This window comes from Paraburkholderia sp. BL18I3N2 (genome assembly GCF_003001875.1).
GTDB lineage: Bacteria > Pseudomonadota > Gammaproteobacteria > Burkholderiales > Burkholderiaceae > Paraburkholderia > Paraburkholderia phytofirmans.
This window is the reverse complement of the sequence record NZ_PVNC01000009.1, coordinates 115,344-171,448: the sequence shown is the minus strand read 5'-3', so window position 1 is coordinate 171,448 and position 56,105 is coordinate 115,344. Positions and strand designations below refer to the sequence as shown.

Sequence of the window (56,105 nt, the reverse complement as noted above, 5' to 3'; positions counted from 1 at the left end):
GCCGAATAGCGCCCGTTCGAACTGACGACACGCGACGAGCGCTCCGCCGGCAAATGCTCGAAGCCGTTAGTCGCGTGACGCCGCAAGAAAGCCGCCACCGACACCTTCAACGCCGCGGCCACCTTGCACAGCACCTTGATGGACGGCACGCTGCGCGCCGATTCGATCTGCGCGAGCATGGCGCGAGAGACGCCGGAGGCGCGGGCCAAAGCATCGAGCGACAGTTGCCGCTCGGCGCGCAAACGGGCGAGATTCACGCCGACCAGATGTTCAAGTGCGTCGAAAGGTTCAGCGGCACGCGGCGACGTATCGGTGTCAGCCGTGGGATCGCGAACGAGCGCAAGCGGGGAATGCATGATTGCCTCCAGGAGCGCCGCCGGACGGCGGGCAAACGGTTAGTGGAAGCAAGATAGCATCGCGCCCCGCCGCGCCCAACGAAGTTATCTTCACACTGTTATCAGCATTGCGGAGGACGTTTTCCGCAATGCTTGTGCGAATTTTTCATAAGGGCGTAGCGGCGGCCAGTTCACAAACCGGAGCGCGCTTACGCCCCCTGCGCCACCGTCGACGCCGGTGCATCCATACGCGCCGCGAACCAGGTCAGCAGCAACGCCGCCACGCTGACCGCGGCCGCCACCCAAGGCAAGGTATCGAGCGAATGGCCGTGATTGATCACCAGACCGCCAAGCCACGCGCCGCCCGCATTGCCGACGTTGAACGCACCGATATTCAGCGTCGAAGCCAGATTCGGCGCCGCGGCCGCTTTCTCGACTACGCGCATCTGCAACGGCGGCACCGTGGCGAACGCAGCAATGCCCCACACGAAGATCGTGATCGCCGCGGCCACTTGCGAATGGCTGGTGCGCGCGAAGATCGCCATCACCACCGCGAGCGCGACCAGAATGCCCATCAACGACGGCATCAGCGCACGGTCCGCCAACTTGCCGCCGACCGTATTGCCGATCGTGAGGCCCACGCCGAACAGCACCAGAATCGCCGTGACGCCGCGCGGCGAGAAGCCGCTCACCTGCTCGAGAATCGGCGCTATGTAGGTGAACACGACGAACACGCCGCCGAAGCCGAGCACCGTCATCGCGAGCGCGGTCCAGACTTGCGGATCCTTCAACACGCGCACTTCATGCCCGAGTCCGACCGGACCTGCGTCATGACGATTCGGCACCAGCGCCGTGACGCCCGCGAGCGACAGCACGCCGAACGCGCTGACAATCCAGAACGCCGCGCGCCAGCCGAACTCCTGGCCGACGAACGTGCCGAACGGTACGCCGAGCACGTTCGCCAGCGTCAGGCCGGTGAACATGAGCGCAATCGCGCTGGCGCGCTTTTCGGCCGGCACGAGCGAAGCCGCCACCACCGCGCCAATGCCGAAAAACGAGCCATGCGCGAACGACGTCACCACGCGCGCGATCATCAGCACGGAATAACTGGACGCGATCGCGCACAGCGTATTGCCGACGATGAACACGCCCATCAGCAGTTGCAGCACCAACTTGCGCGGCATCTTGCTGGTCACCACCGCGAGCAACGGCGCACCGACGGCGACGCCGAGCGCGTAACCGCTCACCAGCAAACCCGCCGACGGGATCGACACCGCCAGATCGCGCGCCACCTCGGGCAGCAAGCCCATGATCACGAACTCCGTCGTGCCGATTGCGAATGCGCTGATCGCCAGCGCCAGTAATGGAATGGGCATTTCTCTTCTCCAGGATTCAAATTTCAGCGTGATGCAGCGCCGTCACGAATTCGATGACGACGCCCGGCGCGAGCGCCACGAACAGTTGCGCCTGTGCCTCTTGCGGTCCCATTTGCGGCACGCGTGCGGTTTGATAATTGACACCATGGGCATGCAGGCGACCGAGCAGCGCCTGCCATTCGGCGGCGCTCTCCAGCCGGAAAGCGATGTGGTCGATGCGCGGCGCCGTCCTGCCGGCCGCGGCGGGCACCGTCACGTCGATCAGATGAATCAGCGGGCGGCCGTTCGCGTACAGCCAGTAGCCGTCAACCGAAAACGGCGGCCGTGCGCCTTGCGTCAGCCCGGCCACGTCGACGAAAAAGCGTCGGGCCGTGTCGAGGTCGGCAGTGACGATGGTCGCGTGATCGAGTTGCATAGCGTTGGCGGTCCCAGGGTTTTCCACGAGCGCCATTGTCGAGGCTGAGCGTCAATTTGATAATTGGCGTAGCATTTGAAGCATTTTCAAATCTCATTTGAAAGATTCGCCATGGACAACCTCGGTGACATCCGTCTGTTCGTCGAAGCGGCGCAGCAGGGCAGCCTGTCGGCGGCGGGCCGCAAAATGGGACTGACGCCGGCCGCCGCCAGCGCGCGCCTTGCCAAGCTCGAAGCCGGCCTCAAAACGCGCCTGTTCGAACGCACCACCCGTCAACTCAGGCTCACCGACGAGGGCCGCCTGTACCTGAATTGCTGCCGTCAGGCGCTGCAATCGCTAGACGACGCCGAAGCCGCGCTGCAAGCCGGCCAAGGCGTCGTGCGCGGCAAGGTGCGGGTATCGGCGACCTCGGACTTCGGCCGCAATCTGCTGATGCACTGGCTCGACGAGTTCAACGCGCTGTATCCGGAAGTGACCTTCGCGCTCACTTTGTCGGACTCGCTGGCAAATCTGGTGCAAGAGGACATCGATCTGGCGATCCGCTTCGGCGTGCCCCAGGACAGTTCGCTGGTCGCCCGCAAGCTGGCGCCGAACCGGCGCGTGCTGTGCGCGTCGCCGGACTACATCGCGCGTAAAGGCGAACCGAAAGATCCGCACGATCTGGCCAATTTCGACTGCATCGTGCTGGCCACCGCCACTGGCCTGGCGAACGAGTGGCGCTTCACGCGCGGCGACGAGGTGCAGCACTACACCGTGCCGTTCGAAACCGCCCGCGAGACCAACGACGGCGCCGTCGCCCGCGAATGGGCGCTGCGCGGCTACGGCATCGTCATCAAGTCGATGTGGGACGTGGAAGCCGACCTGCGCGCCGACGGCCTGAAGATCCTGCTGCCGGAATGGCGTTATCCGGACGCGCCGCTGCACGCGCTCTACCATCGCAACCGCTTCATGGCGCCGCGCGTGCGCGTGCTGCTGGATTTCCTGAGTGAGCGTTTCGCGCAGGTGTCGGACGAACTGGAAGGTCTGCTGGGCTTGCCGCCGGAGCGTCCGCGCCGCCAGGCGGCCGGGGAAACCGCATCGCGCGAAGGGCTATAATATTGAACTACGCTGCAAACGTGCCCTGAAAGCAGGCCACAGCGGCGGCCCACAGTGGCAGCCCGCAGCGGCCCATGACGGTAAATAAGCGCCGCTCCGCGGCCCGCTCGCACGTTTCGCCCTCTTCACCTTTTAAACGACGCCCCCAGGTTAACCACTGCGACCGGCGAAATTCGATGACCAAGAAAGTTTATGTAAAGACCTTTGGCTGCCAGATGAACGAGTACGACTCCGACAAAATGGTCGACGTACTCGGCGCGGCTGAAGGACTCGTCAAGACCGACACGCCGGAAGACGCGGACGTCATTCTGTTCAACACGTGCTCGGTGCGCGAAAAAGCGCAGGAAAAAGTGTTCTCCGACCTCGGCCGCGTGCGCGAGCTGAAGGAAGCGAATCCGAATCTGATCATCGGTGTGGGTGGTTGCGTGGCGAGCCAGGAAGGCGCGGCGATCGTGTCGCGCGCGCCGTACGTCGATCTGGTGTTCGGCCCGCAAACGCTGCACCGTCTGCCGCAAATGATCGACAAGCGCCGGGAAAGCGGCCGCGCGCAAGTCGACATCTCGTTCCCGGAAATCGAAAAGTTCGATCATCTGCCGCCGGCGCGCGTCGACGGCCCGAGCGCGTTCGTATCGATCATGGAAGGCTGCAGCAAGTACTGCAGCTATTGCGTCGTGCCGTACACGCGCGGCGAAGAAGTGTCGCGTCCGCTGGATGACGTGCTGACCGAAATCGCCGGCCTCGCGGACCAGGGCGTGCGCGAAGTCACGCTGCTCGGCCAGAACGTGAACGCCTACCGCGCCGGCCTCACGGTGGGTTCGACGGAAATCGCCGACTTCGCTCAATTGATCGAATACGTGGCTGATATTCCGGGCATCGAACGGATTCGTTACACCACGTCGCATCCGAAGGAATTCACGCAGCGCCTGATCGACACCTACGCGAAGGTGCCGAAGCTCGTCAGCCACCTGCATCTGCCGGTGCAGCACGGCTCGGATCGCATCCTGATGGCCATGAAGCGTGGCTACACGGTGCTCGAATACAAGTCCGTGATCCGCAAGCTGCGCGCAATCCGCCCTGACCTGTCGCTCTCCACGGACATGATCGTCGGCTTCCCCGGCGAGACGGAAGAAGACTTCGACAAGATGATGGCGCTCGTGCACGAGATGAAGTACGACACCAGCTTCTCGTTCATCTACAGCCCGCGTCCCGGCACGCCGGCCGCGAATCTGCACGACGACACGCCGCGCGAAGTGAAGCTCAAGCGTCTGCAACATTTGCAGGCCACCATCGAGGAAAACGTGCAGCGCATCAGCGATTCGATGGTCGGCAAGATCGAGCGCATACTGGTCGAGCGCCCGGCCCGCAAGGATCCGAACGAACTCGCCGGCCGCACCGAGAACAACCGGGTGGTGAATTTCCCGGCGCCGGTCGCGTCGCACGCAAGGCTGATCGGCCAGATGGTCGACGTGAAAATCGTCAAAGCGTACCCACATTCGCTGCGTGGCGAGCTCGTGCTGGTTCATGACGACGCCCCGGCCACGACCCATTAAGCGACGCAAACCCGCGTATCGAAACCGACAGGATCGACCCACCGCCTTGAAGACCACTCAGCAGCATCTGGAATTCACCGCACCGCGCGAAGACAACGCGCGGCTCGCCAACCTCTGCGGCCCGCTCGACGAAAATCTGCGCCAGATCGAGCAGGCGCTCGACGTAACGCTGCAACGCCGTGGCCACCGCATCACGATTCGCGGGCGCGGCGCGAAACTCGCGCTCACCGCGCTCGAAAAGTTCTACGACAACTCACAGAAGCCACTGTCGGTCGACGACATCCAGCTCGCGCTCGTCGAAGTGCGTCAGCCGGCACGGCATCGCGCAAACGGCAACGGCCATGGCACGCAAGCGCTGGACCCGCGCTTCCCCGGCAATCCGGACCACCCGTTCGACGAGCCCGCCGACGCCGGCGACGACGACCTCGAAGAACTCGGCCCGAAGCTGTACACGCGCCGCGCGGATCTGCGCGGCCGTACGCCGGCGCAGCGCGAGTATCTGAAGCAGATCATCTCGCACGACGTGACATTCGGCATCGGTCCGGCGGGCACGGGCAAGACCTATCTCGCGGTGGCCTGCGCGGTAGACGCGCTCGAGCGCGACCAGGTCAAGCGCATCGTGCTGACGCGTCCTGCGGTCGAAGCAGGTGAACGTCTCGGCTTTCTGCCCGGCGATCTGGCGCAAAAGGTCGATCCGTATCTGCGTCCTTTGTACGACGCGCTGTACGACCTGCTCGGCTTCGACAAGACCGCCAAGATGTTCGAGCGGCAGATGATCGAAATCGCGCCGCTCGCGTACATGCGCGGCCGCACGCTGAACCACGCGTTCATCATCCTCGACGAGGCGCAGAACACCACGCCCGAACAGATGAAGATGTTCCTCACGCGGATCGGCTTCGGCTCGAAGGCGGTGGTGACCGGCGACACGACTCAGGTCGACTTGCCGCGCGGCCACAAGAGCGGGCTGATCGAAGCGCAGCAGGTGCTGGCCGACGTGCGCGGCATCGCGCTCACGCGCTTTACCAGCGCGGACGTGGTGCGGCATCCGCTGGTCGCGCGAATTGTGGAGGCGTACGATGCGCATTCGCAGAAAACCGCCAGTCCGGCGGATTCGCGCTAAGCGCCCGCATCAGCAACGCACGCCACGAACGCATTACAACGAAACCGCATGAGCCGCGCCCCGAAACTGACGTTGAATCTGCAATTCCCCGCCGCCAGGAGCTGGCCGGAACACAAGGCGCTGCTGCCGCGCGCCACTGTGGCCGGCTGGATCAAGGCGGCGCTATTCGCGGACGGCGAACTGACCGTGCGTTTCGTCGATGCCGAAGAAGGCCGCACGCTGAACCGCACCTATCGCGGCAAGGATTATTCGACCAACGTGCTGACCTTCGCCTACGCCGAATCGGAAGACGATCCCGTGACGGGCGACCTGATCCTGTGCTGCCCTGTGGTCGAGAAGGAAGCCGCCGAACAGGGCAAGCCGCTCATCGCGCACTACGCGCATCTGCTCGTGCACGGCACGCTCCACGCCCAGGGCTACGACCACGAAGTCGAGGAAGAAGCCGAGGAAATGGAAGCGATCGAAACGGAAATCCTCGCCAAGCTCGGCTTTCCCGATCCTTACCAGTAGGCGTCGATCACCGGCGCGTCGTTAACGTCCAATCCGTTAAAAACCATCGTGAGCACCTCTTCTCCTGAAGCCGACACCCGAACGCCCTGCCCGGACTATCCGCCGGCGCTCGGCGAATCGCGGCTCCTGACGGACGAGGAATTGCGCGCGTCGCTCGACTGCACGTTGCGCGACTGGGACCGCAAGAGCGACCTATGGCTGTTCGGCTATGGCTCGCTGATCTGGAATCCCGGCCTGCCCACCGTCGAAGCCACCCGATCCAAGGTCCATGGCTATCACCGGGGGCTGTACCTGTGGTCGCGTGTGAATCGCGGCACGCCCGAGCAGCCGGGCCTCGTGCTCGCGCTCGATCGCGGCGGTTCGTGCACCGGCATCGCATTCCGGCTCGCGGCCGAAGGCTCGATGCCGCATCTCGAAGCGCTCTGGCGCCGCGAAATGGCGATGGGTTCATACCGCCCGGCGTGGCTGCCGTGCGTGCTCGCCGACGGCCGGCGCGTCGACGCACTCGCCTTCGTCATGCGCCGCGACGTGCCGAGCTACACCGGCAAGTTGCGCGACGACATTGTCAAAACCGTGTTCGGCTGCGCGAGCGGTCGCTACGGCACCACGCTCGACTACGTCAGCCGGACGGTCCATGCGCTGCGTGAGAGCGGCATGCCCGACCGCGCACTCGAAGCGTTGCTCGAACGGTGCCGCGAGGAAAGCCGCGAAGCAAACGTGAAAGCGGGCCAGAAATAAGCGTGCCGAGCGGCGCTTTTTTTCCCGAAAACGCTTTTCCGCGCGTAATCAGTTAGGATTGACCTACGCCCGCCCTCACGGCGGAGCCGCCTCACCCCAGCTTCACTCATCGCCCAGCCGGGCGGGACACGGTCCTGCCATGTGCCTGGTGTATCCTTAATGCTCTGCAACAGCGCGCCCAGTCTTGCCGGGCGCACTACCATGAACGACACGTATCCCAGTCGACGCCAACTCGACAAACCGCAGGAAAAGCGCTCACTCCTCGAGCGTCTGACCGACTTCATCTCGCCCGAGCCCGACTCGCGCGCCGAACTTCTGGAAATTCTGCAGGACGCGCACGAGCGCAACCTGATCGACGCCGACTCGCTGTCGATGATCGAAGGCGTGTTCCAGGTGTCCGAACTCAGCGCGCGCGACATCATGGTGCCGCGTGCGCAAATGGACGCGATCAACATCGCGGACAATCCCGCCGAATTCATCCCTTACGTGCTGGAAAAAGCGCACTCGCGCTATCCGGTCTACGAGGGCAATCGCGACAACATCATCGGCGTGCTGCTGGCCAAAGACCTGCTGCGCTACTACGCCGAAGAAGAATTCGACGTGCGCGGCATGCTGCGCCCCGCTGTGTTCATCCCCGAATCGAAGCGCCTGAACGTGCTGCTGCACGACTTCCGCGTAAATCGCAATCACCTCGCGGTAGTGGTCGACGAATACGGCGGCGTGGCCGGCCTGATCACGATCGAAGACGTGCTGGAACAGATCGTCGGCGACATTGAAGACGAATACGATTTCGACGAGGAAAGCGGCAATATCATCGCCTCGCCGGACGGACGTTTCCGCGTGCGCGCGCTCACCGAAATCGAACAGTTCAACGAGGCCTTCGGCACGCACTATCCGGACGATGAAGTCGACACGATCGGCGGGCTCGTCACGCATCACTTCGGACGGGTGCCGCATCGTGGCGAAAAAGTCCGCCTCGACGATCTGATCTTCGAGATTCTGCGCGGCGACGCCCGCCAGATTCACATGCTGCTGGTGCGCCGCGATCCGCTCGCGGGCCAGCGCGAGCGCGAAGCGCAGCACGTGCAGACCTGATCCGGCTTTTCGCTGGGTCTTTTTCCCGCTTCTTCAACTCCTCACGCCGACCGCGCACCAATGGCCGACCCGATGACTTCCCGTTCGCGCCACGGCGTGAGCGCTTCTGCCGCCCAGCAAACCCGCGGCCGCACGCTGCCTCGCTGGCATTACCTCGTCGCGCTGGCCGCCGGCGCGGCCAATACACTCTCGTTCGCGCCGACGCCGCACGGCGGCTGGCTCGAACTCGCGATCTTCGCGTTCTTCTTCGCCTGGCTCACACGTACCACCGGCTGGAAAAGCGCGGCGCTGACGGGCGGCGCGTTCGGCTTCGGTAATTTCGTGACCGGTGTGTGGTGGCTCTACGTCAGCATGCATTTCTACGGCGGCATGGCGGCGCCGCTCGCCGGCGCGGCCGTCGTGCTGTTCTCGCTTTATCTGGCGATTTATCCCGCGCTGGCAGCCGGCGTCTGGTCGTTCTGCGCGGGGCACGCGAACAACGGCGCGGCCGCCGACGACACGCCGTTCTCCCCAACCTGGCACGGCGCGCTGGCGTTCGCGAGCGCGTGGGCGATCGGCGAATGGTTGCGCGGCACAGTGTTCACAGGCTTTCCGTGGCTGGCGAGCGGTTACGCTCAAGTGGACGGTCCGTTTGCCGGCTTTGCGCCAGTGGCGGGCGTGTACGGCGTCGGCTGGATGCTGGCGCTGGTGGCCGCGCTGATCGTGCAGGCTTTGCTTGCGTTCCTCTCCTCACGCAAACAAAGCCGGGCCGGCGACACCGGCCGCAAAGGCGCGAAACCGGCTGTGGCGCGCGTCGCCGTGCCGGGCGCAATCGCCTTGGCGCTGATCGCCGCCGGCCTGCTGCTGCCGCTCGTGCAATGGACCGTGCCGGCCAACGCGCCGTTGACCGTGCGTCTGCTGCAGGGCAATGTCAAACAGGAAATGAAATTCGAGGAATCCGGCATGCGCGCCGCGATCGATCAGTTTCAACAGATGATCACCTCGAAACCGGCCGATCTGATCGTCACGCCGGAAACCGCCATCCCCGTGCTCGCGCAGCAATTGCCGGCGCCGTTCGCCTCGGCGGTGCGCAACTTCTCGGACTCGACCGGCAGCGCGATCCTGTTCGGCGCGATCGGCGGCACGATCACGCCGGAGGGCCAGGTGATCGACTATACGAACAGCCTGTTCGGCGTCACGCCCGGCACGCGCGACGTGTATCGCTACGACAAGCATCACCTCGTGCCGTTCGGCGAATTCGTGCCGTGGGGCTTCCGCTGGTTCGTCAATCTGATGAGCATTCCGCTCGGCGACTTCTTCCGCGGCGCGCCGGTGCAGAAGCCGTTCATGGTGCATAACCAGCCGGTCGCCGTGGACATCTGCTACGAAGACATTTTCGGCGAAGAGATCGCGCGGACCATCCGCGAAAGCGCTACGCCGGCCGGCGTGCTGGTCAACTCGACCAATCTGGCCTGGTTCGGCGACACGATCGCGCTCGACCAGCATTTGCAGATCGCGCGCATGCGCTCGCTGGAAACCGGCCGCCCGATGCTGCGCGCGACCAACACCGGCATGACCGCCGCGATCGACGCAAATGGCAAGGTGATCGGGCGCCTGACGCCGTACACGATCGGCTCGCTCGATGTCACCGTGCAAGGAACTGCGGGCAGCACGCCTTACATCACGAGCGGCAATAACACGGTGCTGGCGGTCTCGTTGCTGCTGCTGGCATTCGGCTTTGCGTTCGGGCCGGGCATTACGCGGCGCCGCAACGGCAAGCAATAAGCCGCGCGATTAAACCGCATCGATTCCGCGCGCTGCCTATTTGAAAGCGGCGCGCGCGAATCAAACCACCCCAAAAACACTGCAATAAAAAAACGCGCGCCGCGGAATACCGCGAGCGCGCGTTTTTAGCCCAATCAAACTTTACTGGTTCGAAGCAATGCGCTGCTGAATATGCTGCGCACGCGCCGGCGACGCCGGATGCGAACTCAACATACTCGATTTACCGCCATCCAATGCGGAGAGCTTGTTGAATGCCGTCACCAATCCCGACGGATCGAGATTCTTCTTTTTCTGCAAGTCGAACGAATAATCGTCCGCTGCGCTTTCCTGGGTTTGCGAGAATTGCGCGTTAATCAGCTTCTCTGAAAAGTCGCCGAGCTGCGAACCGGACAGCGCGCCCGCCACGCCACCCGCCGACGACGCCACCGACCGCGCCGCGGACGTCGCATACGCGACCTGCATCGCCTTCTTCGTGTGGCCGAGCGCCACGTGGCCCATTTCATGGCCGACCACGCCGCGCACTTCGTTGTCGTTCATCATGTCCATCAGACCGCTGTACACGCGCACGCAGCCGTTCGCCATGGCCCACGCGTTGACGTCCTTGGTCATGTACACCTTGTAGTTCACGGGCGTGCCGTTGATGTTGTCGCCCAGTTGCGCGGCGATCTTGTTCAGGCGCTTCTGGTAATTGCTGTTCGCGGCGGCAATCTTGTTTTCGCTGTCCAGCTGCGTGCACGACTTGTCGGTCAGGGCGCGCACGTCGGTGTCGCTCAGCGTGGCAGCCTGGGTGGCCATCTGGCCGGACTTGATCAGCGCGGACGGATCGACGTTGCTGATATTCGAGCACGCTGCGAATAAAGCGAAGGCGGAAGCGGCAATGGCAAAGCGGTACGATTTCATGGTGGAAGTCTCTCTGCGATGTTATTCATTTCAACGGCGCGCTTTTAATGCACCGCCTGTTCGCAACAGGTTTCATATCGGCTGCAAAAGAAGCCGATATGTAAATTGCATAAACCTGCACGGATGCATTTACGCCACGTGACAGACAAAAAAAATGCGCCTGACGGGCAGGCGCATTTTTACCACAAATGTAAGCTTCAATTCATGATTCTGGAAGCTTGAATGACACTATTTTTCAAACTTCGCGATATGGCGGACCACCTTATTCAAGACAGCACCACCTCGTATCCGTTTAGCCGCTTATTCAGTCGGAAGGCACCGTATCGATGAACGACTGGCGCAGCGAGAGCTTCTGGAAATGTTTGTCCAGATTCGGATACGGTTCGCGCCAGTTCAATTCCGGCATGCGGAAATCCAGATAACCCAATGCACAACCCAGCGCGATATCGGCGAGCGTGTAGTGATTGCCCGCGCACCACGTCTTGCTGCCCAGTCCCTGCGCCATCGCGATCAACGCTTCGTCGATCTTGCGTTGCTGGCGCGCCACCCACGCATCCACGCGCTGCTCCGGCGCGCGCTGCGTGACTTCAAGGCGAATCAGCACTGCCGCGTCCAGCACACCGTCCGCGAGCGCTTCCCAGCAGCGGACCTCGACGCGCTCGCGTCCCGACTGCGGAATCAGCTTACCGACCGGCGAAAGCGTATCCACGTATTCACAGATCACCCGCGAGTCGAACACCGCTTCGCCATCTTCCATCACGAGGCACGGCACCTTGCCGAGCGGGTTGAAAGTGTGAATGTGGGTATCCGGCGCCCAGACATTCTCGGGCACCAGTTCGTAGTCGATCTTCTTGTCGGCCAGCACGATCCGCGCTTTACGCACGAAGGGGCTGGTGAGCGAACCGATGAGTTTCATCATTACCATCTGCCTTTATCTGAATCCGGCGAAAGTATAAGTGGTCGGCGGCGTTCACGAGCGTTCAGAAGCGTCGCGCCGACGCTTCGCGAGCCGCACGGGGGCTTGCTGTGGACGGATTGCAACAGCGCGGCGGGCGCCTTGGCTGCCGCTTCCATGAGTATCCCGCGCAAAATAACTCCGCGCATGGGCGCTACAATCGCACGATGAACCAGCCGACCGAACCCACCATCGCCATCGACGTCTACCGCACGCGCCGTGAGCGCGTACTCGCCGCGCTGCGGGCAGCGGGCGGCGGCGTCGCCATCGTCCCCACCGCGCCGGAAGCACTACGCAACCGGGACGCCGATTATCCCTATCGGCACGACAGCTACTTCTATTACCTGACCGGTTTCACCGAGCCCGAGGCGCTGCTGGTGCTCGACGCCAGCGCCGCGCCCGGCGAACCCGCTTCGGTGCTGTTTTGCCGCGAGAAAAACGTCGAGCGCGAAACGTGGGAAGGTTTCCGCTTCGGCCCTGACGGCGCGCGCGAGGCCTTTGGTTTCGACGCCGCGTTCGCCGTCGCCGAAATCGATGTGCAACTGCCGCGACTGCTCGCCGACAAGCCGTCGCTGCATTACGCGCTCGGCGCCTCGGCGCAACTGGACGAGCGGGTGCGCGGCTGGCTCGACGCGGTGCGGGCGCAAAGCCGTGGCGGTGTCGCCGCGCCCGCGACCGCGCGCGACCTCATCCCGTTGCTCGACGAGATGCGGCTTATCAAGGACGCTCACGAACTCGCCATCATGCGCCGGGCCGGGCAGATTTCCGCCCAGGCGCATCGTCGGGCCATGGCCGCGTGCCATCCGGGCGTGCGCGAGTACGAACTCGAAGCCGAGCTGCTCTACACGTTCCGCAAGTTCGGCGCACAGGCGCCGGCTTACACGTCGATCGTCGCGGCCGGTGCGAACGCCTGCGTGCTGCACTACCCAGCCGGCAACGCGATTGCCCAGGACGGCGACCTGATTCTGATCGACGCCGCCTGCGAACTCGACGGCTACGCGTCCGACATCACCCGCACCTTCCCCGCCAGCGGCCGCTTCACGCCGGCGCAGCGCGAGCTGTACGACATCGTGCTGGCCGCGCAGCAGGCCGCGATCGACGCCACCCGCGCCGGCGCCACCTTCGACGACCCGCACCAGGCCGCCGTGCGTGTGCTGTCGCAGGGCTTGCTCGACACCGGCATCATCGAGCGCGCGAAGTTCGCCTCCGTCGACGACGTGATCGCGGAACGCGCCTACGCGCCCTTCTATATGCACCGCACCGGCCACTGGCTCGGCATGGACGTGCACGATGTCGGCGACTACCGCGAACGCGGCGCGCCGCGCGACGAAGCGGGCGCGCTGCCGTGGCGCACGCTGCAAACGTCGATGACGCTGACGATCGAGCCCGGCCTGTATATCCGGCCGACCGAAGGCGTACCCGAGCGCTACTGGAATATCGGCATCCGCATCGAGGACGACGCGATTGTCACGCCGACCGGTTGCGAACTCATGACGCGCGACGTGCCGGTCGCCGCCGACGAGATCGAGGCGCTGATGCAGGAAGCCCGCGCGGCACATCGCGGCACATGAAACAAGGAAGTAACTCGCAATGAACGATGTTTCCCAGTCGACGGTGATCCTGAAGCCCGCCAAGGCCGGCCCGCCCTTCGATTTCGACGTGACGATCGTCGGCGCCGGTCCGGTCGGACTGGCGCTGGCGGGCTGGCTGGCGCGCCGCAGCGCGACGCGGGAGTTGAAGATCGCGCTCGTCGACGCGCGCGAGCCGGAAGATTCGATCGCCGATCCGCGCGCTATCGCTGTGTCGCACGGCAGCCGGATGATCCTGGAGCCGTTGCGCTGGCCCGCCGATGCCACCGCGATCCAGCGTATTCATGTCTCGCAGCGCGGCCACTTCGGCCGCACGCTGATCGATCACGGCGAGCACGGCTTGCCGGCGCTCGGCTACGTGCTGCGCTACGGTTCGATCGTGCATGGTCTCGCCGAGGCGGTGCACGCGACCTCGGTGCATTGGTTCCGCTCCACTTCCGCTGCGGCGCCGACGCAGGAACTCGACGGCGTCACGCTGCCGATCGAAACCGCGGGCGTCACGCGTCACTTGCGCACGCGCATTCTGGTGAATGCCGAAGGCGGGCTGTTCGGCGATCAGAAGTCTGCTAAACCCACGGGAAAACGCGCCGGCAGGGACGCCAGCATGAGTGCGGACGAGCAAGCCGGCCACGACGGCGATAGCGACAGCGCCGACAACCGGGCCGCGAACAGCGCGGCGAAAAGCGCCGATCAGCGCAGCGGCCGGAACGACGACGACGCACGGCGCGCCGGCCGAGGCGCCGCCGAACCCGGCTCGCGTGACTATGGACAAACCGCGCTGGTCGGCACGGTGACGGTATCCGCGCCGCAACCGCACGTGGCGTGGGAGCGCTTCACGTCGCAAGGGCCGATCGCATTGCTGCCGATGGGGGGCGTGCGCGGCGCCGACTACGCGCTAGTCTGGTGCTGCGCGCCCGAAGAAGCCGCGCGCCGCGCGCAACTCTCCGACGAAGACTTCCTGCGCGAACTCGGCGCCGCATTCGGCGACCGCATGGGCCGCTTCACGCACATCAAGGGACGCGCGTCGTTCCCGTTGGGGCTGAACGCCGTCGAAACGCTCGTGAATGGCCACGTCGTTGCGATCGGCAACGCGGCGCAGACGCTGCATCCGGTCGCGGGCCAAGGTCTGAATCTGGGTCTGCGCGACGCGCACGCGCTCGCCGACGCCCTGTCGGCGGAAGGTCCGACCCCGCTCGCACTGGCCACCTTCGCGCAACGTCGCGCGCTCGACCGCCGCATGACGATCGGCGCCACCGACACGCTCGCGCGCCTCTTCACCATCGACTTCGCGCCGCTCGCCGTCGTGCGTGGCCTCGCTCTTACCGCGCTCGAGTTCCTGCCGCCGGTAAAAACCGCGCTGGCACGGCAAATGATGTTCGGACAGCGTCGCTAGGCGCGCCGCCCGCTCGCGCCCCACGGCCTTTTTGCTCAGCGCGGAAGGGTCCGCGCGGGCAGCGCCGGTTCTATGAATCGGCGCACTTTCATAGAAGATTTAATGGGTTACGACAGGCACATGTCGGGTACCGGCTATCCGTTAACGCTAAAATAGCGGTTTTCTCTCGCATTTCGCGAACGCTCCGATTGACTGAAATTGTGCAATCGGCCGCGCGCGACCACCGCGTCTCACGTTATGCCCACTCTCGGCTCCCACAATCTGCGTAATAACCTGTTCGTCGCGCCTATGGCCGGCGTGACCGACCGGCCGTTCCGGCAACTGTGCAAACGGCTGGGCGCGGGCTATGCGGTGTCGGAAATGGTCGCCTCGAACGCGCAGCTGTGGAAGAGCGAGAAGACCATGCGCCGCGCCAACCACGCGGGCGAGGTCGAGCCGATTGCCGTGCAGATCGCCGGCGCCGATCCGGCCATGATGGCCGAAGCGGCTCGCTACAACGTGGCGAACGGCGCGCAGATCATCGACATCAACATGGGCTGCCCGGCCAAGAAGGTGTGCAACGTGGCGGCGGGTTCGGCTTTGCTGCAGAACGAGCCGCTGGTGCAACGCATCGTCGAGGCCGTGGTGGGCGCCGTGGGCGTCGGGCCGGACGCGGTGCCCGTCACGCTGAAGATCCGCACGGGCTGGAATCGCGAGAACAAGAATGCGCTGAATGTCGCGCGTCTGGCCGAATCGGCGGGCATTGCCATGCTGACCGTGCATGGCCGCACGCGCGCCGACCTGTATCACGGCGACGCCGAATACGAGACCATTGCCGCAGTGAAAGCGGCGGTGCGCATTCCCGTGGTCGCCAATGGCGACATTACCTCGCCGCACAAGGCGCGCGAGGTGCTCGCCGCCACCGGCGCCGACGCCATCATGATCGGCCGCGCGGCGCAGGGGCGTCCGTGGCTGTTCCGCGAGATCGAGTATTTCCTGCAAACGGGCGAGTTGCTGCCGCCGCCGCGGATCGACGAGATCCAGCAGGTGATGAACGAGCATCTGGAAGACCATTACGCGTTCTACGGGGAATTTACCGGTGTCCGCACTGCGCGTAAGCACATCGGCTGGTACACTCGCGGCCTTTCTGGCGCCAACGTGTTCCGCCATCGCATGAATACGCTGGACACCACGCGCGAACAACTCCTCGCCGTCAACGAATTCTTCGACGCCCAAAAGGCGATCTCAGACCGTCTCGTCTACGTCGACGAGACGCTCAACGAAAACGGCGAGCCGGACCAAACCGACCGACTAGCAGCATGAGCAAGAACAATATCGAACAATCTGTCCGCGACAGCCTGGGAATGTATTTCCAGGATCTCGACGGCTCCAATCCGCACGACGTCTACGACATGGTGATTTCCTGCGTAGAAAAACCTCTGCTCGAAGTGGTGCTCGAGCAGGCCGGCGGCAATCAGTCGCTGGCCGCCGAGTATCTCGGCATCAACCGCAATACGCTGCGCAAGAAGCTGCAACAGCACGGTTTGCTGTAGCCCGTTGTAATTCGTTGTAGTTTCTCGCGCCCTGCCACGTTTCCCTTCGGCTTTTCGTCTTCATCATGATCAAGCAAGCGCTCATCTCCGTTTCCGACAAGTCCGGCATCGTCGACTTCGCCAAGTCGCTGTCCGACCTCGGCGTCAAGATCCTGTCGACCGGCGGCACCGCGAAACTGCTCGCGGACGCGGGTCTCTCCGTCACCGAAGTCGCCGATTACACGGGCTTCCCGGAAATGCTGGACGGGCGCGTGAAAACGCTGCATCCGAAGGTGCACGGCGGCATTCTCGCGCGCCGCGACCTGCCGGAACACATGGCGGCGCTTGAGAAGCACGACATTCCGACCATCGACCTGCTGGTCGTGAATCTGTACCCGTTCGTGCAGACCGTGTCGAAAGAAGAATGCTCGCTGGAAGACGCGATCGAGAACATCGACATTGGCGGCCCGACCATGCTGCGTTCGGCCGCGAAAAATCATCGCGACGTAACGGTGGTGGTCGATCCGGCGGACTACGCGGTCGTGCTCGACGAGATGCGCGCGAACAGCAATGCCGTGTCGTACAAGACGAATTTCCGCCTTGCCACCAAGGTGTTCGCGCACACGGCGCAATACGACGGCGCGATCACGAACTACCTGACGAGCCTGACCGACGAACTGCAACACTCGTCGCGCAACACGTATCCGGCAACGTTCAACCTCGCGTTCGAGAAGGTGCAGGATCTGCGCTACGGCGAAAACCCGCATCAGAGCGCGGCGTTCTACCGCGACCTGAGCGTGCCGGCCGGCGCGCTGGCGAACTACAACCAGTTGCAAGGCAAGGAACTGTCGTACAACAACATCGCGGATTCCGACGCGGCGTGGGAATGCGTGAAGACCTTCGACGTGCCGGCCTGCGTGATCGTCAAACACGCGAATCCGTGCGGCGTGGCGCTCGGTGCGGATGCGCACGACGCATACGCCAAGGCGCTGCAGACCGACCCGACCTCGGCGTTCGGCGGCATCATCGCCTTCAACCGCGAAGTGGACGAAACGGCGGCGCAGGCCGTGGCCAAGCAGTTCGTCGAAGTGCTGATCGCGCCGTCGTTTAGCGCCGAAGCGCGCCAGGTGTTCGCGGCCAAGCAGAATGTGCGTCTGCTGGAAATCGCGCTGGGCGAAGGCCACAACGCGTTCGATCTGAAGCGCGTGGGCGGCGGGCTGCTGGTGCAATCGCTCGACTCGAAGAACGTGCAGCCGCACGAATTGCGCGTGGTCACGAAGCGTCATCCGACGCCGAAGGAAATGGACGATCTGCTGTTCGCGTGGCGCGTGGCGAAGTTCGTGAAGTCGAATGCGATCGTGTTCTGCGGCAACGGCATGACGCTCGGCGTCGGCGCGGGCCAGATGAGCCGCGTGGACTCGGCGCGCATTGCGAGCATCAAGGCGCAGAACGCCGGTTTGACGCTGGCCGGTTCCGCGGTGGCGTCGGACGCGTTCTTCCCGTTCCGCGATGGCCTCGACGTGGTGGTGGCGGCGGGCGCGAGCTGCGTGATTCAGCCGGGCGGTTCGATGCGCGATGACGAAGTGGTTGGCGCGGCGGATGAGCACAATATCGCGATGGTGCTGACGGGTGTGCGTCACTTCCGGCATTGATTTGGGTTTGGCAGTGGCGCCGGGCTCTTGTTAAAACCGGGTTGCTAGTGAGGGTTGAGGTTTAGAGATGCGGCCTGGTGGAATTATTCGCCGGGCCGTTTTCTTTGGTGCGGGCTTGGTGCGGTCTTCGGTTCGGCGCTTGTGTCGTGTGTGTCGTGTGTGTCGTGTGTGTCGTGTGTGTCGTGTGTGTCGTGTGTGTCGCGTGCGCCGCTTGTTTCGGTCCTGCCGTGCTTCCGCCGAGCGCCGTTCAGTCGTCCGATTCCTTTCTCGCATAGCCGCCGCTCACATCAGCGTGTTGGCTGATATAAGTGCTGAGCCCCTGCCCGCGTTGCGCGAGACGTTTCAACGCAGCGACGTGCCGTGCACCGACGCTCGCCTCGGTGTACCAATACACCACGCCGTGCCTGAAGCGGACAGCGACGAAATCGTCGCCGATTTCATAAGCCTCGACGCCCGAGTCGCCGCTGAGATTCCGATAGCGCTCCATGTGCGAATGCCTCCTTGCAGCACACCCAGCAGTTTTTATTCCGCCGATATCGCGGCGCGCCGGCCGCCACGTGGCGCGCGTGTTGTAGTATCGCAAGCACCTGGTTTTTACCGCATTTGCGGCACCTCATGAGAATTCTCGGCATCGACCCCGGCCTGCGCGTGACCGGCTTCGGCGTGATCGACCAAAGCGGCCATACGCTCAGCTATGTCGCGAGCGGCGTCATCAAAACCGCCGACGCCGATTTGCCGTCGCGTCTGGGCACCATCTTCGAAGGCATCTCCACATTGATCCGCCAGCATTCGCCGGATCAATCGGCGATTGAAAAAGTGTTCGTCAACGTCAATCCGCAATCCACCTTGCTGCTCGGCCAGGCGCGCGGCGCGGCGATCTGTGGACTGGTTGCGGGCGGCATACCGGTCGCCGAATATACGGCCCTGCAATTGAAGCAGGCCGTGGTGGGTTACGGCCGCGCAACCAAGGAACAGATGCAACAGATGGTGGTGCGTCTGCTCAACCTCTCCGGCGTACCCAGCACCGACGCCGCCGACGCGCTCGGCATGGCTATCTGCCACGCACACGGCGGCACGACGCTGAGTACGTTGGGCGGTATCGCGCCCTCTCTGGCGAAGAAGGGGCTGCGGGTGAGGCGCGGACGTTTAGTCGGATAGCGCAGCACACTGGGCTCGTTGGCCTCACTCGCGCCACACAGCCGTGTTCGTGGCTCACGGCTCACGGCTCACGGCTCACGGCTCACGGCTCACGGCTCACGGCTCACGGCTCACGGCTCACGCAAGATGGTACGCAACGCATCTACACTGCGCAGTTCCCCGATCAACTCCGGCTAGCGAGCGCAAGGCGGCAAGCCAACCCCGCAAACACCGCCCCCAACAAATACTGCGGCATCCTCGACGGCCGCCGCCCCGCCGACAGCTTGCGGCTCAGCCTGCTCGCCATCAGGATCACCGCGCCATTCACGCAGAAGCCGATCACGTTCAGCACGGTGGCCAAAACCATAATCTGCAACGCGACCGACCCCGCTTCGGGCCGCACGAATTGCGGAAACAGCGCGAGCACGAACAGCGCAACTTTCGGATTCAGCAGATTGGTGAAGAGACCCTGACGGAAAATGCGGCCAACCGGATAACGGCTCATCGACGCATTCGGCGCGAACACCGTGCCCTGCGCACGGAATGTTTTCCAGGCGAGATAGAGCAGATACGCGGCGCCGGCAAATCGGACAAAGTCGTATGCCATCGGCACAGCCAGAAAGAGTTGCGACAAGCCGAACGCCGCAGCCAAAGCATGACAATACGTGCCGACCAGAATGCCCGCCAGCGACGCGAACCCCGCGGAACGCCCCTGGCTCACACTGCGCGAGGCAATCAGCAACATGTCTGGGCCGGGCGTGGCGGTCAAGGCGAGACACGCGCCGGCAAACAGCGCGAGAGTGGTGAGGCTCAGCATGAAAGCTCCTTCTGGGTGAGTGGGTTGAGAACCCGCCAAAAGGGATCTCAGTCTATGGGGCGGCCTCGAGCGGGTCAACCGCGATTACGCGTAACTCGCTGTCCACTCGACGCTCACGCGCTGCGCTACACTCGCCCTTTCTCTCGATATTGAATTCGCCATGATCGGTCGCATTGCCGGCGTTCTGCTGGAAAAAAACCCGCCGCATCTGCTCATCGACTGCAACGGCGTCGGTTACGAAGTCGATGTGCCGATGAGCACGTTCTACAACCTGCCCTCCACCGGCGAACGCGTCGTGTTGCTCACACAGATGATCGTCCGCGAAGACGCGCATCTGCTGTACGGCTTCGGCACTGCGGAGGAACGCTCGACGTTCCGCGAACTGCTGAAAATATCCGGCATCGGCGCGCGCATGGCTTTGGCGGTGCTCTCCGGCATGAGCGTGCACGAACTCGCGCAGACCGTCACGATGCAGGACGCGGCGCGTCTGACGCGTGTGCCGGGCATCGGCAAGAAGACGGCGGAGCGCCTGCTCCTCGAACTGAAGGGCAAGATCGGCGCCGACCTGGGCGCGATGGCGGGCGCGGCGTCGGCATCCGACCACGCCTCCGACATCCTGAACGCACTGCTCGCATTGGGTTACTCCGAAAAGGAAGCGCTGGCCGCCGTCAAAAACGTGCCGGCCGGCACCGGCGTGTCCGAGGGCATCAAGCTCGCGTTGAAGGCGCTGTCCAAAGGCTGAAGCTCAGCCCTCGGTTCGACATGCAAGTGACAACTGAAGCTTCGCACACGCCCGCGCGCCGCGCACCCTGGCCATTCGGCCGAGTTTCGCGGCAGGCGGCTCGCGGTACAATGAACGCATGATCGAAACCGACAAACTCGCCGCCGAGCGCATCATCGCGGCCACGCCCGTCTCGCCGAACGAAGAAGCGTTCGAGCGCGCGTTGCGTCCGCGCCAGCTCGAAGAATATGTCGGGCAGGAAAAAGTGCGCGGCCAGCTGGAAATCTTTATCGAGGCCGCCAAGCGCCGCTCTGAATCGCTCGACCACGTCCTGCTGTTCGGGCCGCCGGGCCTCGGCAAAACCACGCTCGCGCACATCATCGCGCGGGAAATGGGCGTGAATTTGCGGCAAACGTCCGGGCCGGTGCTCGAACGCGCCGGCGACCTCGCCGCGCTGCTTACCAATCTCGAAGCCAACGACGTTTTGTTCATCGACGAAATCCACCGGCTCTCGCCGGTCGTCGAAGAAATTCTGTACCCGGCGTTGGAGGATTATCAGATCGACATCATGATCGGCGAAGGGCCGGCCGCGCGCAGCGTGAAGCTTGACCTGCAACCGTTCACGCTGGTCGGCGCGACCACGCGCGCGGGCATGCTGACCAACCCGCTGCGCGACCGCTTCGGCATCGTGGCGCGGCTCGAGTTTTATAACGCCGAGGAATTGGCGCGCATCGTCACGCGTTCGGCGTCGCTGCTCCATGCGCAGATCCATCCGGACGGCGCGTTTGAAATCGCCAAGCGCGCGCGGGGCACGCCGCGGATCGCGAACCGTCTGCTGCGGCGCGTGCGCGACTTCGCCGAGGTGAAGGCAGACGGCAACATTACCGCGCAGGTGGCCGACGCCGCGCTGAAGATGCTCGACGTGGATGCAGTCGGCTTCGACCTGATGGACCGTAAGCTGCTCGAAGCAATTCTGCACAAGTTCGACGGCGGCCCGGTCGGCGTCGACAATCTGGCGGCGGCAATCGGCGAAGAACGCGACACGATTGAAGACGTGCTCGAGCCGTATCTGATCCAGCAAGGCTTCCTGCAACGCACGCCGCGCGGCCGTGTCGCCACGCTGCTCACGTACCGGCATTTCGGCCTTGCCGCGCCGGATTCGTCGAGCGGCCTGCCGGGTCTGTGGGATTCGGCCGCGACCTGAGCGGCACACGTCACGCCCCACGAGACCGAATCAGGATGTCCGACCAAACCAGGCAGCCCAACTCGTCCAACGGTCTCGCGCAACTTCTCACCGGCAGGCTCCGCTCGAAACTGGCCGCCGGCGTCACGCATCTGACAAGCGGCAGCGGTCCCACGCTCGACTACTCGTCGCCTCCGGGCGACCCCGGCCTGTTCGGCCCTGACTCCGTATGCTGGAAAGTCCACGCCGATTTCACATCCATGATGACGGGCGGCATCAGCGCGCTTCTGCTTCAGGCGCTGCACCCGCTGGCCCTCGCCGGCGTGTGGGACCATTCGACGTTTCGCACCGATATTCTCGGCCGCCTGCGCCGCACCGCGACTTTTATCGCGGGCACGACCTTCGGCAGCCGGCACGACGCGCTGGCGCTGATCGAACGTGTGAAGCGCATTCATCTTGGCGTGAGCGGCGTCACGCCTGACGGCCAGCCCTATCGCGCGAGCGAACCCGAGTTGCTGACATGGGTGCATGTCGCCGAAGTGTCGAGCTTCATGACCGCGCACTTGCGCTATGTGAACCCGACACTGCCGATTACCGCGCAGGATCAGTACTTCGCCGAGACCGCGCGCATTGCCGAGATGCTCGGCGCGTCGAACATTCCGCGTTCGCAAGCCGAGATCGATGCTTACTTGCTCGCGATGCAGCCCGGGCTTGTGGCCAGCGAACGCACGCGCGAAGTCGTGAGGGTTCTGATGAACGCGCCCGCCCCGAGCCTATCGATGCGGCCGGCCGGCGTGTTGATGTTCAACGCCGGCGTCGATCTTCTGCCTGATTGGGCACAGGCGATGTTGGGATTCCAGCGCTATGCCGTGCTTCGCCGCGCGGTGGCCAGGCCTGGCGTGCGGCTGGTCGCGCCGGTCATTCGCTGGGCGCTGGTGAATGGTGTGTCGAAACGGGCGCGCCGACGCGTGGCTGCGGGCGTACGCGACCCGAAGTAACGCGAGCGGCGATGCTCGAACGCGCAAAAAACTGCGCGATCAAACGTCAGCGACAACAACCGCGTGAATATGCGCGTAAATCGCGACACCGGTCTTCGGCGGCCCGAATTCGCGGGACGCGCGCGAACGGTTCGAATCAGCCGCGCAAGATCACGCTGCCCGATCGCTCCGCGCCAATCATCGCTCCGGCTCCGGCACCTTCTTGAAACTGTCATCCGCGCTCGGCGCATCGAGATGCGAGACGTCCGCCCACGACACGATCGTCGCCTTGCCATCGTCGAAATCCACAGCGTTCACGCTCGTGTTCAGCAAAGGGTAGTTACGTGGCGCATCAAGCGGCAGACCACAGGCAAAGCGTCGCACGCAATCGAGCACGCCGCCGTGCGCCACGCAGGCAATCCGCCCACCAGGATGCGCGGCGACCAGCGGTTCGATCGCGTGCAGCACGCGATGGTAGAGCGTGCGTAGCGACTCGCCTTCCGGCGGTGCGAAGCCTGCATCGCGGGTTTGCCAGTGCGCGTATTCATCGGGGAAACGCAGGGCGATCTCGTCGCTATCGTGGCCCTGGAACGCGCCGTATGAACGCTCGCGCAGACCTTCCCGCAACTGCAGCGGCAAGCCGAGCACATCGGCAATCGGCTGCGCGGTTTGCTGCGCGCGTTGCAGATCGCTCGAATAGATCGCGTCGAGCCGTGCGCCCTGCTTCGCCTCATCGGCCATGCGGCGCGCCAGGCGCTGCGCCTGCGCCAGCCCCGTCGTAGCGAGCGGAATGTCGATGTGACCTTGAATGCGCTTGATGCGGTTCCAGTCGGTCTCGCCGTGCCGGATGAACAGAATCTGCGTCGTCATGGGATAAAAGTGGGCGCCATGGCCGGTGTTGCCGAGCCGCTATTGTCGCAAACGCGGCTGGAGGATGGATGCGCACGCCAAGGTGCGCATTGAAGGACAAAGCTCAGGCGTTCGTCTGCAGCCAGAACGTGACCGGCCCGTCGTTGACGAGCGAGACCTGCATGTCGGCGCCGAACTCGCCGGTCTCGACGATCGGATGCTTCGCCCGCGCCGCCGCGACAAAGTAATCGAAGAGGCGCTTGCCTTCATCCGGCGGCGCGGCCGGCGTAAAGCTCGGACGCAGGCCGCTGTTGGTGTCCGCGGCCAGCGTGAATTGCGACACGAGCAGCAGCCCGCCCGCACGCCCGGCGCCATCGAGATTTTGCACGGAGAGATTCATCTTGCCGGCGGCATCGCTGAAAACGCGGTAGCCGAGCACCTTGGCCAGCAGCCGGTCGGCACCCGCCTCGGTGTCGCCGCGTTCGGCGCACACGAGCGCGAGCAGGCCCGCCTCGATCGCGCCCGTCACGCGGTCGGCCACGCGCACTTCCGCACGCCGCACGCGCTGGATCAGCGCGATCATCGGCGCGGCTCCGTTAGTGGCATGCTGAACATCAGGCTGTCAGCGTAACGCGCGCAAAGCGGCGTTTGCCGACCTGCACGACGTATTCACCGGCTTCGACCTTCAGACCCTTGTCGGACACGGTCGCGCCATCGATCTTCACGCCGCCCTGCTCGATGTTGCGCAGCGCTTCGCTCGTCGACGGCACGAGGTTGGCCTGTCTGAGCAACTGGCCGATCGCGAGCGGGGCGCCCGCAAGCGTCACGGCCGGAATATCGTCCGGCACGCCACCCTTCGCGCGATGGTTGAAGTCTTCGAGCGCGCGCTCGGCATCGGCTTGCGAGTGGAAGCGCGCGACGATTTCCTGACCGAGCAGCACCTTGAAATCGCGCGGATTGCGGCCCGCTTCGATTTCCCTCTTGAAGCCGGCGATTTCGTCCATCGGACGGAACGACAGCAGTTCGAAGTAACGCCACATCAGCACGTCGGAAATGCTCATCAGCTTGCCGAACATGTCAGTCGGCTTTTCGCTGATGCCAATGTAGTTGTTCTTCGACTTCGACATCTTCTCGACGCCGTCGAGCCCTTCGAGCAGCGGCATCGTCAAGATGCATTGCTGTTCCTGGCCGTATTGCTTCTGCAACTCGCGGCCCACCAGCAGGTTGAACTTCTGGTCCGTGCCGCCGAGTTCGAGGTCCGCGTTCAGCGCAACTGAGTCATAGCCTTGCATCAGCGGATACAGGAACTCGTGGATCGAGATCGGCACGCCGCCCTGAAAACGCTTCGTGAAGTCTTCGCGCTCGAGGATCCGCGCCACCGTGTAGCGCGACGCGAGCTTGATCATGCCATCGGCGCCGAGCGGCATCGACCATTCGCTGTTGTAGCGGATCTCGGTCTTTTCGCGGTCGAGCACGAGCGCGGCCTGGTCGAAATACGTCTTCGCGTTCGATTCGATCTGCTCGCGCGTGAGCGGCGGACGCGTGGCATTACGGCCCGACGGATCGCCGATCAGCGACGTGAAATCGCCGATCAGGAAAATCACGGTGTGACCGAGATCCTGCAACTGGCGCATCTTGTTCAACACGACCGTGTGGCCGATGTGAATGTCCGGCGCGGTCGGATCGAGCCCGAGCTTGATACGCAGCGGCTTGCCCGTGGCCGCGCTCTTCGCGAGTTTTTGCGCGAATTCGTCTTCGATCAGCAATTCGTCGACACCGCGCTTGGTGACGGCGAGCGCGTGACGGACTTCGTCGGTGATCGGGAAGGCGGCAGCGGGGTTAGGCTTGGTGGACTCGGTGCTCATGCTGGAAACGTGAAGTCGCGAAAAAAGGAGATTGTCCCATAGATGCGCGCCGCCGCGCCCACTGACGCAGCCACAAGCGCCCCGCCGACGCACGATTTCTGCGTTCGACGTCGTGCCGCCGGCGTCGCGGCGCTTTATATTCGACCGCGCTTCGCCCGATAATCTGCTACAACGGATCGCAACGAACCATCGAGAGGAGCAGCAACGTGGCGCAAGACCCCGCAGACGGCGTCTACTTTGGATTGATGTCCGGCACCAGCATGGACGGCGTGGACGGCGTGGCTGTCAGGTTCGCGCAAGGCAAGCCGCCGGTGGTGCTGGCCGAGGCGTTTGTCGGCTTTGCCGCGGGCCTGCGCGATGCTTTGTTCGCGCTCCAGCAACCCGGCGACAACGAGATCGAACGCGAGGCGCTGGCCGCCAATGCGCTCGCCACGCGCTACGCCGTGTGCTGCCACGAACTGCTGCACGGCAGCCGCGTGCCGGCTGCGGAGGTGCGCGCGATCGGCGTGCATGGGCAGACGGTCCGGCATCGGCCGGAAAAGGGCTATACGCGGCAGATCAACAACCCGGCGCTGCTCGCGGAAATGATGCATATCGACGTGATCGCCGATTTCCGCAGCCGCGACGTCGCGGCCGGCGGCCAGGGCGCGCCGCTCGTGCCGGCTTTTCACGCCACGGTGTTCGGCGCGAAAAACGAAACACGAGTGGTCTGCAATCTTGGCGGCATCAGCAATATCACGATTCTCAACGCGACCGGCAGTGTGCGCGGCTTCGACTGCGGACCGGCCAACGCGCTGCTCGACGAGTGGGCGCAGCGCCATCTCGGCAAACCGTTCGACGAAAACGGCCATTTCGCGGCGGGCGGCCAGGTGGATCGCACGCTGCTGAATGCGTTGCTCGACGAGCCGTTTTTCGGCCAACAGCCGCCGAAGAGCACCGGCCGCGACCTGTTCAACGCGGAATGGCTCGATGCGAAGCTGCAACCGTTTGCCGGGCTCAATCCCGCCGACGTGCAGGCGACACTGGTTGCGCTCACCGCCGTTACGGTCGCGCGCGAGATCGAGCGGCACGCGTCGGACGCGAGAGCGGTCTATGTCTGCGGCGGCGGCGCGCGTAACCCGGAGATTCTGAAGGCGCTGCAGCAGGCGTTGGAAGACAGCGGCGTCAGCGGCGTTCCCGTCATGACCACCGATGCGCTCGGCGTACCGCCAAGCCAGGTCGAGCCGCTTGCTTTCGCCTGGCTCGCGATGCGCTGCGTGGCGCGTCTGCCGGGCAATCTGCCGGCGGTGACAGGCGCGTCAGCCGAGCGCGTGCTCGGGGCGATCTATCCGCGCTGAGCGCCGCGCAAGATTCGGGTGCAGAAAACAAGAAACGGGGCCGAAGCCCCGTTTCTTGTTTCAACCTGTTATTCAGCGAGCCATTACACCGAGAACGACGAACCACAACCGCAAGTGGTCGTTGCATTCGGGTTCTTGATAACGAACTGCGCGCCGTTGATGTCGTCCTTGTAGTCGATCTCAGCGCCCACCAGGTACTGGTAGCTCATCGAATCGATCAGCAGCTGGACGCCGCTCTTGTTCATGACGGTGTCGTCTTCGTTGACAGCTTCGTCGAAGGTGAAACCGTACTGAAAGCCCGAGCAGCCGCCGCCCTGCACGAAAACGCGCAGTTTGAGGTCCGCATTGCCTTCTTCTTCGATCAGTTGCTTGACCTTGTCAGCCGCTGCGTCGGTAAAAACGAAGGGGGCGGGCATCTCGGTCACGGGTGTATCGGTGACTGCGTTCATTCGAACTCTCCAAAAAGCTTCTAACCGCTATTGTAGGGCTGATCTCGATATCGTGCTGATGCCCACAAAATCAATGGGTTCTTCCAGAAAATCAATGGACGGCGCGTTCCGCCGCCACCAGCCCGGCTAAACGGGATATATCGCCGCTTTGGCGACCAGTTCGTTGCGGCAGCACCGAACGCACTGAGCCGCGAACCCATGAAAAAAGCCGCCATCGCGAAAGCGTTGGCGGCTTTTGCAGCGCACCGACCCGAAAGCCGGCTTGCACCCGAAACGATTAACGCTTCGAGAATTGCTTCCGGCGACGTGCCTTGTGGAAGCCGACCTTCTTACGTTCCACTTCACGTGCGTCACGCGTAACGAAGCCAGCCTTCGACAGTTCCGGCTTCAGCGTTGCGTCGTAGTCCATCAGCGCGCGGGTGATGCCGTGGCGAACCGCACCGGCTTGACCCGTTTCACCGCCACCCGTCACGTTGACCTTGATGTCGAACGTAACGCCGTGGTTCGTGAGTTCCAGCGGCTGACGCACGATCATCAGCGACGTTTCGCGCGAGAAGTAATCGGCGATAGGCTTGCCGTTCACAACGATATCGCCCTTGCCTGCCTTGATGAAGACGCGTGCGACGGCGCTCTTGCGGCGGCCCGTGCCGTAATTCCAGTTACCGATCATGTGGGCTCCCCTTAGATCTCGAGCGCTTTCGGCTGTTGTGCCGAATGCGGATGCGTTGCTTCAGCGTAGACCTTCAGCTTCTTGATCATCGCGTAGCCGAGCGGGCCCTTCGGCAGCATGCCCTTGACCGCTTTCTCGAGCGCACGGCCCGGGAAGCGTTCTTGCATCTTGCCGAACGTCGTTTCATAGATACCGCCCGGGTAGCCCGAGTGACGGTAGTACTTCTTGTCAGTAGCCTTGTTGCCCGTGACGCGCAACTTGCCCGCGTTGATAACGATGATGAAATCACCGGTGTCGACGTGCGGAGTGAATTCAGGCTTGTGCTTGCCGCGAAGACGGTGTGCCACTTCGCTGGCGACACGCCCGAGAACCTTATCCGTCGCGTCAATCACGTACCATTCACGCGTAACCTCATGGGCTTTTGCGGAAAACGTCTTCATGATCGATCCAAAAAAATTGCTGCGCCCAATGTGTTTTTTCCTGCTTGTAGTGTGCGCATCGAGGCGCGTGCAGGCTCTCCCTGGTTCTTCCTCCGCGGGCGCGGATGCGGAAAAGCCCTGAATTATAAAGGAATTTGCTACGGCAAGTCAAAACGTACAGGAGTGAGCGCGAGATTCCGCTGCAATCTGGTAGCCGGAAGCGTGATTTGGCGAGCTATCCCGCTCTAACCGGCTGTGCGTCGCGCAGGACGCGGGCGAAAAAAAACCCGAACGAGCGGTTCGGGTTTAATCCACCAAAGGAGGAGGTGGAGGAGACAGAAACGATTATATGAGCCGACCTTGTGCGACGCAAGAACATTTGCAATGCGAAATACGATTTCATAATGTGGCAGCGGAGTTTTTTGGCTAGAATTTGCTGAATTTTCTTTGAAATCAATCACCAAGCAAGAACCGCACGGCCATATCCACAGACATCAACTAGAGTAAAACCCCTAAATTTGTCAGGGCATTCCCGAATCGCTTGAACATGCCGCGGCGCAACACGCAAGCCGTCATCGGGCATAACTTGAGGCAAAAGTCGCCTCGGGCAGACACGCAAACACCGGGCTACAATGCCCTCTCGATAAGGCAAAAGCGCGGTGGAGCACAGCATGGAATGCAAAGTAAGCTGGATGGGGCAGGACGGGATGGCTTTCGCAGCCGAGACGGGCAGCGGCCACCTGGTGGCAATGGACGGCGCGCCTGAAGGCGGCGGCCGCAACCTCGCGCCGCGTCCGATGGAAATGGTTCTACTCGGCACGGGCGGCTGCACCGCCTACGACGTCGTGATGATCCTGAAGAAAAGCCGTCAGGAAATCAGCGATTGCTCGGTGACGCTGAAGGCCGAGCGCGCCAGCGAAGACCCGAAAGTGTTCACCAAGATCCACTTTCACTTCACCGTGACGGGCAAGAATCTGAACCCGGCCACCGTGGAACGCGCGATCAATCTGTCGCACGACAAATACTGCTCGGCCTCGATCATGATCGCCAAGACCGCCGAGCTGACGCACTCGTTCGACATCGTCGCGGGCTGAACGCTGCCTGGCGGCGGCTGCGCGGCGCGGGCCTGAGCGCTCGCCGCCGAACACCCGCACAAACAAAAATGCCGGCGTCCAGATGGACGCCGGCATTTTTTTGTCAGGTGGCAAAGCAAGCCGATAAGCCGGATTCTGTGCACGCGCAACGTCCGAAGACGCGACGCGCGTGGCAGCCATTCCTCTAGGCGCGCCATTGCTGACGCGCTCAAGCTTCCTACCCGCAGACGTGACGGGGGCCCCGTCCTGCATCTCGAAGATGCTAGCCTGCCTACTTGGAATTGCTCCGGGTGGAGGTTACCGTGCCGGTCTGCCTTGCAGCAGCCGCGGTGCGCTCTTACCGCACCGTTTCACCCTTACCTGATCCCGGCTTGCGCCGGGCCATCGGCGGTTTGCTTTCTGTTGCCCTGTTCCGCGTGTTGCCACGGATGGCCGTTAGCCATCACCCTGCCCTGTGGAGTCCGGACTTTCCTCGCCCTCTTTGGCCGAAGCCGCTAAGGCCGCGACTGCCTGGCCTGCTTTGCTGGGGCGGATTTTAACACCTGAGGAAGCGGCAGGCCGGTTCAGCGGTTTAAATAGCCGAATGGCCAAGGAGTCCTGCGACAAACCTCAACGCGCGCGCCGCCCCGGGCGGAACACGGAGGTGTCGTCGTAAAACGCAGGCGAATCGTTCTCCGGCCACCATCGCGGAACGCCCAGCACGGGCAATGGCGCGAACATGCGGCTTGTGAGCGCATCGGTGGTCAGCAGCGCCGCCGCGACGGCCTCATCCAGCCAGGCGTCTCGCTTCGCTGCGCCCCATTCGAAATACACGGCCGGCACATCGACTATCCACGCATGCCCCGTGCAAGCCTTGAACGGCGCGATCAGCTTTTCCATCAGCGCATGGCCGAAACAGCGCACTTCGCAACTGCTCCGCCATGCGTCGCGCCGGGCCACGAGCAGCGTGTGCCAGTCGAATCCGCGCAATGCCGCGCTCAAAGCAGGATCAGCGCAAGCGAACAGCAATGCGTTCTCGTCGAACAGGGTCAGCGTATCGCGCACGCCGCCTCGCGTCGGACCGACGCCCAACACCTCGATGGCCGCCGACTGCCGCGCGTTCAGCGCTGCTTTGATGCGCGGAAAGGCAAACCACATCGACGCATTGAAAAAGTCGTGCAGATTGTGGCGCGTCGGTACGCAGCCGGTCGACGCGATATGTGCTTCGTAAGCCGCGCCTGCTGGCAAATCGTCCTGGGCGATAAACGCGAGGCGCTGGCCGCGCCCGGTGATCTGCCGCATCTCACCGGCGTCGGCGTTCATTTCGGCGAGCAATGCCGCGTAGCTCGTCAGGGCCGCTTGCTGCCACCGCTTGCCGCGTTCGGCAAACGGCGCGAGCCACGGCCTGGTCCAGTCGATTGCAGCGAAGCCTGTCGGCTCCGCCTCATGCGCCTGCATCTCGCTGATGCCTTAAACCAACCGCCAGCCAATCGACTCGCCGCCGCGCAGCGGCACGATCGGCGTATCGCCGACCGGCAATTCCGCCGGCAGCGTCCATTCCTCACGACGCAGCGTGACCTTCTCTTCACTGCGCGGCAGACCGTAGAAGTCCGCGCCGAAAAAGCTCGCGAAGCCTTCGAGCTTATCGAGCGCGTTGGCGTTGTCGAACGCTTCCGTGTATAGCTCCAAAGCGTGCAGCGCCGTGTAGCAACCCGCGCAGCCGCATGCATGCTCCTTCAGACCCTTCGGATGCGGCGCGCTATCCGTGCCGAGGAAGAAACGCGGATTGCCCGACGTCGCCGCTTCGACCAGCGCCACGCGATGCGTCTCCCGCTTCAACACCGGCAGACAGTAGTAATGCGGACGAATACCGCCCTGGAAGATCGCGTTGCGGTTGTAGAGCAGGTGATGCGCCGTGACCGTCGCACCCAGCAGCTCAGGCGCCGCGCCGGCTTCACGGATATAGTCGACCGCGTCTTTCGTGGTGATGTGCTCGAACACCACTTTCAGCGCCGGAAACTCGCGGCGCAGCGGCGTCATGACCCGGTCGATGAACACCTTCTCGCGGTCGAACAGATCGATCGACGAATCGGTCACTTCGCCGTGCACGAGCAGCGGCATACCGACTTCCTGCATCACTTCGAGCGTTTTGGCGCACTTCATGATGTCGGTGACGCCCGCGTCCGAATTGGTCGTCGCGCCCGCCGGATACAGCTTTACGCCATGCACGAAGCCGCTTTCGCGCGCGCGGCGGATCTCGTCGGGCGGCGTGTTGTCGGTCAGGTACAGCGTCATCAACGGTTCGAACTTCGCGCCTGCGGGAATCGCGGCGACGATCCGCTCGCGATACGCCTGCGCCATCGCGGTGGTCGTGACCGGCGGCTTCAGGTTCGGCATGATGATCGCGCGGCCGAACTGGCGCGCGGTGTCCGGCAACACGGCGGCCAGCATTTCGCCGTCGCGGACGTGCAGGTGCCAGTCGTCCGGGCGGGCGAGTGTGATGGAGTCGAGGGAAGCGTTGGAAGCGGTCATGGCGGCGGGGGACGAGATTCGACGACAAAAGCCAATCTATGCGGTCAAACCGCAACGTTGCGGCATAAACACACGTCAATTTTGCTATTTGGCGTTTCTGCCTCGGTGATATGCTTGGAAAATCATCATTGTAACGGCTCGCCCCGTTCACAGGCTTACCCGCAACATGTGCCAACTTCTCGGAATGAACTGCGCCGCGCCAACGGACGTCACGTTCTCGTTCACCGGCTTTGCGGCGCGCGGCGGCGTCACCGATCACCACGCCGACGGCTGGGGCATCGCCTTCTTCGAAGACAAAGCCTGCCGCCTGTTCATCGACCATCAATCGTCGGCGACCTCGCCGATCGCCGAAATGGTCAAGCGCTACCCGATCAAATCGAAGAACACCATCGCGCATATTCGCAAGGCGACGCAAGGGCACATCCTGCTGGAAAACTGCCACCCGTTCATGCGCGAACTGTGGGGACGCCACTGGATTTTCGCGCACAACGGCGACCTCAAGGATTATTCGCCCGTGCTATCGGGCGTGTATCAGCCGGTCGGTACGACTGACAGCGAACTCGCTTTTTGCGCGTTGCTCGAAGGCCTGCGCAAGGCGTTTCCCGGTGCACAGCAGCCGCCGCTCGACGAACTGTTTGCCGCGCTTGAAACCCTCACGCGTGAAATCACGAAGTTCGGCGTGTTCAATTTCCTGATGTCGAATGGCCAGGCGCTGTTCGCGCATTGCTCCACGCATCTGCATTACATCGTGCGGCGCTGGCCGTTTTCCACCGCGCATCTCGTCGACGCGGACGTGTCGATCGATTTCGCCAAATACACGACGCCCGAAGACCGCGTCGCGGTAATCGCCACCAAGCCGCTGACCGACAACGAAGTGTGGACCGCCTTCGAACCGGGCGATCTGATGATGTTCCAGCACGGCGAAGTGATCGGGCGCGTCAACGTGCCGGTGCCGGATTCGGTGCTGGAAAAGCTGCGCAATCCGGCTTTGGATGCGTCGGCCTCAGCAACCACGATCGCCGCTTCGGCCGAAGCGTTAGCGGAGCCGGAAGCCGAACTCGACCTCGAAGCGGCCGACGACGCCGCGTTCGAATCCTGAGCGCTTGAACATCCGCTCAAAAGAGAGCCGTCGCAAACGAAAAAGCCGCTTCTTCCGAAGCGGCTTTTTTCTGCCCGCGCCGCGCCGCATGAACGACGCGAGGCGACGCCATAACAAACTCAGTGCAGGATCTTCGCCAGAAAGTCCTTCGCGCGATCCGACTTCGGATTGGCGAAGAAGTCTTCCTTGCGGTCGTCTTCCACGATCAAGCCCTTGTCCATGAAGATCACGCGGTGCGCGACCTTCTTCGCGAAGCCCATTTCGTGCGTCACGCACATCATGGTCATGCCTTCCTGCGCGAGTTCGACCATCACGTCGAGCACTTCGTTGATCATTTCCGGATCGAGCGCCGAGGTCGGCTCGTCGAACAGCATGGCGATCGGATCCATCGACAACGCGCGCGCAATCGCCACGCGCTGTTGCTGACCACCCGACAATTGGCCCGGAAACTTGTCCGCGTGCGCACGCAGGCCGACGCGATCGAGCAGTTTCAACCCCTTCGCCGTGGCTTCGTCGTTCGAGCGGCCGAGCACCTTCACCTGCGCGAGCGTGAGGTTCTGCACGATCGACAGATGCGGGAACAGCTCGAAGTGCTGGAACACCATGCCAACCTTCGCACGCAGCTTCGACAGATTGGTTTTCTTGTCGGTGAGCGACTGCCCGTTAATGACGATCTCGCCCTTCTGGAACGGCTCGAGGCCGTTGACGGTTTTGATCAGCGTGGACTTGCCCGAGCCCGACGGCCCGCACACCACCACCACTTCACCCTTTTTGACTTCCGTCGTGCAGTCGGTCAGCACTTGAAACTGGCCGTACCACTTCGAAACATTCTTGATAGAGATCATCTTGCGACCTTTTTCTGAAGACCTTTGACGAGGCTCGACGCGACCACACAGATCACGAAATAACATGCGCCCGCGAACAGTACCATTTCGACATTCGTACCGTCACGGTCGCCAATATTCGTGGCCGTGCGGAAGAAGTCGGCGAGGCTGATCACGTAGACGAGCGACGTATCCTGAAACAGCACGATACCTTGCGTGAGCAGCAGCGGGACCATGGCGCGGAACGCCTGCGGCAGCACGATCAGACGCATGGACTGCGCGTACGTCATGCCGAGCGCGAACGACGCGTTGACCTGCCCGCGCGCCACCGACTGAATGCCGGCGCGGATGATCTCCGAATAGTAAGCCGCCTCGAACAGCGAGAACGCGACCATGGCCGACGCGAGGCGAATGTCGATATCCGGCGACAAACCGAGCACGTTTTGCAGCACCTGCGGCACGATCAGGAAGAACCACAGCAGCACCATCACCAGCGGGATCGAGCGGAAGATCGTCACGTAGCCCTTCGCGAACCACTCGAAGGGTTTGAACGACGACAGCCGCAACATGGCGAGAATGGTGCCCCAGACGATGCCGAACACGATCGCGATCAGCGTGATCTTGAGCGTGACGATGGCGCCGGTCCACAGCGTAGGCAATGCGCCCGGAATACCGCTCCAGTCGAAATGGTGCATTACTTGCCTCCGATATAGCCGGGCAACCGGGTCTTGGCTTCGACCCAGCGCATGAGTTGCATCACGACCAGATTGATCAGCATGTACGCGATCGTGACCGCGATGAACGACTCATACGTCTGCGACGTGTAGTCGACCAGCTGACGCGCCTGAGCGGACAGATCGAGCAGGCCGATCGTCGACGCGACCGCCGAGTTCTTGAAGATATTCAGAAACTCGGATGTGAGCGGCGGCACGATGATCCGGTAGGCGACCGGCAGCAGCACATAGCGGTACGTCTGCCATTGCGTGAAACCCATGGCCAGGCCCGCGGCGCGCTGACCTTTCGGCAGCGCGTTGATACCCGAGCGCACCTGCTCGCACACGCGCGCAGCCGTGAAAAGCCCGAGACAGATGATCGACGACGAGAAAAACTGCGCGCTGGGCGGCAGTTGCTTGAACCAGTTGCCCATCGAGGCGGGCAGCAACTCCGGTATCACCAGATACCAGATGAAGAACTGCACGATCAGCGGGATGTTACGGAAAATCGCGACGTACAGCGTGCCGATGCCCGACGCCCATTTATTCGGCACCGTGCGCAGCACACCGAACAACGAACCGACGATCAGCGCGATCACCCACGCCGACAACGACACGGTAATCGTCACCCAGAAGCCCGACAGCAGCCAGCCCAGATAAGTGGTCGGCTCGCCGGTGGAGACGGGACTCAGCAGAATGCCCCAGTTCCAGTGATATGACATGACCAAGACTCCAGCAAAAAGAAACGGAAGAAGCGCGTGGCCCCTTCCGTTTCGTTCAGCGTTTCAAAAAAACAGCTAAGGTTTAATCGATTGCCTTGTCATTCGGGCTCTTGTAGAGCGCCTTGATATCGTCGCTTTCCGGGAAGTTCAGGTTTAGGCCCTTCGGCGGAATCGGCGATTCGAACCACTTCTTGTAGATCGCGTCGGCTTCGCCCGAGGTTTCGACCTTGGCGATCGCGTCGTCCACCACCTTCTTGAATTCCGGATCATTCTTGCGAATCATGCAGCCGTACGCTTCATGCGATTGCGGCGTGCCGACGATCACGAAATCGCCCGGATTGTTCGACTTCGCGCGTTCGCCCGCGAGCAGCGCGTCGTCCATCATGAAGGCAGCGGCGCGGCCGGTGGAGAGCGTCAGGAACGACTCGCCGTGGTCCTTCGCGCTGATGATGTTCATGCCCATGCTCTTGTCCTGGTTCATCTTGCGAAGCAGGCGCTCGGACGTGGTGCCGGCGGTCGTGACGACCGTCTTGCCCTTCAGGTCCGCCCAGTCCTTGATGCCGGAGTCTTTCTTGGTCATCAGGCGCGTGCCGATCACGAAGATCGTGTTCGAGAAGGCAGCCTGTTGCTGACGTTCAGCATTGTTCGTGGTCGAGCCGCATTCCATGTCGACGGTGCCGTTCTGCACCAGCGGAATACGGTTTTGCGACGTGACCGGCGTGAGCTTCACCTTCAGGTTCGGCATGTTCAGCTTCTGCTTCACTGCCTCTACGACCTTCAGAGCGAATTCCTGCGAGTAGCCGATGACGTTCTGCTTGTCGTCGTAATACGAAAACGGGATCGACGATTCGCGATGACCCAGCGAAATGACACCCGTGTCCTTGATCTTTTTCAGCGTACCAGCGTCTTGCGCATGCGCGCCAACCGTAAACAGTCCGAGAGTCGCGAGCAGCAGCGCAGCTTTTTTAACCTTCATGTGTGATCTCCTTGGCAAGAACCGGCGCCAGTTTAGCAAAGTAATTATTCTGAAAGTATGGCTATAAACCATGTTGTTGCGTGTGCGCCGCTACAGGTTCGCGGCGCTTCCGGGCGGTCGGTCAACCTTTCCGCATATGCAAAGGCGGGCGGCATCGATACGATGCCGCCCGCCGGGTCGAACACGCCGTCTTGTGGACCGCGTTGAAGCAAGGATTGGCGGCGAATCCGCAGGATAGCGGAACCGCCGTTTGGAGCGGAAAAGAAGCCGAAAGAAGCGGAAAGATCAGGGATACAGGCCGCGCAGTTCGCGCGCTTCCAGAATCCGCTTACACGCGACGATAAACGCCGCCGTCCGCACGGACACCTTCTGCTCGCTCGATACTTGCCACACCGCGGCAAACGCTTCACGCATCACACGCTCGAGGCGCTGGTTGATCTCGTCTTCCGTCCAGAAGAAGCTCGAGAAATCCTGCACCCATTCGAAGTACGACACGGTCACACCGCCGGCGTTGGCCACCACGTCCGGAATCACGAGGATGCCGCGATCGTGCAGGATGTCGTCCGCAGCCGTGGTGGTCGGGCCGTTGGCGCCTTCCACGACGATCTTCGTCTTGATCTTGCTGGCGTTCTTTTCGGTGATCTGGTTTTCCAGCGCCGCCGGGATCAGGATGTCCGATTCGACGGTCCAGAACTCTTCGTTCGTGACTGCGTCGGCTCCGGGGAAACCACCCACGCCGCCCGTCCTGGCCACGTGGTCGAGCAGTGCGACGGCGTCGATACCGGTCGACTTGTACAGCGAGCCGGTGTGATCCTGCACCGCGACCAGCTTCGAACCGGCTTCCTGGAACAGACGCGCCGCGATGCCGCCGACGTTACCGAAACCTTGAACCGCAATGCGCGCGCCTTCGATGTCGACGCCGATACGGCGTGCGGCTTCCGAAGCCGTCACGAACACGCCACGGCCCGTCGCCTCGCGGCGGCCGAGCGAACCGCCCAGCGTGATCGGCTTGCCCGTCACGACGCCGGTGGCCGTTTGGCCCTGGTTCATGGAGTACGTGTCCATCATCCACGCCATGATCTGCTCGTTCGTGTTCACGTCCGGCGCGGGAATGTCGGTATTCGGTCCGATGATGATGCCGATTTCGCTGGTGTAGCGGCGCGTTACGCGCTCCAGCTCGCCACGCGACAAGGTGCGCGGATCGACACGGATGCCACCCTTCGCGCCGCCGTACGGCACGTTCACGGCAGCGTTCTTCACCGACATCCACGCCGACAGGGCCATCACTTCCGACAACGTCACGTCCTGGTGGTAACGCACACCGCCCTTGCCCGGACCGCGCGACACGTTGTGCTGCACGCGATAGCCTTCGAAGTGAGCGACCGTGCCGTTATCGAGTTCGATAGGCACGTCGACGATCAGAATGCGCTTCGGGCGCTTCAGGGTTTCGAGCCAGCGGGACAGGGAGCCGAGGTAAGGCGCGACGCGATCGACCTGACGCAGGTAGTTGCCCCACGGGCCGAGATCGTCTTTATTCAGGTAGGAAGGAACCGACTGCAACGTTGATGCGGATTGGGCTGCTTGTTGCTGGGATGACATGAACGCTCCGGCGTTGAACGAATGACAGCATTGTCGAAAAACGCCGTTTTGAAATCCAATGCCGTTTCCTTATCCGATTATGTTTTTTTTGCATAACCATTAAGAAGCCGCAAATTGGTGTCGTCGGGAGGCAGGATTTTCAGGCCGTGCCTTGCGCCAGCTCCTCCGACACCACTTCCCACAATTGACGCGCGAGAATCTGCCGCGCGTCGTCGCTCTTCGCGGCGAGCTTGTCTCGATAGAGACGAATCTCCATGGTCAGCGTCAGCTGCCCTTCCGGCGTACCGCGTGTCGCACGGTCGAGGCGGATCAGCTTGCCGTCGGCGACCGCGTCTTCCACCGCGCTGTGCGGCAGGAAGGCGATGCCGTGCCCGGCCAGCGCCATCGCCTTGAGGCCCTCGGCCATGTCGGTTTCGTAGAGGCGGTCGAGGTACAGGCGCTCCGGTGCGTTGGCCAGGATCACTTCGGTCATGCGGCCCAGGTACGCGTTCGGCGTGTAGGACAGATAAGGCGTGGGCGCCTCGCCCGTGCCCGGCAACGTGTGACGCGGCCGGCCGGCGCGGCCCGGCGCCGAGAACGGACTGATCGGTTCGTTGCCGAGCGTCAGCATGTCGTAGCGGCCCGGATCGAGCGCGACCGGATGGCTGGGATGGTGATAGCCCATCATCAGATCGCAGCCGCCTTCCACCAGCGATAACGCCGCGTCGTGCACGTTCAGGGCTCGCAGACGCGTGTGGATCGGACCCAGATGGGCTTCGATCCGCTGCAGCCAGCGCGGGAAATAGGTCAGCGACAGCGTGTGCGGCACGGCGAACTCGATGGTCGCCTGCGGCGTCGCCGTGTGGCCGCGCAGCAGCGCGCGCGCTTCGTGGAATTGCGAGAGCATCGCAAGCGCCTGCTCGTTGAACACCTGGCCGGCCGCCGTGAGCCGCGTCGGATAGACCGAGCGGTCGATCAGCTCCGTGCCGAGCCATGCTTCGAGCGCCTGAATCCGCCGGGAGAACGCCGGCTGCGTGACGTGGCGCAATTCAGCCGAGCGGCTGAAACTGCGCGTTTCCGCGAGCGAAACGAAGTCTTCGAGCCATTTCAGTTCCATGCGGGGCCTGCTGCCGACGGGAGAGAGGAAGTCAGCATTCTAGTGGGTGTCGCAAAGCGGGCTGTCGCCGCAGTGCGCCAGAACGCCGCAATCTCGGCCTTCGACGACATCGACCTGTGCGACGACGAGAGCTTCATCCGGCGCGTAGTCGAAGCAGGGCGCGACGTGATCGCGGTGGACGATCCGCAGGCGAGTTGCCTGCATCCGGTCCATCTTGCGTCCCCCTCGCGCTGCTTTTCGCGGTACTCGATGCCGTCGTTCAGGCTGCCCACCCTGTTTCCCGACTACGAAGGTTATCCGGCCTAGCCGCTGCACGGGCGTTATGCCGGCGCCGCGTGGCGCCGCGTCGAAATCAGGCCAATCAGCGTCCGGTGGTAAAATTCGCGGTTCCCGCAGTTTCCTCCGCGTTTTCATCCTTGCGCCACGCCCCCATCATGTCCGACACCCGCCCCGACACCCTGTTCGCGCTGAACGCGCTCTCCCCGCTCGACGGCCGCTACGCCTCGAAGACCGAAGCCCTGCGCGACTGGCTCTCGGAAGCCGCTTTCATGCGCAATCGCGTGACCGTCGAAATCCATTGGCTGATCGCGCTCTCGCGCGCCGGCTTCGCCGAAGTGCCGCGCTTTTCCGAAGCGTCCGAGCAATTCCTGCTGCAGCTGGCCGAGCGTTTCACCGCGCACGACGCCGCGCGCATCAAGGAAATCGAGCGCGTGACGAATCACGACGTGAAAGCGGTCGAGTACTGGCTGAAAGAATCGGTGAAGGGTCAGGCGGAACTGGAGCGCGCGAGCGAGTTCATCCACTTCGCCTGCACGTCGGAAGACATCAACAACACCTCGCACGGCCTGATGCTGGCGGGCGCCCGCGAACACGTGATTCTGCCGGCGCTGCGCTCGGTGCATCAACGCCTCGTCACTCTCGCCCACGCGCACGCCGAACAGCCGATGCTGTCGCGCACGCACGGCCAGCCGGCCAGCCCGACCACGCTCGGCAAGGAACTCGCCAACGTCGCGGCCCGCCTGGAACGCGCGATCGACCGTATCGCCAAGGTCGAACTGCTCGGCAAGATGAACGGCGCGGTCGGCAACTTCAACGCGCATCTGTCGGCCTATCCGGAGTTCGACTGGGAAGCGTTCTCGCGCGAAGTGGTCGAGCAGCGCCTGAAGCTCACGTTCAATCCGTACACGATCCAGATCGAGCCGCACGACTACATGGCCGAACTGTTCGACGCGGTCTCGCGCGCCAACACGATCCTGCTGGATCTGGATCGCGACGTGTGGGGCTACATCTCGGTCGGTTACTTCAAGCAGCGCACCAAGGCCGGCGAAATCGGTTCGTCGACCATGCCGCACAAGGTCAACCCGATCGACTTCGAAAACTCCGAAGGCAACCTCGGTCTCGCGAACGCCACGCTGCGCCATCTTGCCGACAAGCTGCCGGTCTCGCGCTGGCAGCGCGACCTGACCGATTCGACGGTGCTGCGCAATATCGGCGTCGCGTTCGGTTACTCCCTGCTCGCGTACGACTCGCTGATCCGCGGCCTGGACAAGCTCGAAGTGAACGCACAGCGTCTGAACGAAGACCTCGACAATTGCTGGGAAGTGCTGGCCGAGCCGGTGCAAACGGTGATGCGCCGTTACGGCATCGAGAATCCGTACGAGCAGTTGAAGGAACTGACGCGCGGCAAGGGCATCACGCGTGAAGCGCTGCAAACGTTCGTCAACGGCCTCGCTATCCCGCAGGATGCGAAAGACCGCTTGCTCGCGATGACGCCGGGTTCCTATATCGGCAAGGCTGTCGAATTGGCTAAGCGGATCGCTTAAGCGGTCTCGTTCGCTGATTGCCTCGTCAAAGTCGAGGCGTAAAAAAACCGCTCCGTGGAGCGGTTTTTTATTTGCAGCAGCGAAACAAACTCACTGACGCGCTTCGACCTGCTTCAGCACTTCGACGACGATCTCTTCCGGCGACAACTCGATGCTCACCGTGATCGCTTCGTCCGGTCCCGGCTCTTCGAGTGTATCGAGCTGGCTTTGCAGCAGCGACGGATCGAAGAAATGGCCGGTGCGCGTGGTCAGCCGCTGCTCCAGCACTTCACGCGAACCCTTCAGATACACGAAGCACACGTCCTTGTCGCCGTCGCGCAAAACGTCGCGGTACGAGCGCTTCAGCGAAGAGCACGTGAACACCGCCGTTTCGCCCGCCTTCTGCTTCTCGACGATCGCCGCGCGGATGGTTTGCAGCCACGGCCACCGGTCTTCGTCGGTAAGCGGAATGCCGTGGTGCATTTTCTCTTTGTTGGCGGCGCTGTGAAACGCGTCGCCATCGGTGAACGCGCAATGCAGGCGTTCCGCCAGCATTTCGCCAATTCTCGTCTTGCCGGCGCCCGACACGCCCATTGCGATCAGAATCATCAAAAACTCCTTACACGACCGCCGCGAGTGCGAAGGTCAAACCCAAGCCCATCAATGAAATGATGGTTTCGAGGAGCGACCATGTCTTGAAGGTCTGCCCCACTGTCATACCGAAGTATTCCTTGATCAGCCAGAAACCGCCGTCGTTCACGTGCGAGAAGATCAGCGAGCCCGAACCGGTGGCGAGCACCAGCAACTCCGGCTCGACATGCACGCCGCTAGCCGAGGCGATCGGCGCGACGATACCGCACGCCGTGGTCATGGCGACCGTCGCCGAACCCGTGGCCAGACGAATCAATGCGGCCACCAGCCAGCCGAACAACAGCGGCGACAGATGCATGGCCGTTGCCACATTGACGATTTCCTTCGAAATGCCGCTATCCATCAGCACGCGCCCAAACCCGCCGCCTGCGCCGACGATCAGCGTGATGCCCGCGATCGGCGCAAGACAGTCGCCGCAGAATTTCTGAATCTGCTCGCGAGTGAAACCGCGGCTCGCACCGAATGTCCAGAAGCTCACCAGCACCGCGATCAGCAGCGCGACGTCCGAATTGCCGGCGAAGTGCAGCAGATCGTTCGGCAAGGTTTTCGGCGTGGTGAAGAGATCGGCCCAGCTTCCGACCAGCATCAGAATCACTGGCAGCAGAATCGTGAGCAGCGTAATGCCGAAGCTCGGCAGTTCGCGCTTAGGTGCTGCGTTCTGCGCTGCGTTTTGCGTGCCGTTTTTGGTTTCGTCGCCGTGACCGAGGAATTGCGCGGCGAGCGGGTTCTCTTTCGGCAGCTTGATGTAGCGGCTGATCAACAACGCAAACAGCGGACCCGCAACGACCGCGGTCGGCACACCGACGATCAGCCCATAAGCGATGGTCCTGCCGATATCCGCGTGATATGCCTGCACCGCGAGCATCGCGGCCGGATGCGGCGGAAGCAGGCCGTGCACAACGGACAGGCCCGCGACCATCGGCAAGCCGACCAGCAGCAACGACTTGTTGGTGCGCTTCGCGACGTTGAACGCGATCGGAATCAGCAGCACGAAACCGACTTCGAAGAACACCGGCAAGCCGACGATAATCGCCACGATCATCATCGCCCAGTGGATGTTCTTCTCGCCGAAGAAGTCGATCAACGTGGTGGCGATACGCTCGGCGCCGCCCGATTCGGCCATCATCTTGCCGAGCATCGTGCCGAGACCGACCACAATGGCAATGTGCCCGAGCGTATTGCCGTTACCGGTTTCGAACGATTTGACGATGGTTGCCATCGGCATGCCGGATGCAAGACCCAGCAGCAGCGACACGATGATCAGAACGAGGAACGGATAGACCTTGTAGCGTGTGATCAGCAGGATCAGCAATGCGATGGCGATCACCGCGAAGACCAGCAGCGTGCTGCCGTGGACAGCTTCCATGAAGCCCCTCCTTTTTGCGTTATTGATTTGAGTGCGTGCGGAACACAGCCAGCACCTTGTCTCATGGCGGCCTGTGCGGCACCTTGAAACCGGGCTGACCGCGCGGACGCTGAATTTTACTGTTTGTTATCTGCAAACGTGCGCCAATTCTGCGCGCATATCGCAAAAGAGCCTCGCCAAGACAGCCTGAGCAGCTGTATCGACGAGGCTCCTTTGTGTCGGACCTTGGATAACGGGTTAACGAGCGCGCGGCTTGAACTTAGTGAGCCGGTGCCGCCAACTGGCTCGCGGCACGCGCCAGACGCGTGACCTCGTCCCAGTTTTGCGCGGCGAGCGCGGCTTTCGGCGTGAGCCACGAGCCGCCCACGCACACCACGTTCGGCAGCGACAGGAAATGCGTCGCCGTTTCCGCCGTGATGCCGCCGGTCGGGCAGAACTTCAGGTTCGGGAACGGGCCGTGGAACGCTTGCAGCATCGGTACGCCACCGGCTTGCTGCGCCGGGAAAAACTTCACGATCTCGTAGCCGAGTTCCAGCGCCGCAATGATGTCCGACGGCGTCATCACGCCCGGCAGCAGCGGCAAGCCCGCATCCTGCGCGGCCTTGTGCATGTCTCTCGTCAGACCAGGGGAGACGCCGAACTGCGCGCCCGCCTTCTTGGCCTGAGCGCAATGTTCGGGCTTCGTAATGGTGCCGACACCGACCACGATATCTTCGGCCAACTGGCTCGCGCGTTCGATCGCTTCGAGGCCTGCTGCGGTGCGCAAAGTGATTTCCAGCACCTTCACGCCGCCCGCGTGCAGCGCGCGCGACACGTGCTCACCCTGTTCGACCGAGTCGAACGCGAGCACCGGAATCACCGGGCCGAGGCGCACGATATCGCTTACTGTTTTCGACGTCATAGTCAGACTCCTTGTTCTGCAGCACTTAGCTGGCGTGAGTGGTGCTTGTGTGTTTTGCGGTGTGAGTTTTGGCTGCTTCGCCGTGATGCACCGAACGCTCGCCCACCATCGCGCCGAATACCGACGCACCCTGCTCCGCCGGCGCCGCCGCCGCACGGAATACACCGAACAGTTCGCGGCCGAAGCCGACTTCGTTTTCCGCCTGATGCTGCGGCACGGCGTTAGGCCGGGCTGCCCATTCGGCTGCGTCGATCTCGATATCGAGCACGCCGGCTTCGGCGTCGATCACCAGCATGTCGCCGGTGCGCACCTTGCCGATCGGCCCTTGCAGCAACGCTTCCGGCGACAGATGAATCACCGCCGGCACCTTGCCCGACGCGCCGGACATGCGGCCGTCCGTGACCAGTGCAACATGGAAACCTTGATCCTGCAACACACCGAGCAGCGGCGTCAAACGATGCAGCTCAGGCATGCCGTTTGCGCGCGCACCCTGGAAGCGCACCACGGCGATGAAGTCGCGCTTCAGCTCGCCCTTGTCGAATGCTTCCTGCACGGCTTCCTGCGAATCGAACACGATCGCCGGCGCCTTCACTTGGCGATGCTGCGCCGCGACCGCGGAAATCTTGATCACGCCGCGGCCGAGCTTGCCCTTCATGAGACGCAAACCGCCGTCCGGCTGGAACGGTTCCTTGATGCCGCGCAGCACCGCCGTGTCTTCGCTGGCTTGCGCGCCCGGCACCCATTGCAGCTTGCCGTCGATCAGCTTCGGCTCTTCGGTGTAGTGCTTCAGGCCCTTGCCCGCGACGGTGTTGACGTCTTCGTGTAGCAAGCCGCCTTCCAGCAGGTTGCGCACCAGGAACGCGACGCCGCCGGCCGCATGGAAGTGGTTCACGTCGGCCTTGCCGTTCGGATAAATCTTCGCGAGCAGCGGCACGGCTTGCGACAGCGTGTCGAAGTCGTCCCAATCGATCACGATGCCCGCCGCGCGTGCAATCGCGACCAGATGCAGCGTGTGGTTGGTCGAGCCACCCGTCGCCAGCAAGGCGACGATGCCGTTGACGATCGCTTTTTCGTCGATCACATGGCCGATCGGCATATAGTTGCCGCGTTCCACGGTCAGATCCAGCACACGGCGCGCGGCTTGCGCGGTCAGCGCGTCGCGCAGCGGCGTATGCGGATGCACAAAAGCCGAACTCGGTAGATGCAGGCCCATCACTTCCATCAGCATCTGGTTGCTGTTCGCGGTGCCGTAGAACGTACAGGTGCCGTGGCTGTGATACGCGGCGGCTTCCGCTTCGAGCAGCGCGCCGCGGTCGCACTGACCGGTCGCGAAGAGCTGACGCGTCTTGGCTTTGTCGTCGTTGGACAGGCCGCTGCCCATTGGGCCGGCCGGCACGAAGATGGTCGGGATATGGCCGAACTGCAGCGCGCCGATCAACAGGCCCGGCACGATCTTGTCGCAGATGCCGAGACACAGCGCCGCGTCGAACATGTTGTGCGTGAGCGCGACCGCCGTGCTCATGGCGATCACTTCGCGCGAGAACAGCGACAGTTCCATGCCGGCATTGCCTTGCGTGACGCCGTCGCACATGGCCGGCACACCGCCCGCGAATTGCGCGACGCCGCCGTTTTCACGCGCGGCCTGCTTGATGATGTCCGGGTAGTTTTTGTACGGCGCATGCGCCGACAGCATTTCGTTGTACGAGGACACGATGCCGATGTTCGGCTCGCGAATCTGCTTGATGACGAGCTTGTCGTTGCCTTCGAGGCCGGCGAAACCGTGAGCGAGATTGGCGCAGGAGAGCGCGCCGCGTGCCGGAAACTTGCCCTGCGCCTGGTGGATGCGGGCGAGATACGCCTCACGCGTCGGCTTGCTGCGCTCGACCACACGTTGCGTGACCTTCAACAATTGCGAATGCGGGGAAACCATCGGAGCTCCTTCGTCGCTGGCTGAAGACGTGCGGGCATGCGCGCACTGTGCCAGGTAGGTATCGCGGGGATGTCGAATCAGTTGACGACGCCATCTTAGTAGAAAAACTACACGGTCGCAATGTTCATTGCTGCTGCACTGCCGCATAATCAAATCACCCGAAACGCCCACTGGGCTTTGACTTCGCGGGCTTCAGCCAAAACCTAGGGATTACACCTACGGGCTAAAATGTAGTTTTTGTACCTTTACGGCAATCGGTATATAGTCCACGCATTCTTCAGCATAGTGCGAGTTTTCCAATGATGCTGTCTCAGGTGGAAGAGATGCGCGAGCAGTTGCGGCCCTCCGAGCGCAAACTCGCCGACTACGTGATCGAGGCGCCGCGCGAGGTGCTCGATCTGTCGATGACGGAAGTGGCCGCCCGCGCGGGCGTGAGCCAACCGACCATCGCGCGGTTCTGTCATGCGCTCGGGTTTTCGGGGTTTCGCGAGTTCAAGATCCGGCTGGCGCAGGGGATTGCGTCGGGCGTCCCGACCGTGTATCGGGATGTGCGGCCGGATGAAGGCGCGCCCGGACTGATCGCCAAAGTGTTCGACCGAACCATCGGCACGTTGATCGAGGTGCGCAACAGCCTCTCGCCGGATAGCGTGGAAGCGGCCGTTGAGCTGCTCGCGAACGCGGCGCGCATCGAATTCTATGGAGCGGGCGGATCGGGCATCGCCGCGCAGGATATCCAGCACAAGTTTTTTCGGCTCGGCATGCCGAGCGTCGCATACTCCGATCCGCATACTTACTCGATGTCGGCGGCGCTGCTCGGGCCTGGCGATGTCCTGGTCACGGTATCGAATACCGGCCGAACCCGCGACATCATCGAAGCGGCGCGTTCGGCGCTCGCTCGCGGGGCGAAAGTGATCGCGATCACGCACGGCAGTTCACCGCTTGCGCGTGTCGCGTCGATCTGTCTGTTCTCGAACGTGGTCGAGGAAAACGACGTGTTTTCGCCGATGACATCGCGCATGTCGCATCTGGCGATCGGCGATATTCTGGCGGTGGGCGTCGCGCTCAAGCGCGGACCTGAGTTGGTGGAGCGGGTTGGGCAGGCGAAAGGGGTGATCGGCCGGTTGAGGATCGACGGCGAAGGTTGATGTGGTGCGGGTAAAAAGGCCTGCGCGATGGCAGGCCTTTGGGGTCAAGCAGTCAAACGATCGCACGTGCAGTAAAGCCTTACGATCCTCCGCTGTTCACGTTCGATGCGATCAACGTCAGCAGATGCCCGCGAATGCGCGCGACGACTTCCGGCCAGTCGCCGCCGAAGTGCCGGCGAAAGAGGCGCATCGTTGGATACCAAGGGCTGTCTTCCCGCGTGTAGTGCCAGCGCCAATCGCCGTACGAAGGCAACATCAGCCACGTTGGCTTGCCCATCGCGCCCGCGACATGCGCAACCGACGTATCCACTGTCAGCACGAGATCCAGTGCCGCGATGGCGCTGGCAGTCTCATCCATGCTGCGGATGTCCGCGCCCAGATCATGAAAGTTCGACAGCCGTTGCGCGTACTGCGCGGCCTCGTCGGCACCGGCGCCTTTTTGCAGGCTGAAAAACTCGACGCCTTCGAGTTGAAACAGTTCGTCGAGCACGGACAGTGACGGCAGCGAGCGCGCGTGGTCGTTTTCATGCGTCGGTGCGCCTTTGAATACCACGCCGACTTTCAACGCATGCGACCGGGTCCGCAGTAAAGCAGGCGCCTTGTCGGACGGCGCGCGCAGAAAGGGCACCGATACAGGCAGGGCATCCAGTTCCAACGGCAGATGCGCAGGAATGGCATGCGGGAACACCCAGTAATCGTGCGCCGGCAATTGTGCGGCATGTTTCACGTTGATGACGGCGTCGGCTTCGCGGGAGACTTCGAAAAGCGACACGAGCGGCGTCTGGCACATCACCGTCACGCGCGCTGCGCCGCAGCGCTCGCGCAGTATGCGAGCGAAACGAAAGAAGAAGATCTCGTCGCCAAGCCCGAACTCACTCCAGATCACGATCGACTTGTCCTCGAGCGATTCGCCCTTCCACTCGGAAAACGTGGCAGGCGGTTGCGCCGTCGTGCGGCGTTGCCAGCCGAACGGCGCCATTGCCGCTTCGCGCAACCGGAAGCCGTCGTGTAGCTTTCCGCGCGAAATTGCATGCAACGCGCGATACAAACGCGGCAGATGCTCATTGGGCAGACGCACGACGCATTGGTCCAAAATACGATCGACCTCATCCTCCCGGTCCCAGCGCAGCCACTCCATCATTGACCGGTGGTAGACCATGAATCGGTATGGATAAGTCTTCACCGCGCGTTGGCCAGCGTCGATACTCGCCTCGGCGCTGCGCGCCTTCACGATGTCGTCGAGCATGTTCTGCGCCGTCGGTACGGCACGCTTGCGCAACACGACTTCGATCGCGCATTCCGCGAGACCGCGTGCGGTCTGATCCGCGTCGTTGCGCGCTTCATCGTAGTGATCGCGCACGAGACTCACACGTTCGCAAGATGCGACGTGCGACAGAGTCTTGACCAGATCCACGATATTGAACGATTGCGTCGACTGCTTTTCGGGCTTGCAGATCGTGAAGCTCGCCTTGTGCCGCTTGTTAAAGCGGTTTGGCCACGCCCCCTTTCCGTACAGGTCCTCGTCGGGAAGAGTCAAAACCGCGTAGCCACCGGGCTTCAACAGATCCAGCCACCTTGCCAGCGCTTTGCCCGGATTGGTGACTTCGGCGAGGACGTGACTGGCATGCACGAAGTCGAACGACCCGTCGTCCGCGCCCTTCATCTGCACCACGTCGCCTTGCTGCTCGCCCCACGACTGGATGCGGCGAGCCCGGGGAAAGAGATGCGTGTGCGCTGCCAGCGGATCCTCACCAGCGCCGATGTCGAGGCCTTCTCCCACAAAGTAGTGCTGCATGAAGGCCGGATCGTGCGAACGGCGCAGCGCCGATTTGCTGGTTTCGTTCATGTTCGCCTCACGCAGCCGCTGGCGACGTTGCTACGTCGATCTGCTCTTGCCACAGCGCCTGCATGCGCTCGCCGAGAATTTCCGGACGTCCCGCGAAGATCAGCTTTTCGATGGCCTGAGGACCGGCCAGCATCGCCGAGAGATCGTTACGCTCTTGAGCGTTCTCGATCAGACGCAGTGCCGCAGCCTTGTACTCGTCATTCGTCTTCGTGACCATCCACTCGGGGAAGCCGAGACGACGGAACATGCCTTCGTCGATATGCTCATGCACTTCGCGGCCGGTCTTGCACACGCCGACGAGACCTGCCCACACCGTATCGACGATGCCATTCGTATTGCCGAACGGGAACGGGTTCAGGAACAGATCGCAACCCGCGATCACCTTCATATAACCCGCGTAGTTCTGATGCTTGTGCACGACAGCCGCGTCGCCCATCAGACGTCGAATGAGATTGCGAACTTGCGGATAGATCAGCCCGTTCGCCTGGCCCATCAGGAAGTGGAACTTCACCGGCACCTTCGATTCGCGCGCAATCTGGGCGCACGTATTGAGGAAGCCCGGATTCTGCTTGATCGTCGTACCGGCGATGGCGATCTTCACGACGCCGTCCGAGGGCGCTTTCTCCGGCAGATTCAACTCGAGCAGTGCGGCGGGCGCACGATACGGCATGCCGTCCGACGGCAGCTTCAGCAACTTCTCGCTGAAACAGGCTTCGTCGCCGACGTAGTCCTCTTCGACCACCACATAGTCCATTGCATGGCCGTGCGTCGTGGCGGGGTGGCCAAGCGCCATCAACTGCATCGGAGCAACGCGCAGGCAGGCAAGCACCATCGTGATCGGGAACATGCCGACGCTCGGCATGTACATCATCTGCGCCTGGCGTGCTTCGCTCGTCTCCCGCACTTGCCGGGCGGTTTCCCACAGGTTCGCGCCTTCGAGCGGAATGAACTCATGGAAGACGGCCTTGCCCGCATCGTCCACGCGGCCGTTGTAGCCCATACCCACGAGGTGAAACTTGTCGCGCATCGCAACCATTGTTTGCGAGTGCGTGCGGTAGATCGAGTGGTTCTTCGAGAACCATTCCAGCACCACGATGACCACCGGCTTTTCGCCGGCGGCAACCGGAGCGGCAGCGCGCTGTACATCCTGAATGTCGAGGCTCGCGAGCTTGCGGCGGATCAGCGTGTTGATCGGCTTCTTGATGTCGTGCTTGCCCGGCAGGTCCGCGTAGCTGCAATGCATGTACATGTCGTGCAGGACGCCCATCGGCAGCGTGTCGATGTTTTCGATTTCCGCCAGCCGTTCGAGCAACCAGCGCAGCAGCATTTCGCGCTTCTGATGCGCGGACGGCGTGCCGAGGAAGCGCGAAGACATGATCGTCGTCGCCATGCTTGCGGCCATTACCTTGTCGGCTTTCCACAGAATGTCCCAGTCGACGCGCACTTCGGACTCTGGCAGGTAGAACAACTGGAACTTGCGGAATTCGTTGTTGCGAAGCTCGATCGCATTGCGCGCTTCTTCATCCATGCCCAGCGAACGCAGAATGTGGTCCGCGTTGCGGAAGGGGCTTGCCGAGAACATCGCGGCGAGCCAGCGCTGGAACAGCATCAGACGCTTGATACCGACATCCGAGATCGTGAATTTCGGATCGGTGGCCAGCGCAGTGATCGCAGACGTGATGCGTGCGAGCAGGTGGTCGTCCATGATGTTATGCGCTTCGCCCGACTGTGCCCACGTATCGACATCCATCAATACGCCGTAGTTCTGATCGATCTTGTTGAGCAGTTCCAGCAGCATGCGGCCCGCCTTCTCATGTTCACGGCGGTACGCTGCGTACCCTGATTGATGGTCATCGTGTTCGGATTGGTTTGCGAGATGCTTGCTTGACCCGACATCACCTGACCGTTGGTCGGAAGCGACTGCGCCTGGCTCAGGGAAGGATGAAATACCATCAGCGCGAGTGCCGTGGTGGTCATTGTCGAAATGACGCCCAGTTCGCGGCCGGTTACGCCTGCTGCGGCGCTCTCGCCGGCTTGTTTGCCTTGACTCGCTACATTCTCTGCGACAGCGACCAGCATGCCGAGACGTTTGCTAAATACCCGGCGAAATCGATTCTTGTTCATGAATACTCACGGTAAAAAAATTAAAAACACGACAGCCACGTTTGCGGCCCGACATCGAGCGAAGCGTGGCTAGAGCCGTCGTGCTTTGCTAGTGTTCGATTTGCAGAATATGAGACGAGAGCAACAGACAGAATCAGACAAGGACTAAAACCCGCTCAAAACATGCGTGGGTATTTCAGACAAAGGAGACGAGAGATTGAGTGCAGATTGTTTGTGCAACTGTCATTGGCGACAGCGCTGTCGGCAGTCGAGAGATGAACAGCTGTAGACGTCCGTTACGCAAGACGCGCGAGCAATAGGAATATGCTGAACTTCAATTCGTGAAGTGTCAGCGTTCGCACCTGCTAGGCGTCGGACATTTGTGGCGAAACTATTGCGCGATGCGTCGGAAAAGTCTTAATCGAAGAAGCGATTAATCGCTCTTTAGATTAAAGATCGGCGTGCGGGCTGCGATTAACGCAAGTCAAATCGGTGAATCTGCGTGGAGCGCGCAAACGCGGCGACGCAATGCGCGCCGCGCATTTCTGCCGTCCGGCGATCGACGTTACATCGGCCGATCCGGATTGAGATAACTGGATGCGAACCCGCTTAACCAGGAGTGTCCAGCGGGTTGCGAGAAGGAGGAGCCGCCCCTCTAAGGGCAGCGCGTCGCGATCGCGTAGACGAATTTGGTCATTGTGATCAGATTGCCGACGGCCGCACGAACCGGTGCGGCCATCAGTTGCATAGGCGTTTGCGGCAGGCCAGTTGCTTACCGCCCTTCACCAATCAACTTCGCAAGCGCCGTGCTGTAGTGGAGCATTGTTGAGCAGCGGCGTTGGCGACTTCAGCGAGGCGTGGAAACTTGCTTAACCATGTTGTAGTCCCTCTCAGTGCGCAGTCGCAGCAACAGCTGCATCGGCCGGACTCCGTGCGGGCGTGGGCGTCGCTGTCACGCTTCGTGAAACGCTCGCATCGTCCTTCTTGGTTTCCTTCCCCGCTTCCGCAAGAAGTTTCGCCGCAGCACTTGCCGTAATCCGGCGATGAGCAATCCCACGCGCATCGAGCGCGATCACTTGATACAGCTCGCGGTCGCATTCCACTTCCCGCTCGTACTCCTCGCACGTTTCAACCAGCAACTCGAGCAGCACTTGTCGACTGCGTCGTTCGTGGTTCGTCAGTGCAGGATTCCTATATATCGAGGTCGCAAGTGTGGCCAGTCGATTAAGTTGAGTCAGTTGTCGTTCGCACGAACCGAATGCCGACATGGCGAGTTTTTCGTACTGCAAGGCATCGACTGGCGGACGTGAGGCGGGTTGCTTTTTGTTGGACTTGCTCATGGTGCGATCTCCCTAAAACTTACCTGGATCGCCCGACACTCGCTTGCAAGGAGGGTGAGCGGGCATGTAGCGAAGTTGACAGACCGGGCTTGAAACAATCCGGCGAGCCTTGCGGCTCCTCCACCACAGCCCGCCCATAGAAAATACAGACGTGCAGAGATAGACGCACGACCCGCCTGGGCGGGTGTGCGGTTTCAAGCGCGGGCTGTCAAACCCGACCACCGGTTGGTGCCAGTGGTTCGGAAATTATAAATCAGCCCGCGCGTGCAGCGGCCGTCCCAATATAGGCTGGCAAGCGAACCAGCCATTCGGCGTAGGACGCCGCATCGCGCCTCAGCGCCGCCCATAAAAAAGGGCGGTTTGCCGAACCCGGCAAACCGCCCTTCTACAAAATCAAAACCCCGTCCTAAAACGGCTTAATCACCACCAACGCCACCGCCGCCAACATCCCCAGCACCGGCAGTTCATTAAACATCCGATACCACTTATCCGAGCGACGATTCTCCCCCCGCTCGAAGGTCCGCAGCAGCACACCGCAATAAGCGTGGTAAATCAAAAGCAGCACCACCACGCCGACCTTTGCGTGAATCCATCCCTGCCCGCGCCCGATCCCGATCACCAGCCACAACCAAAGCCCGCAAGCCAGCGCGGGCACCGCGATGAACGTCATGAAGCGGAACAGCTTGCGCGCCATCGTCAATAGACGCGCCGTCGCCGCGGGTTCCGTTTCCATCGCCAGATTGACGAAGATGCGCGGCAAATAGAACAGGCCGGCGAACCATGAAGCAATCAGAACGATGTGAAACGTCTTTACCCAAAGCATCAGCGTTCCTCTTGTTTATTGACGGCCTTCGCCGTGGCCCAGCACGACGTACTTGAGCGACGTCAGCCCTTCCAGTCCCACCGGCCCACGCGCATGCAGCTTGTCATTCGAGATGCCGATTTCCGCGCCCAGCCCGAATTCGAAACCATCCGCGAAACGGGTCGATGCGTTGACCATCACGCTCGCCGAATCCACTTCGCGCAGGAAGCGCATGGCGCGATCGTGGTCTTCCGTGACGATCGCGTCGGTGTGCTGCGAGCTGTACGTGTTGATGTGATCGATCGCGGCATCGAGGTTCTCGACCACCTTGATCGCCAGCACCGGCGCGAGATATTCAGTGCGCCAGTCTTCCTCGGTGGCATCGACGAGCGGTCCCACGCCCGCGTCCGCCAGCACCGCGCGCGCCGCCGCATCCACGCGCAGTTCGACTTGCTTGTCGCGATACAGCTTGCCCAACGGCGGCAGCACTTCCGCTGCAATGCCGCGCGCGACCAGCAGCGTTTCCATCGTGTTGCAGGTGCCGTAGCGGTGCGTCTTGGCGTTGTCGCAGACGGTCAGCGCCTTGGCCAGATCCGCGCGGTCGTCCACGTACACATGGCAGATGCCGTCGAGGTGCTTGATCATCGGCACGCGCGCTTCGTTCATCAAGCGCTCGATCAGGCTCTTGCCGCCGCGCGGCACGATCACATCGACGTATTCCGTCATGGTGATCAGCTTGCCCACCGCTGCGCGATCGGACGTGGCGACCACCTGCACGGCTTCCTGCGGCAAGCCCGCTTTTTCCAATCCTTCGCCGATCAGCTTCGCAAGCGCCGTATTGCATTCGAGCGCTTCGGAACCGCCGCGCAGAATCGTCGCGTTGCCCGACTTCAGGCACAGCGCGGCGGCGTCGATCGTCACGTTCGGACGCGATTCGTAGATGATGCCGATCACGCCCAACGGCACGCGCATCTGGCCAACCTGAATGCCGCTCGGCCGGTACTTCAGATTGCTGATCTCGCCGATCGGATCGGCCAGCGCGGCGACTTGCCGCAAACCTTCGACCATCGTTTTCAGCGCTTTGTCCGACAGCGTCAGACGGTCGATGAATGCTGCGTCGTGGCCTTTCTCGCGAGCCCGCGCGACGTCGCGCGCGTTGGCTTCCTTCAGCAGCGCGGCATCGCGTTCGATACCCTGCGCAACAGCCGCGAGCGCGGCGTTCTTCGCCGCCGTCGACGCCCGTGCCATCGCCCGTGAAGCTTGGCGGGCGCGGCGGCCGAGGTCGGTCATGTACTGGTCGATATCCATGGTGAGTCTCGTGATGCCGCGCGCGCCTAAGCACGGCGGACAGGCAGAATTAGCGAAAGATCAAGCGATTGTAAGTCGGGTGCAGGCGCTTTGCTTGCGGCGGCAGTGCCGGTGGCATTCAGTACCCTGAGCCGTCGACTGCCGAATGTCGCTCAATTGAGTGCGACTCGCGGCGCTAGAGTCAGCGGCTCCGCGCTCTCCGCGCAGGCATTCGAGCGCTAGCCGCTATGGTTCAGACAGGCCTTCGCACCGGCGCCGCTGCCGCGCCGCTTGGAGGTCGTGGCGGCGGCACCGGCGCCGTTTTCGGCGAAGCCACCGTCATGGCGAGTTCAAACAACCCGTCCCACGGATCAGGCGGCGGATCATTGCGATGATTGCCCGGCGTTCCGCCCGACAACCCCTTCACCTGGCGATCGAGCCGCGCCGCCAGCGCAAGCGCCTTTTCCAGCGCGCCTTCGCTCACGCGCGACAACGCCGGGCCGATCAGCCGCTCACGCGGACCCCACACGCGATTCTCGCGCACCAGCATTGCAAGCGGCTTGCCGGCCGCGACGCCGCGCTTGATCCGCAGCAGCGTGCGCACTTCTTCGACCACGGCCCACAGCACCAGCACCGCGGCCTCGCCTTCGCCACGCAAGCCGTCGAGCATGCGCGACAAGCGGCCGACGTCGCCCGCCAGCATCGCTTCGTTCAGCTTGAAAACATCGTAACGGGCGACGTTGAGCACGGCGTCCTGAACCTGTTCGAAGCTCAGCGAACCCGCCGGATACAGCAGCCCGAGCTTCTGAATTTCCTGATGCGCGGCGAGCAGATTGCCTTCCACGCGCTCGGCGATGAACGCCAGCGCGCGCCGCCCTTCTTCGCCTGCGGCGACTCGCTGGCCCTGCGCGGCGAGCCGCTGCCCAACCCAATTCGGCAACTGCGCGCGCTCCACCGGATCGATCTTCAACGCGACGCCCGCATCGGACAAAGCCGTAAACCACGCCGACTTCTGCGTGGCCGCGTCGAGCCGCGGCAGCGTGATCATGGTGAGCACGTCGTCATTGACGGCAGCCGCGAGCGCTTTCAGCGCGTCCGCGCCTTCCTTGCCGGGCTTGCCCGATGGAATGCGCAACTCGACCAGTTGCCGGTCGCCGAACAGCGACATCGACTGGCTCGCGCCCAGCAGCGAACTCCAGTCGAAACCGCGCTCCACCGTGAACACCGAACGATCGGTGAAGCCTGCCGCGCGCGCCGTGGCGCGAATGCGGTCGCACGCTTCCTGCGCGAGCAGGTGCTCGTCGCCGTACACGACGTACAGTCCGGCGAGTCCCTTGGCGAGATGCGCTTCGAGCGCGTCAAGTCGCAGTTGCATGGCTACCGGTCGGCGAGGTTGAACGGGTGCGGCACATTGAACGAAGCACGACGCTCACAGCGGCGGTGGCGGCAACGGCGCGCGCGGCGCGACCGACGGCACTTCCTCGCCCGGCGCCGGATGCATCGAGCGCACGACGGCCAGACGGCGCGTGAGCTGGTCGATCGCGTCTTTTTCCATGTCGTCGAAGAGGATGTTGCTTTCGGAGGCTTTCGCTTGCGAGAACTGATCGCTATAGGTCATCGCGCGGTTCAACGCGATCACGCTCGGCGGAATCAGCAGCGTGCCGTCCTTGGCCGTCAGCGAATAGTTCATGTTGAGATTCAATTGATACTCTTCGACCACACCCAGCGAATTCAGCGTCAGCGTGCCGATGCCGCGGCCTTCGGTGATCTGCAACGTGGCGTCGGCATTCGCGACCGACGTGACCACCACCGTGTCGCTGCCGCCTTCCACGATACGCGCCAAGCGCGCGCCCGCCGCCGCGGAACCGCCGGAGAT

55 protein-coding genes and 1 other RNA gene (2 of these 56 cut by a window edge) are annotated in these 56,105 nt (G+C 62.7%); 22 read left to right on the top strand and 34 right to left on the bottom strand.

The window, feature by feature from the left end:
• From B0G75_RS23745 to B0G75_RS23735, 3 genes are all read right to left on the bottom strand, one after another.
• Positions 1–356 carry the 5' portion of a helix-turn-helix domain-containing protein gene (locus B0G75_RS23745; RefSeq protein WP_106311189.1) on the bottom strand. 334 nt of this gene lie to the left of the window's left edge, so 356 of the gene's 690 nt are visible here — the first part of the coding sequence; the start codon lies at positions 354–356; its stop codon lies beyond the left edge, outside the window.
• Positions 357–544: 188 nt separating this feature from the next.
• Positions 545–1,711, bottom strand: coding sequence for an MFS transporter (locus B0G75_RS23740; RefSeq protein ID WP_106311186.1), 1,167 nt, complete (start codon positions 1,709–1,711; stop codon positions 545–547).
• 16 nt (positions 1,712–1,727) lie between these two features.
• Entirely contained in the window at positions 1,728–2,126 is a 399-nt protein-coding gene (locus B0G75_RS23735; RefSeq protein WP_106311183.1) for a VOC family protein, read from the bottom strand.
• Between the two features lie 111 nt (positions 2,127–2,237).
• On the opposite strand from B0G75_RS23735, the gene B0G75_RS23730 reads away from it, so the two are divergent.
• From B0G75_RS23730 to lnt, 7 genes are all read left to right on the top strand, one after another.
• Positions 2,238–3,221, top strand: coding sequence for a LysR family transcriptional regulator (locus B0G75_RS23730; protein WP_012434287.1), 984 nt, complete (start codon positions 2,238–2,240; stop codon positions 3,219–3,221).
• Between the two features lie 176 nt (positions 3,222–3,397).
• Positions 3,398–4,771 (top strand): tRNA (N6-isopentenyl adenosine(37)-C2)-methylthiotransferase MiaB, encoded by a 1,374-nt coding sequence (miaB, locus tag B0G75_RS23725; RefSeq protein ID WP_106311180.1) that lies wholly within the window; start codon positions 3,398–3,400, stop codon positions 4,769–4,771.
• Positions 4,772–4,817: 46 nt separating this feature from the next.
• Complete coding sequence (locus tag B0G75_RS23720; RefSeq protein WP_106311177.1) at positions 4,818–5,891, top strand: PhoH family protein; 1,074 nt, start codon at positions 4,818–4,820, stop codon at positions 5,889–5,891.
• Positions 5,892–5,939: 48 nt separating this feature from the next.
• Positions 5,940–6,401 carry an rRNA maturation RNase YbeY gene (ybeY, locus tag B0G75_RS23715; RefSeq protein WP_106311174.1) on the top strand — a complete coding sequence of 154 codons (462 nt, stop codon included), beginning with the start codon at positions 5,940–5,942 and terminating at the stop codon, positions 6,399–6,401.
• 48 nt (positions 6,402–6,449) lie between these two features.
• The gene (locus B0G75_RS23710) at positions 6,450–7,139 is read left to right on the top strand and encodes a gamma-glutamylcyclotransferase (protein WP_106311171.1); all 690 of its coding nucleotides are present in this window, start codon (positions 6,450–6,452) and stop codon (positions 7,137–7,139) included.
• Between the two features lie 201 nt (positions 7,140–7,340).
• On the top strand, positions 7,341–8,234 hold the full coding sequence (locus B0G75_RS23705) for an HlyC/CorC family transporter (RefSeq protein WP_106311168.1): 894 nt from the start codon (positions 7,341–7,343) through the stop codon (positions 8,232–8,234).
• A gap of 60 nt (positions 8,235–8,294) precedes the next feature.
• A complete protein-coding gene (lnt, locus tag B0G75_RS23700) occupies positions 8,295–9,998 on the top strand; it encodes an apolipoprotein N-acyltransferase (RefSeq protein ID WP_106311165.1) in 1,704 nt (567 codons plus the stop codon).
• A gap of 141 nt (positions 9,999–10,139) precedes the next feature.
• Here the strand turns inward: lnt and B0G75_RS23695 are convergent, their stop codons facing one another.
• Both B0G75_RS23695 and B0G75_RS23690 read right to left on the bottom strand, forming a co-directional pair.
• The gene (locus tag B0G75_RS23695) at positions 10,140–10,898 is read right to left on the bottom strand and encodes a M48 family metallopeptidase (protein WP_106311162.1); all 759 of its coding nucleotides are present in this window, start codon (positions 10,896–10,898) and stop codon (positions 10,140–10,142) included.
• Between the two features lie 304 nt (positions 10,899–11,202).
• A complete protein-coding gene (locus B0G75_RS23690; RefSeq protein ID WP_181309333.1) occupies positions 11,203–11,817 on the bottom strand; it encodes a glutathione S-transferase C-terminal domain-containing protein in 615 nt (204 codons plus the stop codon).
• A 203-nt stretch (positions 11,818–12,020) separates the two neighbouring features.
• On the opposite strand from B0G75_RS23690, the gene B0G75_RS23685 reads away from it, so the two are divergent.
• The 5 genes from B0G75_RS23685 to purH all read left to right on the top strand — a co-directional run bounded on the left by B0G75_RS23685 (position 12,021) and on the right by purH (position 17,998).
• Positions 12,021–13,424 (top strand): aminopeptidase P N-terminal domain-containing protein, encoded by a 1,404-nt coding sequence (locus tag B0G75_RS23685; protein WP_106311156.1) that lies wholly within the window; start codon positions 12,021–12,023, stop codon positions 13,422–13,424.
• A gap of 19 nt (positions 13,425–13,443) precedes the next feature.
• A complete protein-coding gene (locus tag B0G75_RS23680) occupies positions 13,444–14,835 on the top strand; it encodes a UbiH/UbiF/VisC/COQ6 family ubiquinone biosynthesis hydroxylase (protein WP_106311153.1) in 1,392 nt (463 codons plus the stop codon).
• Positions 14,836–15,072: 237 nt separating this feature from the next.
• Positions 15,073–16,137 (top strand): tRNA dihydrouridine synthase DusB, encoded by a 1,065-nt coding sequence (dusB, locus tag B0G75_RS23675; RefSeq protein ID WP_106311150.1) that lies wholly within the window; start codon positions 15,073–15,075, stop codon positions 16,135–16,137.
• Entirely contained in the window at positions 16,134–16,367 is a 234-nt protein-coding gene (locus B0G75_RS23670) for a Fis family transcriptional regulator (RefSeq protein ID WP_007180440.1), read from the top strand. Before dusB ends, B0G75_RS23670 begins: the two co-directional genes overlap by 4 nt.
• 65 nt (positions 16,368–16,432) lie before the next feature.
• Positions 16,433–17,998, top strand: coding sequence for a bifunctional phosphoribosylaminoimidazolecarboxamide formyltransferase/IMP cyclohydrolase (gene purH, locus B0G75_RS23665; protein ID WP_106311147.1), 1,566 nt, complete (start codon positions 16,433–16,435; stop codon positions 17,996–17,998).
• Positions 17,999–18,245: 247 nt separating this feature from the next.
• Here purH and B0G75_RS23660 read toward each other — a convergent pair whose 3' ends face one another.
• The gene (locus tag B0G75_RS23660; protein WP_106311144.1) at positions 18,246–18,485 is read right to left on the bottom strand and encodes a hypothetical protein; all 240 of its coding nucleotides are present in this window, start codon (positions 18,483–18,485) and stop codon (positions 18,246–18,248) included.
• A gap of 128 nt (positions 18,486–18,613) precedes the next feature.
• Between B0G75_RS23660 and ruvC the strand changes: the two genes are divergently transcribed.
• A complete protein-coding gene (gene ruvC, locus B0G75_RS23655) occupies positions 18,614–19,156 on the top strand; it encodes a crossover junction endodeoxyribonuclease RuvC (RefSeq protein WP_106311140.1) in 543 nt (180 codons plus the stop codon).
• 163 nt (positions 19,157–19,319) lie between these two features.
• Here the strand turns inward: ruvC and B0G75_RS23650 are convergent, their stop codons facing one another.
• Positions 19,320–19,952 (bottom strand): LysE family translocator, encoded by a 633-nt coding sequence (locus B0G75_RS23650; RefSeq protein WP_106311137.1) that lies wholly within the window; start codon positions 19,950–19,952, stop codon positions 19,320–19,322.
• A gap of 160 nt (positions 19,953–20,112) precedes the next feature.
• Here B0G75_RS23650 and ruvA point away from each other — a divergent pair, with 160 nt between their 5' ends.
• The 3 genes from ruvA to B0G75_RS23635 all read left to right on the top strand — a co-directional run bounded on the left by ruvA (position 20,113) and on the right by B0G75_RS23635 (position 22,854).
• Positions 20,113–20,694 (top strand): Holliday junction branch migration protein RuvA, encoded by a 582-nt coding sequence (gene ruvA / locus B0G75_RS23645; RefSeq protein ID WP_106284023.1) that lies wholly within the window; start codon positions 20,113–20,115, stop codon positions 20,692–20,694.
• Between the two features lie 118 nt (positions 20,695–20,812).
• Complete coding sequence (gene ruvB, locus B0G75_RS23640) at positions 20,813–21,877, top strand: Holliday junction branch migration DNA helicase RuvB (RefSeq protein ID WP_106284022.1); 1,065 nt, start codon at positions 20,813–20,815, stop codon at positions 21,875–21,877.
• Positions 21,878–21,912: 35 nt separating this feature from the next.
• Positions 21,913–22,854: an oxygenase MpaB family protein gene (locus B0G75_RS23635; RefSeq protein WP_106311134.1), complete on the top strand. Its 942-nt coding sequence runs from the start codon at positions 21,913–21,915 to the stop codon at positions 22,852–22,854.
• Between the two features lie 177 nt (positions 22,855–23,031).
• Here the strand turns inward: B0G75_RS23635 and B0G75_RS23630 are convergent, their stop codons facing one another.
• The 3 genes from B0G75_RS23630 to tyrS form a co-directional block, all read right to left on the bottom strand.
• On the bottom strand, positions 23,032–23,703 hold the full coding sequence (locus B0G75_RS23630) for a histidine phosphatase family protein (RefSeq protein ID WP_106311131.1): 672 nt from the start codon (positions 23,701–23,703) through the stop codon (positions 23,032–23,034).
• Between the two features lie 103 nt (positions 23,704–23,806).
• Positions 23,807–24,265 carry a D-aminoacyl-tRNA deacylase gene (gene dtd, locus B0G75_RS23625; protein ID WP_106311128.1) on the bottom strand — a complete coding sequence of 153 codons (459 nt, stop codon included), beginning with the start codon at positions 24,263–24,265 and terminating at the stop codon, positions 23,807–23,809.
• Between the two features lie 31 nt (positions 24,266–24,296).
• Positions 24,297–25,547 carry a tyrosine--tRNA ligase gene (gene tyrS / locus B0G75_RS23620; protein WP_106311125.1) on the bottom strand — a complete coding sequence of 417 codons (1,251 nt, stop codon included), beginning with the start codon at positions 25,545–25,547 and terminating at the stop codon, positions 24,297–24,299.
• Positions 25,548–25,753: 206 nt separating this feature from the next.
• Between tyrS and B0G75_RS23615 the strand changes: the two genes are divergently transcribed.
• Positions 25,754–26,884: an anhydro-N-acetylmuramic acid kinase gene (locus tag B0G75_RS23615; RefSeq protein ID WP_106311122.1), complete on the top strand. Its 1,131-nt coding sequence runs from the start codon at positions 25,754–25,756 to the stop codon at positions 26,882–26,884.
• 83 nt (positions 26,885–26,967) lie between these two features.
• Here the strand turns inward: B0G75_RS23615 and erpA are convergent, their stop codons facing one another.
• From erpA to rplM, 3 genes are all read right to left on the bottom strand, one after another.
• Positions 26,968–27,333: an iron-sulfur cluster insertion protein ErpA gene (gene erpA, locus B0G75_RS23610; RefSeq protein WP_007180424.1), complete on the bottom strand. Its 366-nt coding sequence runs from the start codon at positions 27,331–27,333 to the stop codon at positions 26,968–26,970.
• Positions 27,334–27,610: 277 nt separating this feature from the next.
• On the bottom strand, positions 27,611–28,003 hold the full coding sequence (gene rpsI / locus B0G75_RS23605) for a 30S ribosomal protein S9 (RefSeq protein ID WP_011489810.1): 393 nt from the start codon (positions 28,001–28,003) through the stop codon (positions 27,611–27,613).
• Positions 28,004–28,014: 11 nt separating this feature from the next.
• Positions 28,015–28,443: a 50S ribosomal protein L13 gene (gene rplM / locus B0G75_RS23600; protein WP_007180422.1), complete on the bottom strand. Its 429-nt coding sequence runs from the start codon at positions 28,441–28,443 to the stop codon at positions 28,015–28,017.
• A 650-nt stretch (positions 28,444–29,093) separates the two neighbouring features.
• Here rplM and B0G75_RS23595 point away from each other — a divergent pair.
• Positions 29,094–29,516, top strand: coding sequence for an OsmC family protein (locus tag B0G75_RS23595; protein WP_064268831.1), 423 nt, complete (start codon positions 29,094–29,096; stop codon positions 29,514–29,516).
• A 108-nt stretch (positions 29,517–29,624) separates the two neighbouring features.
• Here B0G75_RS23595 and rnpB read toward each other — a convergent pair.
• From rnpB to pyrC, 3 genes are all read right to left on the bottom strand, one after another.
• An RNA gene (gene rnpB / locus B0G75_RS23590) (RNase P RNA component class A) lies at positions 29,625–30,038 on the bottom strand.
• Between the two features lie 87 nt (positions 30,039–30,125).
• Positions 30,126–30,953: a DUF3025 domain-containing protein gene (locus tag B0G75_RS23585; protein ID WP_106311119.1), complete on the bottom strand. Its 828-nt coding sequence runs from the start codon at positions 30,951–30,953 to the stop codon at positions 30,126–30,128.
• Positions 30,954–30,965: 12 nt separating this feature from the next.
• Positions 30,966–32,027, bottom strand: coding sequence for a dihydroorotase (gene pyrC, locus B0G75_RS23580; RefSeq protein ID WP_106311115.1), 1,062 nt, complete (start codon positions 32,025–32,027; stop codon positions 30,966–30,968).
• A 166-nt stretch (positions 32,028–32,193) separates the two neighbouring features.
• Here pyrC and B0G75_RS23575 point away from each other — a divergent pair, with 166 nt between their 5' ends.
• Positions 32,194–33,126, top strand: a complete 933-nt coding sequence (locus B0G75_RS23575; protein ID WP_106311112.1) for a class II glutamine amidotransferase — start codon at positions 32,194–32,196, stop codon at positions 33,124–33,126.
• Positions 33,127–33,245: 119 nt separating this feature from the next.
• Here B0G75_RS23575 and B0G75_RS23570 read toward each other — a convergent pair whose 3' ends face one another.
• The 6 genes from B0G75_RS23570 to B0G75_RS23545 form a co-directional block, all read right to left on the bottom strand.
• The gene (locus tag B0G75_RS23570) at positions 33,246–33,971 is read right to left on the bottom strand and encodes an amino acid ABC transporter ATP-binding protein (protein WP_012434314.1); all 726 of its coding nucleotides are present in this window, start codon (positions 33,969–33,971) and stop codon (positions 33,246–33,248) included.
• Positions 33,968–34,645, bottom strand: a complete 678-nt coding sequence (gene gltK, locus B0G75_RS23565) for a glutamate/aspartate ABC transporter permease GltK (RefSeq protein ID WP_106284012.1) — start codon at positions 34,643–34,645, stop codon at positions 33,968–33,970. The genes B0G75_RS23570 and gltK overlap by 4 nt, the downstream gene beginning before the upstream one ends.
• On the bottom strand, positions 34,645–35,385 hold the full coding sequence (locus tag B0G75_RS23560) for an amino acid ABC transporter permease (RefSeq protein WP_106311109.1): 741 nt from the start codon (positions 35,383–35,385) through the stop codon (positions 34,645–34,647). Before B0G75_RS23560 ends, gltK begins: the two co-directional genes overlap by 1 nt.
• Positions 35,386–35,467: 82 nt before the next feature.
• Positions 35,468–36,361 (bottom strand): glutamate/aspartate ABC transporter substrate-binding protein, encoded by an 894-nt coding sequence (locus B0G75_RS23555; RefSeq protein WP_106284010.1) that lies wholly within the window; start codon positions 36,359–36,361, stop codon positions 35,468–35,470.
• Between the two features lie 285 nt (positions 36,362–36,646).
• Positions 36,647–37,960, bottom strand: coding sequence for a Glu/Leu/Phe/Val dehydrogenase (locus B0G75_RS23550; RefSeq protein WP_106311106.1), 1,314 nt, complete (start codon positions 37,958–37,960; stop codon positions 36,647–36,649).
• Positions 37,961–38,099: 139 nt separating this feature from the next.
• Entirely contained in the window at positions 38,100–39,056 is a 957-nt protein-coding gene (locus B0G75_RS23545) for a LysR family transcriptional regulator (protein ID WP_106311103.1), read from the bottom strand.
• Between the two features lie 42 nt (positions 39,057–39,098).
• On the opposite strand from B0G75_RS23545, the gene B0G75_RS23540 reads away from it, so the two are divergent.
• Together B0G75_RS23540 and purB are read left to right on the top strand one after the other, a co-directional pair.
• Complete coding sequence (locus B0G75_RS23540) at positions 39,099–39,362, top strand: hypothetical protein (protein WP_258194653.1); 264 nt, start codon at positions 39,099–39,101, stop codon at positions 39,360–39,362.
• 128 nt (positions 39,363–39,490) lie between these two features.
• Positions 39,491–40,879, top strand: a complete 1,389-nt coding sequence (purB, locus tag B0G75_RS23535; RefSeq protein ID WP_106311100.1) for an adenylosuccinate lyase — start codon at positions 39,491–39,493, stop codon at positions 40,877–40,879.
• 90 nt (positions 40,880–40,969) lie between these two features.
• Here purB and B0G75_RS23530 read toward each other — a convergent pair whose 3' ends face one another.
• From B0G75_RS23530 to edd, 4 genes are all read right to left on the bottom strand, one after another.
• A complete protein-coding gene (locus B0G75_RS23530) occupies positions 40,970–41,467 on the bottom strand; it encodes a gluconokinase (RefSeq protein ID WP_106311097.1) in 498 nt (165 codons plus the stop codon).
• 10 nt (positions 41,468–41,477) lie between these two features.
• A complete protein-coding gene (locus B0G75_RS23525; RefSeq protein WP_106311094.1) occupies positions 41,478–42,875 on the bottom strand; it encodes a GntP family permease in 1,398 nt (465 codons plus the stop codon).
• Positions 42,876–43,134: 259 nt separating this feature from the next.
• A complete protein-coding gene (gene eda, locus B0G75_RS23520; protein WP_106284003.1) occupies positions 43,135–43,776 on the bottom strand; it encodes a bifunctional 4-hydroxy-2-oxoglutarate aldolase/2-dehydro-3-deoxy-phosphogluconate aldolase in 642 nt (213 codons plus the stop codon).
• Between the two features lie 25 nt (positions 43,777–43,801).
• Entirely contained in the window at positions 43,802–45,706 is a 1,905-nt protein-coding gene (gene edd, locus B0G75_RS23515) for a phosphogluconate dehydratase (RefSeq protein ID WP_106311091.1), read from the bottom strand.
• 299 nt (positions 45,707–46,005) lie between these two features.
• Between edd and B0G75_RS23510 the strand changes: the two genes are divergently transcribed.
• Positions 46,006–46,851, top strand: a complete 846-nt coding sequence (locus B0G75_RS23510) for a MurR/RpiR family transcriptional regulator (RefSeq protein WP_106311088.1) — start codon at positions 46,006–46,008, stop codon at positions 46,849–46,851.
• A 79-nt stretch (positions 46,852–46,930) separates the two neighbouring features.
• On the opposite strand, the gene B0G75_RS23505 is transcribed toward B0G75_RS23510, so the two are convergent.
• From B0G75_RS23505 to lptE, 8 genes are all read right to left on the bottom strand, one after another.
• Complete coding sequence (locus B0G75_RS23505; protein ID WP_106311085.1) at positions 46,931–48,697, bottom strand: methyltransferase domain-containing protein; 1,767 nt, start codon at positions 48,695–48,697, stop codon at positions 46,931–46,933.
• A gap of 7 nt (positions 48,698–48,704) precedes the next feature.
• A complete protein-coding gene (locus B0G75_RS23500) occupies positions 48,705–50,495 on the bottom strand; it encodes a peptide transporter (protein ID WP_181309332.1) in 1,791 nt (596 codons plus the stop codon).
• Positions 50,447–50,821 carry an ESPR-type extended signal peptide-containing protein gene (locus B0G75_RS23495; RefSeq protein WP_106311082.1) on the bottom strand — a complete coding sequence of 125 codons (375 nt, stop codon included), beginning with the start codon at positions 50,819–50,821 and terminating at the stop codon, positions 50,447–50,449. Before B0G75_RS23495 ends, B0G75_RS23500 begins: the two co-directional genes overlap by 49 nt.
• A gap of 869 nt (positions 50,822–51,690) precedes the next feature.
• Complete coding sequence (locus tag B0G75_RS23490; RefSeq protein WP_106311079.1) at positions 51,691–52,140, bottom strand: hypothetical protein; 450 nt, start codon at positions 52,138–52,140, stop codon at positions 51,691–51,693.
• A gap of 406 nt (positions 52,141–52,546) precedes the next feature.
• Complete coding sequence (locus B0G75_RS23485; protein ID WP_012434331.1) at positions 52,547–52,963, bottom strand: CopD family protein; 417 nt, start codon at positions 52,961–52,963, stop codon at positions 52,547–52,549.
• 15 nt (positions 52,964–52,978) lie between these two features.
• Positions 52,979–54,250, bottom strand: a complete 1,272-nt coding sequence (locus B0G75_RS23480) for a glutamate-5-semialdehyde dehydrogenase (RefSeq protein ID WP_106311076.1) — start codon at positions 54,248–54,250, stop codon at positions 52,979–52,981.
• 232 nt (positions 54,251–54,482) lie between these two features.
• Positions 54,483–55,604, bottom strand: coding sequence for a DNA polymerase III subunit delta (holA, locus tag B0G75_RS23475; RefSeq protein ID WP_106311073.1), 1,122 nt, complete (start codon positions 55,602–55,604; stop codon positions 54,483–54,485).
• Between the two features lie 54 nt (positions 55,605–55,658).
• Positions 55,659–56,105, bottom strand: partial view of an LPS assembly lipoprotein LptE gene (gene lptE / locus B0G75_RS23470; RefSeq protein WP_106311070.1) — the 3' portion only. Its footprint extends 105 nt past the window's final position; only the last 447 of its 552 coding nucleotides appear in the window; its start codon lies off the right edge, out of view; its stop codon occupies positions 55,659–55,661.

What these genes read in the sequence shown, in the direction of transcription:
- B0G75_RS23730 (WP_012434287.1), top strand. Translation starts at nt 2,238, where the DNA reads ATGGACAACCTCGGTGACATCCGTCTGTTCGTCGAAGCGGCGCAGCAG.
- B0G75_RS23690 (WP_181309333.1), bottom strand. Translation starts at nt 11,817, where the DNA reads ATGATGAAACTCATCGGTTCGCTCACCAGCCCCTTCGTGCGTAAAGCG.
- dtd (WP_106311128.1), bottom strand. Translation starts at nt 24,265, where the DNA reads ATGATCGCGCTGATCCAGCGCGTGCGGCGTGCGGAAGTGCGCGTGGCC.
- ruvA (WP_106284023.1), top strand. Translation starts at nt 20,113, where the DNA reads ATGATCGGTCGCATTGCCGGCGTTCTGCTGGAAAAAAACCCGCCGCAT.
- B0G75_RS23630 (WP_106311131.1), bottom strand. Translation starts at nt 23,703, where the DNA reads ATGACGACGCAGATTCTGTTCATCCGGCACGGCGAGACCGACTGGAAC.
- ruvC (WP_106311140.1), top strand. Translation starts at nt 18,614, where the DNA reads ATGAGAATTCTCGGCATCGACCCCGGCCTGCGCGTGACCGGCTTCGGC.
- eda (WP_106284003.1), bottom strand. Translation starts at nt 43,776, where the DNA reads ATGACGTCGAAAACAGTAAGCGATATCGTGCGCCTCGGCCCGGTGATT.
- lnt (WP_106311165.1), top strand. Translation starts at nt 8,295, where the DNA reads ATGGCCGACCCGATGACTTCCCGTTCGCGCCACGGCGTGAGCGCTTCT.
- B0G75_RS23490 (WP_106311079.1), bottom strand. Translation starts at nt 52,140, where the DNA reads ATGAGCAAGTCCAACAAAAAGCAACCCGCCTCACGTCCGCCAGTCGAT.
- gltK (WP_106284012.1), bottom strand. Translation starts at nt 34,645, where the DNA reads ATGCACCATTTCGACTGGAGCGGTATTCCGGGCGCATTGCCTACGCTG.
- miaB (WP_106311180.1), top strand. Translation starts at nt 3,398, where the DNA reads ATGACCAAGAAAGTTTATGTAAAGACCTTTGGCTGCCAGATGAACGAG.
- edd (WP_106311091.1), bottom strand. Translation starts at nt 45,706, where the DNA reads ATGGTTTCCCCGCATTCGCAATTGTTGAAGGTCACGCAACGTGTGGTC.
- purH (WP_106311147.1), top strand. Translation starts at nt 16,433, where the DNA reads ATGATCAAGCAAGCGCTCATCTCCGTTTCCGACAAGTCCGGCATCGTC.
- ruvB (WP_106284022.1), top strand. Translation starts at nt 20,813, where the DNA reads ATGATCGAAACCGACAAACTCGCCGCCGAGCGCATCATCGCGGCCACG.
- purB (WP_106311100.1), top strand. Translation starts at nt 39,491, where the DNA reads ATGTCCGACACCCGCCCCGACACCCTGTTCGCGCTGAACGCGCTCTCC.
- B0G75_RS23695 (WP_106311162.1), bottom strand. Translation starts at nt 10,898, where the DNA reads ATGAAATCGTACCGCTTTGCCATTGCCGCTTCCGCCTTCGCTTTATTC.
- erpA (WP_007180424.1), bottom strand. Translation starts at nt 27,333, where the DNA reads ATGAACGCAGTCACCGATACACCCGTGACCGAGATGCCCGCCCCCTTC.
- B0G75_RS23685 (WP_106311156.1), top strand. Translation starts at nt 12,021, where the DNA reads ATGAACCAGCCGACCGAACCCACCATCGCCATCGACGTCTACCGCACG.
- B0G75_RS23635 (WP_106311134.1), top strand. Translation starts at nt 21,913, where the DNA reads ATGTCCGACCAAACCAGGCAGCCCAACTCGTCCAACGGTCTCGCGCAA.
- B0G75_RS23740 (WP_106311186.1), bottom strand. Translation starts at nt 1,711, where the DNA reads ATGCCCATTCCATTACTGGCGCTGGCGATCAGCGCATTCGCAATCGGC.
- B0G75_RS23485 (WP_012434331.1), bottom strand. Translation starts at nt 52,963, where the DNA reads ATGCTTTGGGTAAAGACGTTTCACATCGTTCTGATTGCTTCATGGTTC.
- B0G75_RS23500 (WP_181309332.1), bottom strand. Translation starts at nt 50,495, where the DNA reads ATGCTGCTGGAACTGCTCAACAAGATCGATCAGAACTACGGCGTATTG.
- B0G75_RS23525 (WP_106311094.1), bottom strand. Translation starts at nt 42,875, where the DNA reads ATGGAAGCTGTCCACGGCAGCACGCTGCTGGTCTTCGCGGTGATCGCC.
- B0G75_RS23670 (WP_007180440.1), top strand. Translation starts at nt 16,134, where the DNA reads ATGAGCAAGAACAATATCGAACAATCTGTCCGCGACAGCCTGGGAATG.
- B0G75_RS23510 (WP_106311088.1), top strand. Translation starts at nt 46,006, where the DNA reads ATGATGCTGTCTCAGGTGGAAGAGATGCGCGAGCAGTTGCGGCCCTCC.
- B0G75_RS23595 (WP_064268831.1), top strand. Translation starts at nt 29,094, where the DNA reads ATGGAATGCAAAGTAAGCTGGATGGGGCAGGACGGGATGGCTTTCGCA.
- B0G75_RS23545 (WP_106311103.1), bottom strand. Translation starts at nt 39,056, where the DNA reads ATGGAACTGAAATGGCTCGAAGACTTCGTTTCGCTCGCGGAAACGCGC.
- B0G75_RS23735 (WP_106311183.1), bottom strand. Translation starts at nt 2,126, where the DNA reads ATGCAACTCGATCACGCGACCATCGTCACTGCCGACCTCGACACGGCC.
- B0G75_RS23530 (WP_106311097.1), bottom strand. Translation starts at nt 41,467, where the DNA reads ATGATTCTGATCGCAATGGGCGTGTCGGGCGCCGGCAAGACGAGAATT.
- B0G75_RS23555 (WP_106284010.1), bottom strand. Translation starts at nt 36,361, where the DNA reads ATGAAGGTTAAAAAAGCTGCGCTGCTGCTCGCGACTCTCGGACTGTTT.
- B0G75_RS23660 (WP_106311144.1), bottom strand. Translation starts at nt 18,485, where the DNA reads ATGGAGCGCTATCGGAATCTCAGCGGCGACTCGGGCGTCGAGGCTTAT.
- B0G75_RS23575 (WP_106311112.1), top strand. Translation starts at nt 32,194, where the DNA reads ATGTGCCAACTTCTCGGAATGAACTGCGCCGCGCCAACGGACGTCACG.
- B0G75_RS23480 (WP_106311076.1), bottom strand. Translation starts at nt 54,250, where the DNA reads ATGGATATCGACCAGTACATGACCGACCTCGGCCGCCGCGCCCGCCAA.
- B0G75_RS23585 (WP_106311119.1), bottom strand. Translation starts at nt 30,953, where the DNA reads ATGCAGGCGCATGAGGCGGAGCCGACAGGCTTCGCTGCAATCGACTGG.
- B0G75_RS23680 (WP_106311153.1), top strand. Translation starts at nt 13,444, where the DNA reads ATGAACGATGTTTCCCAGTCGACGGTGATCCTGAAGCCCGCCAAGGCC.
- rpsI (WP_011489810.1), bottom strand. Translation starts at nt 28,003, where the DNA reads ATGATCGGTAACTGGAATTACGGCACGGGCCGCCGCAAGAGCGCCGTC.
- B0G75_RS23560 (WP_106311109.1), bottom strand. Translation starts at nt 35,385, where the DNA reads ATGTCATATCACTGGAACTGGGGCATTCTGCTGAGTCCCGTCTCCACC.
- holA (WP_106311073.1), bottom strand. Translation starts at nt 55,604, where the DNA reads ATGCAACTGCGACTTGACGCGCTCGAAGCGCATCTCGCCAAGGGACTC.
- dusB (WP_106311150.1), top strand. Translation starts at nt 15,073, where the DNA reads ATGCCCACTCTCGGCTCCCACAATCTGCGTAATAACCTGTTCGTCGCG.
- rplM (WP_007180422.1), bottom strand. Translation starts at nt 28,443, where the DNA reads ATGAAGACGTTTTCCGCAAAAGCCCATGAGGTTACGCGTGAATGGTAC.
- B0G75_RS23650 (WP_106311137.1), bottom strand. Translation starts at nt 19,952, where the DNA reads ATGCTGAGCCTCACCACTCTCGCGCTGTTTGCCGGCGCGTGTCTCGCC.
- B0G75_RS23570 (WP_012434314.1), bottom strand. Translation starts at nt 33,971, where the DNA reads ATGATCTCTATCAAGAATGTTTCGAAGTGGTACGGCCAGTTTCAAGTG.
- B0G75_RS23505 (WP_106311085.1), bottom strand. Translation starts at nt 48,697, where the DNA reads ATGAACGAAACCAGCAAATCGGCGCTGCGCCGTTCGCACGATCCGGCC.
- tyrS (WP_106311125.1), bottom strand. Translation starts at nt 25,547, where the DNA reads ATGAGCACCGAGTCCACCAAGCCTAACCCCGCTGCCGCCTTCCCGATC.
- B0G75_RS23495 (WP_106311082.1), bottom strand. Translation starts at nt 50,821, where the DNA reads ATGAACAAGAATCGATTTCGCCGGGTATTTAGCAAACGTCTCGGCATG.
- pyrC (WP_106311115.1), bottom strand. Translation starts at nt 32,027, where the DNA reads ATGACCGCTTCCAACGCTTCCCTCGACTCCATCACACTCGCCCGCCCG.
- B0G75_RS23550 (WP_106311106.1), bottom strand. Translation starts at nt 37,960, where the DNA reads ATGTCATCCCAGCAACAAGCAGCCCAATCCGCATCAACGTTGCAGTCG.
- ybeY (WP_106311174.1), top strand. Translation starts at nt 5,940, where the DNA reads ATGAGCCGCGCCCCGAAACTGACGTTGAATCTGCAATTCCCCGCCGCC.
- B0G75_RS23705 (WP_106311168.1), top strand. Translation starts at nt 7,341, where the DNA reads ATGAACGACACGTATCCCAGTCGACGCCAACTCGACAAACCGCAGGAA.